The organism is Natrinema salaciae (assembly GCF_900110865.1).
Classification (GTDB): domain Archaea; phylum Halobacteriota; class Halobacteria; order Halobacteriales; family Natrialbaceae; genus Natrinema; species Natrinema salaciae.
The window spans coordinates 53,661-108,900 of the sequence record NZ_FOFD01000001.1; the positions used below are offsets into that span (position 1 = coordinate 53,661).

Annotated in this window: 55 protein-coding genes, 1 tRNA gene and 1 pseudogene (2 of these 57 only partly in view); 19 read left to right on the forward strand and 38 right to left on the reverse strand. The window is 65.5% G+C overall.

What is annotated here, in order from left to right; translation table 11 throughout:
- Positions 1-319 carry the beginning of a YihY/virulence factor BrkB family protein gene (locus tag BMX07_RS00305; protein ID WP_090611650.1) on the reverse strand. Its footprint begins 1,007 nt before the window's first position, so only the first 319 of its 1,326 coding nucleotides appear in the window; its start codon is at positions 317-319; its stop codon lies off the left edge, out of view.
- Between the two features lie 181 nt (positions 320-500).
- On the opposite strand from BMX07_RS00305, the gene BMX07_RS00310 reads away from it, so the two are divergent.
- On the forward strand, positions 501-701 hold the full coding sequence (locus BMX07_RS00310) for a hypothetical protein (RefSeq protein WP_090611655.1): 201 nt from the start codon (positions 501-503) through the stop codon (positions 699-701).
- A 5-nt stretch (positions 702-706) separates the two neighbouring features.
- On the opposite strand, the gene BMX07_RS00315 is transcribed toward BMX07_RS00310, so the two are convergent.
- Together BMX07_RS00315 and BMX07_RS00320 are read right to left on the reverse strand one after the other, a co-directional pair.
- On the reverse strand, positions 707-1,825 hold the full coding sequence (locus BMX07_RS00315; RefSeq protein WP_090611659.1) for a tRNA (guanine(26)-N(2))-dimethyltransferase: 1,119 nt from the start codon (positions 1,823-1,825) through the stop codon (positions 707-709).
- Between the two features lie 84 nt (positions 1,826-1,909).
- On the reverse strand, positions 1,910-3,085 hold the full coding sequence (locus BMX07_RS00320; protein ID WP_090611667.1) for a sensor histidine kinase: 1,176 nt from the start codon (positions 3,083-3,085) through the stop codon (positions 1,910-1,912).
- 341 nt (positions 3,086-3,426) lie between these two features.
- Between BMX07_RS00320 and BMX07_RS00330 the strand changes: the two genes are divergently transcribed.
- Positions 3,427-3,783 (forward strand): hypothetical protein, encoded by a 357-nt coding sequence (locus tag BMX07_RS00330; protein WP_090611675.1) that lies wholly within the window; start codon positions 3,427-3,429, stop codon positions 3,781-3,783.
- Positions 3,784-3,823: 40 nt separating this feature from the next.
- Here the strand turns inward: BMX07_RS00330 and BMX07_RS00335 are convergent.
- The 7 genes and pseudogenes from BMX07_RS00335 to BMX07_RS00365 form a co-directional block, all read right to left on the reverse strand.
- Positions 3,824-4,567, reverse strand: a pseudogene (locus BMX07_RS00335) (cell division control protein Cdc6); the annotation flags it as partial.
- A gap of 50 nt (positions 4,568-4,617) precedes the next feature.
- On the reverse strand, positions 4,618-5,886 hold the full coding sequence (locus BMX07_RS00340) for an RNA-guided endonuclease InsQ/TnpB family protein (protein WP_090611678.1): 1,269 nt from the start codon (positions 5,884-5,886) through the stop codon (positions 4,618-4,620).
- 740 nt (positions 5,887-6,626) lie between these two features.
- Entirely contained in the window at positions 6,627-7,289 is a 663-nt protein-coding gene (hisH, locus tag BMX07_RS00345) for an imidazole glycerol phosphate synthase subunit HisH (RefSeq protein WP_090611682.1), read from the reverse strand.
- Between the two features lie 54 nt (positions 7,290-7,343).
- On the reverse strand, positions 7,344-7,712 hold the full coding sequence (locus BMX07_RS00350) for a hypothetical protein (protein WP_245742014.1): 369 nt from the start codon (positions 7,710-7,712) through the stop codon (positions 7,344-7,346).
- 217 nt (positions 7,713-7,929) lie between these two features.
- Positions 7,930-8,526, reverse strand: coding sequence for a uracil-DNA glycosylase (locus tag BMX07_RS00355; RefSeq protein WP_090611692.1), 597 nt, complete (start codon positions 8,524-8,526; stop codon positions 7,930-7,932).
- Between the two features lie 108 nt (positions 8,527-8,634).
- Entirely contained in the window at positions 8,635-9,213 is a 579-nt protein-coding gene (locus BMX07_RS00360) for an endonuclease dU (protein WP_090611695.1), read from the reverse strand.
- 3 nt (positions 9,214-9,216) lie between these two features.
- Positions 9,217-9,393, reverse strand: a complete 177-nt coding sequence (locus tag BMX07_RS00365; RefSeq protein ID WP_090611699.1) for a DUF5786 family protein — start codon at positions 9,391-9,393, stop codon at positions 9,217-9,219.
- A gap of 211 nt (positions 9,394-9,604) precedes the next feature.
- On the opposite strand from BMX07_RS00365, the gene BMX07_RS00370 reads away from it, so the two are divergent.
- Entirely contained in the window at positions 9,605-10,216 is a 612-nt protein-coding gene (locus BMX07_RS00370; protein ID WP_090611705.1) for an MBL fold metallo-hydrolase, read from the forward strand.
- Positions 10,217-10,306: 90 nt separating this feature from the next.
- On the opposite strand, the gene BMX07_RS00375 is transcribed toward BMX07_RS00370, so the two are convergent.
- The 3 genes from BMX07_RS00375 to BMX07_RS00385 all read right to left on the reverse strand — a co-directional run bounded on the left by BMX07_RS00375 (position 10,307) and on the right by BMX07_RS00385 (position 13,004).
- Positions 10,307-10,456 carry a 50S ribosomal protein L40e gene (locus BMX07_RS00375; protein ID WP_090614703.1) on the reverse strand — a complete coding sequence of 50 codons (150 nt, stop codon included), beginning with the start codon at positions 10,454-10,456 and terminating at the stop codon, positions 10,307-10,309.
- A 178-nt stretch (positions 10,457-10,634) separates the two neighbouring features.
- On the reverse strand, positions 10,635-11,138 hold the full coding sequence (locus BMX07_RS00380) for a DUF367 family protein (protein WP_090611709.1): 504 nt from the start codon (positions 11,136-11,138) through the stop codon (positions 10,635-10,637).
- Positions 11,139-11,204: 66 nt separating this feature from the next.
- Complete coding sequence (locus BMX07_RS00385; protein WP_090611712.1) at positions 11,205-13,004, reverse strand: Rieske (2Fe-2S) protein; 1,800 nt, start codon at positions 13,002-13,004, stop codon at positions 11,205-11,207.
- 123 nt (positions 13,005-13,127) lie between these two features.
- Between BMX07_RS00385 and BMX07_RS00390 the strand changes: the two genes are divergently transcribed.
- Both BMX07_RS00390 and BMX07_RS00395 read left to right on the forward strand, forming a co-directional pair.
- Complete coding sequence (locus tag BMX07_RS00390) at positions 13,128-13,451, forward strand: nuclear transport factor 2 family protein (RefSeq protein WP_090611720.1); 324 nt, start codon at positions 13,128-13,130, stop codon at positions 13,449-13,451.
- A gap of 109 nt (positions 13,452-13,560) precedes the next feature.
- Positions 13,561-15,090, forward strand: coding sequence for a stage II sporulation protein M (locus BMX07_RS00395; RefSeq protein WP_090611723.1), 1,530 nt, complete (start codon positions 13,561-13,563; stop codon positions 15,088-15,090).
- A 97-nt stretch (positions 15,091-15,187) separates the two neighbouring features.
- Here BMX07_RS00395 and BMX07_RS00400 read toward each other — a convergent pair whose 3' ends face one another.
- On the reverse strand, positions 15,188-16,564 hold the full coding sequence (locus tag BMX07_RS00400; RefSeq protein WP_090611727.1) for an MFS transporter: 1,377 nt from the start codon (positions 16,562-16,564) through the stop codon (positions 15,188-15,190).
- Between the two features lie 179 nt (positions 16,565-16,743).
- Here BMX07_RS00400 and BMX07_RS00405 point away from each other — a divergent pair, with 179 nt between their 5' ends.
- Positions 16,744-17,430: a DUF502 domain-containing protein gene (locus BMX07_RS00405; RefSeq protein ID WP_090614707.1), complete on the forward strand. Its 687-nt coding sequence runs from the start codon at positions 16,744-16,746 to the stop codon at positions 17,428-17,430.
- Between the two features lie 107 nt (positions 17,431-17,537).
- On the opposite strand, the gene BMX07_RS00410 is transcribed toward BMX07_RS00405, so the two are convergent.
- Positions 17,538-18,476 carry a branched-chain amino acid transaminase gene (locus BMX07_RS00410; protein WP_090614710.1) on the reverse strand — a complete coding sequence of 313 codons (939 nt, stop codon included), beginning with the start codon at positions 18,474-18,476 and terminating at the stop codon, positions 17,538-17,540.
- Between the two features lie 180 nt (positions 18,477-18,656).
- Positions 18,657-19,184: a winged helix-turn-helix transcriptional regulator gene (locus tag BMX07_RS00415; RefSeq protein ID WP_090611731.1), complete on the reverse strand. Its 528-nt coding sequence runs from the start codon at positions 19,182-19,184 to the stop codon at positions 18,657-18,659.
- Positions 19,185-19,412: 228 nt separating this feature from the next.
- On the opposite strand from BMX07_RS00415, the gene BMX07_RS00420 reads away from it, so the two are divergent.
- Entirely contained in the window at positions 19,413-19,781 is a 369-nt protein-coding gene (locus BMX07_RS00420; protein WP_090611734.1) for a DUF7471 family protein, read from the forward strand.
- 9 nt (positions 19,782-19,790) lie between these two features.
- On the opposite strand, the gene ribB is transcribed toward BMX07_RS00420, so the two are convergent.
- The 5 genes from ribB to BMX07_RS00445 form a co-directional block, all read right to left on the reverse strand.
- Entirely contained in the window at positions 19,791-20,501 is a 711-nt protein-coding gene (ribB, locus tag BMX07_RS00425; protein ID WP_090611738.1) for a 3,4-dihydroxy-2-butanone-4-phosphate synthase, read from the reverse strand.
- Entirely contained in the window at positions 20,498-21,205 is a 708-nt protein-coding gene (locus tag BMX07_RS00430) for a DUF120 domain-containing protein (protein ID WP_090611742.1), read from the reverse strand. Before BMX07_RS00430 ends, ribB begins: the two co-directional genes overlap by 4 nt.
- A gap of 164 nt (positions 21,206-21,369) precedes the next feature.
- Positions 21,370-22,200, reverse strand: coding sequence for a DICT sensory domain-containing protein (locus BMX07_RS00435; RefSeq protein WP_090611746.1), 831 nt, complete (start codon positions 22,198-22,200; stop codon positions 21,370-21,372).
- Positions 22,201-22,297: 97 nt separating this feature from the next.
- Positions 22,298-23,332 (reverse strand): 4-demethylwyosine synthase TYW1, encoded by a 1,035-nt coding sequence (gene twy1 / locus BMX07_RS00440; protein ID WP_090611750.1) that lies wholly within the window; start codon positions 23,330-23,332, stop codon positions 22,298-22,300.
- A gap of 51 nt (positions 23,333-23,383) precedes the next feature.
- Positions 23,384-23,713: a hypothetical protein gene (locus tag BMX07_RS00445; protein ID WP_090611754.1), complete on the reverse strand. Its 330-nt coding sequence runs from the start codon at positions 23,711-23,713 to the stop codon at positions 23,384-23,386.
- A 225-nt stretch (positions 23,714-23,938) separates the two neighbouring features.
- Between BMX07_RS00445 and BMX07_RS00450 the strand changes: the two genes are divergently transcribed.
- On the forward strand, positions 23,939-24,304 hold the full coding sequence (locus BMX07_RS00450) for a hypothetical protein (RefSeq protein WP_090611761.1): 366 nt from the start codon (positions 23,939-23,941) through the stop codon (positions 24,302-24,304).
- 61 nt (positions 24,305-24,365) lie between these two features.
- Here BMX07_RS00450 and BMX07_RS24080 read toward each other — a convergent pair whose 3' ends face one another.
- Positions 24,366-24,509, reverse strand: a complete 144-nt coding sequence (locus BMX07_RS24080; RefSeq protein ID WP_175480003.1) for an HVO_2523 family zinc finger protein — start codon at positions 24,507-24,509, stop codon at positions 24,366-24,368.
- 160 nt (positions 24,510-24,669) lie between these two features.
- Positions 24,670-27,798 (reverse strand): adenosylcobalamin-dependent ribonucleoside-diphosphate reductase, encoded by a 3,129-nt coding sequence (locus BMX07_RS00455; protein WP_090611766.1) that lies wholly within the window; start codon positions 27,796-27,798, stop codon positions 24,670-24,672.
- A 434-nt stretch (positions 27,799-28,232) separates the two neighbouring features.
- On the opposite strand from BMX07_RS00455, the gene BMX07_RS00460 reads away from it, so the two are divergent.
- Positions 28,233-28,418, forward strand: a complete 186-nt coding sequence (locus BMX07_RS00460) for a DUF8029 family protein (protein WP_090611770.1) — start codon at positions 28,233-28,235, stop codon at positions 28,416-28,418.
- Between the two features lie 110 nt (positions 28,419-28,528).
- On the opposite strand, the gene trpG is transcribed toward BMX07_RS00460, so the two are convergent.
- Genes trpG through trpD form a run of 4 tightly spaced genes read right to left on the reverse strand, consistent with a single transcriptional unit; the run spans position 28,529 to position 32,611 of the window.
- The gene (gene trpG / locus BMX07_RS00465) at positions 28,529-29,164 is read right to left on the reverse strand and encodes an anthranilate synthase component II (protein ID WP_090611774.1); all 636 of its coding nucleotides are present in this window, start codon (positions 29,162-29,164) and stop codon (positions 28,529-28,531) included.
- Positions 29,161-30,942, reverse strand: a complete 1,782-nt coding sequence (gene trpE / locus BMX07_RS00470; RefSeq protein WP_090611778.1) for an anthranilate synthase component I — start codon at positions 30,940-30,942, stop codon at positions 29,161-29,163. Before trpE ends, trpG begins: the two co-directional genes overlap by 4 nt.
- A 5-nt stretch (positions 30,943-30,947) precedes the next feature.
- Entirely contained in the window at positions 30,948-31,598 is a 651-nt protein-coding gene (locus BMX07_RS00475) for a phosphoribosylanthranilate isomerase (RefSeq protein WP_090611782.1), read from the reverse strand.
- Positions 31,595-32,611, reverse strand: coding sequence for an anthranilate phosphoribosyltransferase (gene trpD, locus BMX07_RS00480; protein ID WP_090611786.1), 1,017 nt, complete (start codon positions 32,609-32,611; stop codon positions 31,595-31,597). Before trpD ends, BMX07_RS00475 begins: the two co-directional genes overlap by 4 nt.
- Positions 32,612-32,798: 187 nt before the next feature.
- Between trpD and BMX07_RS00485 the strand changes: the two genes are divergently transcribed.
- Positions 32,799-32,873, forward strand: a tRNA-Val gene (locus tag BMX07_RS00485).
- A gap of 259 nt (positions 32,874-33,132) precedes the next feature.
- On the opposite strand, the gene BMX07_RS00490 is transcribed toward BMX07_RS00485, so the two are convergent.
- Both BMX07_RS00490 and BMX07_RS00495 read right to left on the reverse strand, forming a co-directional pair.
- Positions 33,133-33,585, reverse strand: coding sequence for a hypothetical protein (locus tag BMX07_RS00490; RefSeq protein ID WP_090611789.1), 453 nt, complete (start codon positions 33,583-33,585; stop codon positions 33,133-33,135).
- Between the two features lie 14 nt (positions 33,586-33,599).
- Positions 33,600-34,916, reverse strand: coding sequence for a variable surface family protein (locus tag BMX07_RS00495; RefSeq protein WP_090611793.1), 1,317 nt, complete (start codon positions 34,914-34,916; stop codon positions 33,600-33,602).
- Between the two features lie 406 nt (positions 34,917-35,322).
- Here BMX07_RS00495 and BMX07_RS00500 point away from each other — a divergent pair, with 406 nt between their 5' ends.
- Together BMX07_RS00500 and BMX07_RS00505 are read left to right on the forward strand one after the other, a co-directional pair.
- The gene (locus BMX07_RS00500) at positions 35,323-36,723 is read left to right on the forward strand and encodes a selenium-binding protein SBP56-related protein (protein WP_090611796.1); all 1,401 of its coding nucleotides are present in this window, start codon (positions 35,323-35,325) and stop codon (positions 36,721-36,723) included.
- A 124-nt stretch (positions 36,724-36,847) separates the two neighbouring features.
- The gene (locus tag BMX07_RS00505) at positions 36,848-37,627 is read left to right on the forward strand and encodes a hypothetical protein (protein ID WP_090611800.1); all 780 of its coding nucleotides are present in this window, start codon (positions 36,848-36,850) and stop codon (positions 37,625-37,627) included.
- Between the two features lie 42 nt (positions 37,628-37,669).
- On the opposite strand, the gene BMX07_RS00510 is transcribed toward BMX07_RS00505, so the two are convergent.
- Positions 37,670-38,746 (reverse strand): hypothetical protein, encoded by a 1,077-nt coding sequence (locus BMX07_RS00510; protein WP_090611805.1) that lies wholly within the window; start codon positions 38,744-38,746, stop codon positions 37,670-37,672.
- A 120-nt stretch (positions 38,747-38,866) separates the two neighbouring features.
- Positions 38,867-39,076, reverse strand: coding sequence for a hypothetical protein (locus BMX07_RS00515; protein ID WP_090611809.1), 210 nt, complete (start codon positions 39,074-39,076; stop codon positions 38,867-38,869).
- A gap of 150 nt (positions 39,077-39,226) precedes the next feature.
- Here BMX07_RS00515 and BMX07_RS00520 point away from each other — a divergent pair, with 150 nt between their 5' ends.
- Positions 39,227-40,135, forward strand: a complete 909-nt coding sequence (locus BMX07_RS00520) for an AEC family transporter (RefSeq protein ID WP_090611812.1) — start codon at positions 39,227-39,229, stop codon at positions 40,133-40,135.
- A gap of 89 nt (positions 40,136-40,224) precedes the next feature.
- On the opposite strand, the gene BMX07_RS00525 is transcribed toward BMX07_RS00520, so the two are convergent.
- From BMX07_RS00525 to BMX07_RS00540, 4 genes are all read right to left on the reverse strand, one after another.
- Complete coding sequence (locus BMX07_RS00525) at positions 40,225-40,914, reverse strand: hypothetical protein (protein WP_090611815.1); 690 nt, start codon at positions 40,912-40,914, stop codon at positions 40,225-40,227.
- An 87-nt stretch (positions 40,915-41,001) separates the two neighbouring features.
- The gene (locus tag BMX07_RS00530; RefSeq protein ID WP_090611819.1) at positions 41,002-41,784 is read right to left on the reverse strand and encodes a YihY/virulence factor BrkB family protein; all 783 of its coding nucleotides are present in this window, start codon (positions 41,782-41,784) and stop codon (positions 41,002-41,004) included.
- 157 nt (positions 41,785-41,941) lie between these two features.
- Positions 41,942-42,685: a CAP domain-containing protein gene (locus BMX07_RS00535; RefSeq protein WP_090611822.1), complete on the reverse strand. Its 744-nt coding sequence runs from the start codon at positions 42,683-42,685 to the stop codon at positions 41,942-41,944.
- A gap of 81 nt (positions 42,686-42,766) precedes the next feature.
- Entirely contained in the window at positions 42,767-43,099 is a 333-nt protein-coding gene (locus BMX07_RS00540; protein WP_090611826.1) for a lycopene cyclase domain-containing protein, read from the reverse strand.
- 106 nt (positions 43,100-43,205) lie between these two features.
- Between BMX07_RS00540 and BMX07_RS00545 the strand changes: the two genes are divergently transcribed.
- A complete protein-coding gene (locus BMX07_RS00545) occupies positions 43,206-44,363 on the forward strand; it encodes a CBS domain-containing protein (RefSeq protein ID WP_090611829.1) in 1,158 nt (385 codons plus the stop codon).
- Between the two features lie 119 nt (positions 44,364-44,482).
- Here the strand turns inward: BMX07_RS00545 and radB are convergent, their stop codons facing one another.
- Entirely contained in the window at positions 44,483-45,223 is a 741-nt protein-coding gene (gene radB, locus BMX07_RS00550; protein WP_245742015.1) for a DNA repair and recombination protein RadB, read from the reverse strand.
- 589 nt (positions 45,224-45,812) lie between these two features.
- Between radB and BMX07_RS00555 the strand changes: the two genes are divergently transcribed.
- Both BMX07_RS00555 and BMX07_RS00560 read left to right on the forward strand, forming a co-directional pair.
- Positions 45,813-46,367, forward strand: a complete 555-nt coding sequence (locus tag BMX07_RS00555; protein ID WP_090611834.1) for a metal-dependent hydrolase — start codon at positions 45,813-45,815, stop codon at positions 46,365-46,367.
- An 801-nt stretch (positions 46,368-47,168) separates the two neighbouring features.
- The gene (locus BMX07_RS00560; RefSeq protein WP_090611838.1) at positions 47,169-47,948 is read left to right on the forward strand and encodes a hypothetical protein; all 780 of its coding nucleotides are present in this window, start codon (positions 47,169-47,171) and stop codon (positions 47,946-47,948) included.
- 216 nt (positions 47,949-48,164) lie between these two features.
- Here the strand turns inward: BMX07_RS00560 and BMX07_RS00565 are convergent, their stop codons facing one another.
- Positions 48,165-49,658 carry a hypothetical protein gene (locus BMX07_RS00565; protein WP_175480004.1) on the reverse strand — a complete coding sequence of 498 codons (1,494 nt, stop codon included), beginning with the start codon at positions 49,656-49,658 and terminating at the stop codon, positions 48,165-48,167.
- Between the two features lie 754 nt (positions 49,659-50,412).
- Between BMX07_RS00565 and BMX07_RS00570 the strand changes: the two genes are divergently transcribed.
- The 3 genes from BMX07_RS00570 to BMX07_RS00585 all read left to right on the forward strand — a co-directional run bounded on the left by BMX07_RS00570 (position 50,413) and on the right by BMX07_RS00585 (position 54,264).
- On the forward strand, positions 50,413-50,814 hold the full coding sequence (locus BMX07_RS00570) for a hypothetical protein (RefSeq protein WP_090611842.1): 402 nt from the start codon (positions 50,413-50,415) through the stop codon (positions 50,812-50,814).
- Positions 50,815-51,909: 1,095 nt separating this feature from the next.
- A complete protein-coding gene (locus tag BMX07_RS00580) occupies positions 51,910-52,299 on the forward strand; it encodes a hypothetical protein (RefSeq protein WP_090611850.1) in 390 nt (129 codons plus the stop codon).
- A gap of 843 nt (positions 52,300-53,142) precedes the next feature.
- Positions 53,143-54,264: a hypothetical protein gene (locus BMX07_RS00585; protein WP_245742016.1), complete on the forward strand. Its 1,122-nt coding sequence runs from the start codon at positions 53,143-53,145 to the stop codon at positions 54,262-54,264.
- A 199-nt stretch (positions 54,265-54,463) separates the two neighbouring features.
- Here BMX07_RS00585 and larC read toward each other — a convergent pair whose 3' ends face one another.
- Positions 54,464-55,240: the 3' portion of a nickel pincer cofactor biosynthesis protein LarC gene (gene larC, locus BMX07_RS00590; protein ID WP_090611857.1), read on the reverse strand. The gene runs 555 nt beyond the window's last position; the window shows 777 of its 1,332 coding nt (coding positions 556-1,332); the start codon falls outside the window, past its right edge; its stop codon occupies positions 54,464-54,466.

Below are 55,240 nucleotides of genomic sequence, written 5' to 3' on the forward strand. Positions count from 1 at the left end.
GCCCGAGGATTCCGGCGACCGTCGCGCCCCGTCGACCGGTCTGGTCGGTGACCGCCTCCGTGAGCAGTTGCTGGGCCTGTACCGTGAGGACGTCGCTCGCGGCCGCGGTGAGTCGGTTGGCCAGGACGTCACCCCCGATCGACGCGGCGAGGCCGAGGGCCAGCAGCATCAACGGGATCAGCGAGAGGAACCCGTAGTAGGCGACCCCGGCCGCGAGCAACGTCAACTGCTGGTCCTTCGCGAGCCGAAGGACTCGTCTCGTCACGTCGAATCCCCGTCCGTGATCGATCACGCACGCTCTTTCGAGCGTCCCTGTCATATGTAATCGCACGGCACAGGCGCACAACGGACTGTTACGTCGGACCGCCCGGTCTCGCGTCCGCGACCCGGTGGCCACCTCGCGGTTGTAGTCTCCCGTTTCGGCGCGTACGCAGGGGCGTTCGGCGACGCCTCTCGATCCCGACCGCAGGATTCTTTCGTTCGTTGACCGATCGTATACCATGGATCAGCGACGCTGTCCGGACTGCGGCGTGACGATGGAACCGGTCACCGTTCGCGACGGCGAAGGGATGCGCCCGTCCATCGCGACCGGGAAACGCGACGGCCTCCTGGGGAAGATCGGGCTGCAAAACACGACGAAACTGCAGGGGGTCTGCTGCCCCGAATGCGGACTCGTCCGCCTGTACGCCGACGTGCCGTAACTCGATCAGTCGAGGTTCCCCTCGGTCGCCGTGCGGATCTCGCCGACGCTCGCGTCCGTCTTGAACGTCGTCCCCCCGTAGTGGGCTCGAGACGCCGCGTAGCCCGCGTCGCGAAGGTCGGCCAGGAACTCGTCCATCGCGTTCGCGGGCAGCCCCCAGTTCCGACAGAGCTTGTGCTGGTCGTAGTGGGTCGGTTCGTCGAGCTCCGCCGCGAGCGTGTCACAGAGCTCTCGAGCCTCGGGTGCAGTGTCGAACGTATAGGGGATTTCGTCGCGAACCGCGGCGATGAACGTCGGGTCCTGGACGGGGCCGAGCCAGACGGGACCGGCGGTGAGCAGCCGATTCCCGCCGCAGTGGGGACAGGTCTCGACCGGATCGGCGATCAGACCGGGCTCTGTCTCCCGGTAGAGGCAGTCTTCGCAGTGGTAGCAGTGGCCTAACTCGTCGATCGCCCCGTCGGCCGACGTGGCCTTGTGTTCCAACTCGAGGTAGGTCCGGACGTAGTGGCTCGTCGCGTGGGTCAGGATCGGCTCGATACCGACGTCGAAGCGGGCGGCACTGCGTGCGAGCGCGGAGATGAGAATCCGCACGCCCATCTCGGCGTGGTAGTCCGTGTTGCGGGGGACGGCGGAGTACGAGCGGACGCCGCTGTTGAAGTGCGCGCCGCACAGCGGCGCGGTGTCGGTCGCGGTGACGCAGACGAGGTCCCGACAGTTCGCGAACGCCGCGTCGGCGAACGGCATCGGCGTCCCGTACGGATCGAGGTCGATCACGTCGAATGGCTCGTCGTGCATGAGGGAACTGACGTTGCGGTGGGCGACCCGCGCGTCGTCACAGCCGTTTCGCTCGAGGTTCGCCCGGGCGAGATCGACCGCTTCCTCGTCGACGTCACAGCAGGTCACGTCCCAGCCGTCGGCAGCGGCCCGAACGCCGCGAACGCCGCTCGCGGTCATCGCGTCCAGATACGACGTGGCGCGCTCCTCGCGTTCGCGGTAGGCTCGAAGCGTCGCGATCGTCAGATCCCGGTTCAGCTCCTGTCGCGGATTGTAGAAGACCGCCTCCTCGATGCCGTCGGTCTGTTCCCCGGGGACCTCGAGTTCGACCCCGCCCTCGGTGACGCGCATACCACGTCTCGTCGGTAGCGGGCGAAAAACCGTGTGGTCTCGGATGGGTGCCGGCGGGCGACGCCGAGGGTGCCCGCGCGGGGCTCACTCGTCGCAGGCGTCGGTCGCCGGTAACGTCACCGAGAACGTCGAGCCGCCGCCCGGTTCGGACTCGACCCGGATCTCGCCGCCGTGGCGTTCGACGATCCGCTTACACAGCGCGAGCCCGATCCCCGTCCCGTCGTACTCCTCGCGGCTGTGCAGGCGCTGAAACACCTCGAAGACCCGATCGGCGTCGGCCGGATCGATGCCGATCCCCTCGTCGGCGACGGACACCGTCCAGTTCGAACCGCTTCGCTCGGCAGTGACGCGAACGTGCGGCGGTTCGTCGCCGCTGTACTCGATCGCGTTGCTCACCAGGTTTTGAAACAGCTGTCGTAACTGGTTCCTGTCGCCCTCGACGCAGGGTAACGCCGCCGTCTCGAGCGTCGCGTCGCTTTCGGCCAGTGACACTTCGAGATCCTTCCTGACGGTCGCGAAGACGGCCGCGAGGTCGACCGGTTCGGACGAACCGCCCTGCGTCCCGACGCGGGAGTATTCGAGGAGTGCGTCGATCATCGTGCGCATCCGCTCCGCACCCTCGACGGCGTAGTCGATGAACTCCCGGCCGTCCGCGTCGAGCTCGTCGCCGTACCGGGTTTCGACGAGCGTGAGGTAGCTCGTGACCATTCGGAGGGGCTCTTGCAGGTCGTGGGAGGCGGCGTAGGCGAACTGCTCCAAGCGCTCGTTCGACGCCTCGAGTTCGCCGTTGGTCTCCTCGAGTCGCGCTTTGATTCGTCGTAGCTCTCGGTTCCGACGGTCGAGTTCGTGGGCCCGCGTTTTTGCCAGCGCGTCGTTGATCCCGACGCCGAAGCCCGCGACGCTCCCGAACGCCGTGAGGACCAGCACCGCTCGCAGCGGATCGGTCACGCTCTCCGCGGGCTCGAGTTGGTAGACGACGAGTATGCCGAGCAACAACCCGAGTCCGCCGAGACACCAGCGGACGACCGTCGGATAGAACTCGGGACGGACCTCCGTCCGGGGCAACCGATGGCTCCCGTACAGGAGCACCAGGCCGGGGACGCCGATGAAACTCGCGACGAGGACGACGTTCGAAACGGGGCTCCCGCCGACCAGCCGTTCGAACGCCCACCCGATCGCGAGCACGACGTAGAGGCCCCCGATCGCCTCGATTGCACCGTTGCTCCCGAGAGGGAGCGTGACCCGGTTCCGTGGGACCATCGGCGTTACTCGGTGTCGCGTCTATTTTGGGGTTCCGCTGGCGTTCAGTTACGACGAATCTCGACCGATCCGTCACGTCACACGGCCGAGCGCGGTGCGACGCTCGAGCCGGTTCCGCCCGACTTCGTTCGGTCCCATCGTCCGGCTTCGTTCGGTCCCATCGTCCGACTTCGTTCGGTCCCATCGTCCGGCTTCGTTCGGTCCCATCGTCCGACTTCGTTCGGTCCCATCGTCCGGCTTCGTTCGGTCCCGCTCCAAACCGCGCGCAGGGAACGGCCGTCGTTCCACCACCGCGCGGCGACAACCAAACCGATTTTACAGTTCGGTGCACAGTCACGGACGTGTCGGAGGCCAACCCCGTCGAACGATGGCAGGCCGCTCTCGAGGAAGCCGGCGAGCTCACGCCCGAACTCGTCGGCGAGATCTCGAGGATCCACGGCGACCGCGGGGTTCGCGCCATCGAAGCGGTCGGCGAGAACCGCGTGAAAGCCTACCGCGACTTCACGATCGTCGTCGGCTACGACGACGAGTACATCGTCGAGGACGGCGGCTGTACCTGCAAGGACAGCGAGTACAACCTCGACGCCGACGATCCGACCGAGCGCTGCTGGCACTCGCTGGCGGTCGCGATCGCTCGCCGGGTCGGCCACGTCGACTACCACGACATGTGGTACTCGGAGGTTCGCGAGTTGCTGTAATTAGATTACTACTGTCTCGCACGGAATCGGAGGACTGTTACTACTCGGATTCGTTACAGGCCGCAATAATGACCTCTGGATCGTCGATTAATCGGTTCTCCATGTAGTTGCCTTTCCCTCTTCCTGCCCACTTGCGTTCCTGATCGATGATCGAGAGAAACTCGAGTTCCGAGAGGATATCGCGGACACGACGGAGTTTCAAGTGGTCGGATTTGTCCCGATCACTGAGTCGCTTGTAGAGATCGTACGCTTCGTTCGTCGTCACGGGCGCGTTGTCACGCTCTTTTTGTTGCGTAAGCAGCGCCATCGCCTCAAGAACTAGTTTCGCGTGACTCGGGCTCTTGGAGATGAGTTCAGCCAGCCGGCTGGTTTCTTCGCGTTCGTGAGCCTGATCGACGCATGCCTCCGTGACTGAGTCGCGATCGTTCTCTTCGGCGATTTCGCCGGCGAAGCGGAGAATGTCGATCGCTTTCCGCGCGTCACCGTGTTCGCGAGCAGCGAGCGCTGCAACGCGTGGTACGACACCCTTCTCGAGGACATCATCGTGGAATGCGTCGGAACGCGACCGGAGAATCTGTTGGATCTGAGTCGCATCGTACGGCGAAAAGACGTATTCTCGCTCGCAGAGGCTCGATTTGATCCGCTCACCGAGTGAATCTTTGTATCGGACTTTATTCGAGATACCGATGACGCCGATCTTACTCTCGGTCAGTTTGCCAGATTCGACTGCTCGTGAAAGTTGCATCAGGATCGCATCGTCTTCGATCTTGTCTACCTCGTCCAGATTGACATCCTCCCCGCCCTGAAGAGCGAAGATTCCCGAGCGTTGGGATATTAGGGTTCGCAACCTACCTGTTCCCTCGGGTGGAACGACCCAGAGGTTTGGTTGAACAGGTAAACTACTGGCCGTGCCAAACGACCGTTACTCATATCCCCGGTTGGGGGATTCTGAGTTATCTTTCTGCGAATATTCACCGCACCGTTTACGTCCGCGTTCATCGTTGCACCACACGACTTACAGACGTACAGCCCACGCTCCACACGATTCGAGTCACGCTTCCGGCCACAACACGAGCACGTCTTTGACGTATCCCGCTCACTCTTTCGGTCAACGAGGATACCGTGTTCCTCTGCTTTGTATTCGAGCAAGCGAGTGAAGCGGTTGAACTCCCATCCGTGGAGTTTCTTGTTTCCACGCTTGCCCCAGTTCCGAGCGTCACCGTTCTCGTCCTCTCGAATATCGCTTAAGTTACCGATGGCGATGCGACCGGCTTCGTGGTCGATGCACTGTCCAACGATGTGCTTGGCGAGTGCGTGCAGGAAGTGGTCTTTCCGACGCGAGAGTTTCTGCCGGGCGTGAAGGGCACGGCGTGACGGACCGTTCTTGCCCTCGGTGTCGTACTCGTCACGAGTGAAGTAGTGCTTGTCCTGCTTCAGTACGTTCCCCGGATACAGCTCAGCATCTCCATCATCGTAGGCGATGGCGAGGTAGTTCTTGATGCCGAGGTCGATGCCCACCGTGTTGTCGCCGGGAGCGTCCTTGACGGGTATTTCGACCTTGCAAACGAGATGAAGTACCCATTCATCGCCGTTCCAGACGGCTCGTACTTGCTGAATGTTCTCCACAACCACATCAGGCCGCGTTTCGTACTCGCAGAGGATGAAGTCCGAGCGGTGGTTCTTCAGGTTGAATCCTTTGCTCAGACGGAGTTTGTTGTGTGTGGGATCGCGCTTGATGCCTTTCTGCTTCCACGTCACGGTGGAACGCGGGTGTTTGTCGCCGTGTTTGCGATAGCCCGGTGGGTTGGCGTCCTCGTCTCCGCGTTGGCGTGCTTTGTACCAACTGGTGAACGACTCAGCAAGCTCTTCGAGAACTCGCTGACTTGACTGAGAATGCAGGTCACTGTATCGTTCGTGTTCCTTGAGTTCGGATTTGAGTTCGCCGTCGTCGGGGATTTCCCCGTCTTCGTCCCATCGGCCTTGCGTGTAGTATCGGGCGACGTTCCACAGTTTCGACGCAGAGAACCCACAGTCATCGAGGTCGTCGCTCACTTGGGAGTAGTTGACGATTTTCGCTCGGTAGGTGCGGGTTGTCTCCAACATCGGACTGTGTTCATAACTAGTTATGAGAAATCATATATTAAAAGTAACGACCGGGCGTGGAATATCCGGCGATGCTATCGAGCGTGGTTAGTGGAGGTGTTGTCGGCTGTATCCCCGCCCTGAAGGGCGGGGTTTTAGCCTTGCGACTTCGATAAGTCCGCCGAACTACTCCGTTTCGAACCCCGAATTTCCGCTGTATATGTCCAAAATGGGCCCTCTAGGATTCGAGTCGTTTGTTCTCCACCCCTCGATGCCGCTGTATTCGGAGACGCACACCCCGTGGTGCCGCTGTAAGACTTCAGCGATGTGGGGCCACCGGAAGCGAACGTTTCTTGGAGAACATCCCGTGAGTGAGGGACTCTAAAACCCGATCCGATAGGTCGCCATGACGGCCCCGATCAACTCGAGCGGCGAGTTTGCGTTCGAAACCGACCGGATCCATCCGCGTTCAAAACACTCAGTGGACGATGACACAGTAATAATACATAATGCTACCGTTCTTCGAATCGATCAATAGAAGAGCCGAACCATCCACTCAATTGAATCGAACATATTCGAAGAAAATACCAGGTTACAGGCCACGTCCCGGAGGCTTACAGCGGCACTGAGGGGTGCGTCTCCGTCTTCGTACGCTCCCGTATTGGCCCTCCGATCTGACAAAACGGTCAGATCGAACCGAGTCTTTGAGCGACTCAAAACGAGTCGTTTGGTTGTCACTTCACCTATCGTTTCTGGATCGATTACTCCTCGGCGCAGATCTCGACGAAGTTCCGCAGAATCTGGAGCCCCGTCTCACCGCTCTTCTCGGGGTGGAACTGCGTGCCGAAGACGGTGCCCGCCTCGTTCGCGACGATCGAGGGGAACTCGCGTTCGTACTCCGTCGTCGCGACGGTCGCGTTCTCGTCGTCGGGGGCCGCGTAGTAGGAGTGGACGAAGTAGGCGTACCGCCCGTCGACGCCCTCGACGAGCGGGTGCTCGCGCTGCACCTCGAGTTCGTTCCAGCCCATGTGGGGGACCTTCTGGCCCTCGGCGAACCGGACGTTGGTCCCGGGAATCAGATCCAGTCCCTGGACGGCCGACTCGCCGTCGTTGTCGCCCTCCTCGCTCGTCGTGAGCAGCATCTGCATGCCGAGACAGATGCCGAAGAGCGGGGTCCCGCGCTCGGCGACCTCGAGGAGATCCTTGCGGAGCGGGTCGGCGTTCTCGACGCCCTCGCGGAACGCGCCGACGCCCGGCAGGACGACGCCGTCGGCCGCGGCGAATGCCGCGGGATCGTCGGTGATCTCGACGTCGGCACCCGCGCGCTCGAGTCCGCGAGTGACGCTGCGAAGGTTCCCGAGCCCGTAGTCGACGATGACGACGGAGGCCAGCGCTTCCTCCTGTGGAGACGAAACGGTGCTCATACGTCTACTCGGCGGGGCGCGTTGAAGTGAATTACCATTCGGGCAACGATCCCCTTACTCGAGTCCTAGTCGATCGTTCGACGACTCGGCCGGTCCGTACTCGCCATCGTCGGTGCCGTCGACGCGCTGTCGTCGTCGGTACACGTAGTACCCGATCGCCGGAACCGAGAACAGGTACGGAATCGCCAGTACCGCCCCGGCGACGTGAACGAGTCCGAGCGCGCCCGCGAGCCACGGGTTCGGATTCCACGCCGGATGATCCCGAAGTGCGAGCGCATCCATGATCAGTGCCACCGCGACGACGGCGGCGAACAGGTACGACAGCCAGCTGGCGAGGACGGTCACGGCGAAGGAGGCCAGCCCGATACCGACGGACTCCGCGTCGGCGCTCCGCACGAAGAGGCGGAATGCGGCGTTGGACATCAGCGTCGAGAGTGGTGCGATCGGAAACAGGTACACACCGTATCGCCACGCTGGATTCGCGGGGACGGCGGAGTCGGGCGCAGGGGACATCGTCCCGGATATTGACAGTCCGAACTAATATACTCGGTGAACTGTCCTCTCCCCGTTCGGATTCGCCGAAGCCGCCGCGTCGGCGACCGATCGCCGACCGGTCGCCGACGGGGTCGCGTCCGGCCGTTCAAAAGCCGTCCAGTCGCGACTGTCCGCCCTCGCTGTCGTCGACGCCCGCCAGCTCCGCCGCCCGCTGCAGCGCGTTCTCGAACGTCTCCGCCTGGCTGCGATCGTACAGCGTCGCCGCCGGATGCACGCAGATCAGGAGTCGCCGCGGCGTGCCGTCGATCCGAACGTCCGCGAGGTCGCCCGCCTCCTTGGTGACCGCGACCGACCGCTCGAGGAGGTGTTCGCTGGGCACTTTCCCCAGCGTCACGATCACCTCGGGATCGAGCGCGGCGATTTCCCGCTCGAGGTAGCCCCGGCAGTTCGCGAGCTCGTCCGTCGTCGGATCGCGGTTCTCCGGGGGCCGACAGCGCACGCAGTTGCTGATGCGAACGTCAGTCCGATCGAGGCCGACGGTTCGGAGGCCGTCGTCAAGGACGGTGCCGCTGCGGCCGACGAACGGTTCGCCCTGCTCGTCCTCGTTGGCACCGGGCCCCTCGCCGACGAAGAGCAGGTCGGCGTCCTCGGGCCCGGTACCGTCGACGATCCGGCTCCGAGATTCGACGAGCGCCGGACAGCGCGTACACTCCGTGACACAGAGGTCCTCCATCTCTCCCATACTGGTTGCTCAGGCGGTCGCCTCCTACGTCTTTCGGGACGCACGCGTCGGCCGTGAGCGACCGGTATCCGCCGCTGGCGGAGGACGCGGATCGGTTTCGGCGGCTCGTCACCGTGAGTCGAGCGATCGAGCGTACGCGTACGAATCGGCCGCTCGGGCCGCCGACCGTGCGACGCGGATCGGCTCGGGACGGCCGCCGTCGGGCGTGAACGCACGGACGACCGCGTCCGCGTCGGCGGGCTCGAGACCGACGTGTCTGACGTAGACGGTTTCGTCGTTGACCGACAGGTCGCGTCGCTCCGGCAGCGCCCGATAGGTCGCGAGCCGCTCCGCGAGGTCGGGTCCGGAGAACGCCGCTCGGAGGCCGTCCTCGAGGCCGTCGCTCGCCTCGAACGTGACGGCGATCACTGGCCGATCGATCGCCTCGGAAATACGCGAGGGCTCGAGGACGTTGTACCACGCGGGGGCGACGGCGCCGAGCAGGACGTACCGGACGTCCGGGCGGCCGAACTCGTCGATCAGCCCGATGACCGCGTCGGTCGCGTCGGTCCCACCGACGGTACACGATCGATACGCGAGTCCGTCGAGGACGCGGTCGGCGCGAACGACGGCACCCGCGAGGGTGCTCCGATTCCCGCCGTCGCGGTACGATTCGGCGATCCCCAGCGCCCGCACCCCGGGCTTCATTCGTCAGTCGCTCTCGTCTTTGATTTCCTTGAGTCGATCGAGTAACTCGTCGCTGGACGCACCGTTTTCGAACTCGATGGTTCCGTCGTGGCTGTTCTCTCCCGATTTTACTGCGTCGTCGTCGTCAAAATCAGCGTCGACATCCTGTTGCTCGGATTCGTCGTAGCTCCCGAATCCCATACGGTGTTCACTACGGGATTCCGGTTGAAAAATTTCGTGGTCACCAGTTTATGATGGTTTCTAAAGCAGCTAACACGTTAGAAAGAGGTCTCAGTACGAATGGTCTGTCCATCACGTATAAGAAATCAGGAACGTAATGGGGTACTCGAGCGGCGCCGTTCCGTCCTGCCTCGATGGCACCGTTTTTGCCGTCGGCCGTCGAGTAGCCGGTATGGAGGTCTATCACGTCACCGAGGACGCGGAGACGTTCACGTGCAACGCCTACCTCGCCGTCGGCGACCGGACCACGCTGGTCGACGCCGGTGCGATGGACGGCGTCGTCGACGAGATCCGCGACCACGTCGACGAGCTCGAGGCCGTGGTCCTGACCCACCAGCACGGCGATCACGTCGCCCAGCTCGAGGCCGTCTGCGACGCCTTCGACCCCGCGGTGTACGCCTACGACGATCATCCGACGCGGACCCACGCGATCGACGACGGCGAGACGGTCCGGATCGGCGACGAGGCGTTCGACGTCGTCTTCACTCCGGGCCACGCCGACGATCACGTCTCGCTGGTCTCCGAGTCGTCGCTGTTCTCCGGCGACGTCGTCGTCCACGACGACGGCGCGTTCGACTACGGCAGCTTCGGTCGCACCGACATGGCCGGGCAGTCCCGCGAGCGTCTCATCGAGAGTATCCGCGACCTGCTCGAGCGCATGCCCGAGCGCGTCGAGCACATGTACGCGGGTCACGGCGGCGTCTTTCACGGCGACGTGCGCGACGTCGTCGAGACGGCGCTCGAGCGGGCCGAACGGCGCGAACCGAAGTACCCCGACGAGTGAGGCCGGTGGCTCTCGCCGCGGTGAACCGAGCGCCGAGCGGCCGCTGGTCGTCGCCCGGTGAGAGAACCGATATGAGAAGAGAGCGCTCGATTATGCGGCGCGCGGCTCCTTCGCCTTGGGGCGAAGCTTCGCGTAGCCGCACTTGCGGCATCGGTTGGCTCGCTTGGAGTTGCGAGCGTTACAGCGCATGCAGATCATCTTCTCGAGCATCCGTTTCTCAGCGGCGTCGAAACTGGCCATACCCGCCCTTTGCGCGTAGTGCATTTAACCGCTGTGATCCGGCCAGGGGGATCGATTCCCGCGGCGACGATGACGACGATCGAGAGGGATGGAGGGTCGGTGGACGGCGCTCGGGCCGGCACTGCGACCCGCGGTCGGCGGCGACCGCTGGCGACGGGAGTACGAGGCCGCTACGCCGTCACTCTTCGTCGGCCAGGTACTCCTCCTGGACCGCGACGACGTCGCTCGAGTCGGTACACTCGCTGTATCGGCGCAGCGGCTCCTCGTTGAGCGTCAGGAAGGTCTCGCCCCAGCGGAACGGCTCGAGCAGGTCCGCGGCCAGTTCCCAGTCGTCGAAGATACAGGCCGCGCCGGCGAGCGCTTCGACGGTGGTCAGCCGGAACGGGCGGCCGTAGTTGATCGGGTTCGCGGCGACGAGGAAGGGGAGCGCCCGGTGGACGCCGCGCATGCGGAACGACGCCGCCTCGGCGGACTCCCACGAGCAATCGAGGGCGACCAGCGTTCCCAGCCCCGCCTCGAGATCGGCCGGCGAGAGCGCCCGCTCGGCGTGGGGGTTGAGGACGACCCCGTACGGTACCTGGCCCATCGACCGGTAGAGGGTCGCCTTGTCGAACTTCTCGAGGCGACGCGCGGTACACTTCTCGGGGTCGTCGTCGCCCTCGTAGTAGACGTGACACTCCACGAACGCGACTAGGGCCCACCGGGAGAAAAGGACCGCGGAACGCGAGCGGACCCGCTGTCGCCGCGGCTACTCGTCGTGGATCGACTCGCCACGGTTGAGGCGTGCGGCGATCGTGAAGGTCTGCTCGGCCTGTCGCCGGGTCGGGAAGTGTGCGGCCATGTACCGGGCGGTCGCGATCAGCGGAACCCGCTGGCGGCGCTCGAGGTCGCGGTCGGTGCGGTCCGTCGGTTCGGCGGCGCTCGCGGCGAGATCGAACTGCCGGAACGCCGCCTCGAGGTTCTGGAGGGTGTGGAAGCCGGCGTCCTCGCGCAGGAGTCCGTGACCGAGCGTTCGCTTCAGGCGCGCGGGGTCGCCGCCGCAGTCGACGTACTCGGCGACGAGTCGCCCCGCGTCGTTCACTGCGCCCTCCCTGTCGAAGGTCTCGAGGAGGTCCTCGAGGATCGCCTCGGCGTCGCGGCCGGTGTCGTTCGCCCCGGGTTCGGGGATCGGTGCCGGCGGCGTGTTGAGGAATCGGTCGAGGTAGACGTTGAGGGCGGCGTCGAAGACGCCGCGGTAGAGTTCGATCGCGTCCGTCCGCCGCGCGCTCTGGTGGACGGCATTGGCGTACGTAAACGTGTGGTGGACCGTGTTCCAGTCGGCGAACTCGTTGGCCGTGCCGAACTGGGCGACGCGCGTCGCGGCGGCGTGGGCCACCTCCCCCGCGAGGGCGTCGGTCGTCGCCCCCTCGCGAACGGCCGTTGCGAGCGCGTCGACGATCGCGTCGGGGTCGTCCGATCGCAGGGTCTCCTGCAGTCCCGCCGGCGGCGACCACGACGCCCCGTCCCCTTCGCGCGCGAGGCGCTCGAGCCCGCCGGTCGCCGTCACGTCGCCCCCGTAGACGTCCTCGAGCAGCGTGACGAGGTCGACCGGCTGTCGCCACGCGGATCGTTCGTCGCTCCGGTCGGCGGTCACGAGCGGGTCGACCAGGCTCGCCAGCGTTCTCTCGGCGTGGTCCCACCCGACGTGCTCGAGGCTCTCGAAGGCCGTGTTGGCGAAGTCGAGCACGTGTCCGCTCGAGAGGTACGGGTGGTCGGTCGCGGCGGCGAACAGGAGTTCGGCGACCTCGGCCTCGGATCGACCCGTCGCGATGGCCGTTCGGAGGCAGCGTTCCGCGCCGTCGGCGTCGCGAACCTCGACGGCGTCCCGGAACCAGGATTTCAGCCGATCGAAGGCGACCTCGTCGGTCGAAAACGACGGCTGCTCGAAATGCGGCGGCTGATCGGCACAGTCGTCCGCGACGTGGCGAACGCCGGTGTACAGCGCTCGCTTTCGGTCGTCGGGGGCGAGATCGTCGATCACGTTCGCCATGCACCCGAGGATCGTTAATCCCGATCCCCACCCCGACTCCCGGTACGTGGTCCCGAAGGCGAGAGTCGTCGCCATCGGGTCGCGATAGTCGACGCCGGCGTCAAGTAGCCCGATCGTCGACTTCGCGACGACGAGCCGCAGGTTCTCCTCGAGCCCCGTCTCGAGGCGATCCGCCCAGTGCTCGTCGGGCGGTAACTCCCGGGACGGGTTCGGGTTCACGTAGACGGTCCCGTCTCGGATCGCGGTCGGGTACGTTCGGACGTCGTCGGCCCAGGGATCGAACGTGTCGCCACAGGAGAGTTCGAACCGGGCGTGGTGCCAGTGACAGGTGAGAATCCCGTCCTCGACGCTCCCCTCGGCGAGAGGAAACCCCATGTGCGGACAGCGGTTGTCGACCGCCCGAACCTCGTCCTCGTGGTGGAACAACACGATCGCCGCGCCATCGATCGTGACCAGTTCGCGGCCCGTCGCCTCGAGGTCGTCCAGCGGAACAGCCGGCCGGAATTCGTCCGTCGTCATATGGGATCGGTTGCCACACAACGACGTAAGCGTTCGCTGAACGCAGTTGTTGTAGCACGCATGACACGTCCGGACCAGTCAGCAGAGTGGCACGCTTTTGGTGATCGCGACGAAAGGGCGGATATGGATGCGGCCGCTCTCGTTCGGCGGTACTACGACGCACTCGACGAACACGCGTACGACGCGCTCGAGCGACTCCTCTCGCCCGACTTCGTCCAGCGCCGTCCCGACCGGACGTTCGAGGACCGCGCGGCGTTCGTCGCGTTCATGCGCGCGGAGCGGCCGAACCCCGACACCAGCCACGAACTCGAGTCGGTGATCGTCGAGGCCGATCGCGTCGCGGTCCGCGGCCGCGTGATCGACGACGGGACGACGCTCTTCGAGTTCGCGGACTTCTTCGCGATCGAGGCCGGGAAGATACGCCGTCTCGAGACGTACTCGCGGTGACGTCGGTGTATCCGTCACGCCGATCGATTGGGGAGCCGTTCGATGGACGTCCCGACCGCACGTTGCGCGCGGGGAGAGGGTTTATTTAATTGATACACTAAGGGCGGGTATGGCTCTCTCGGACTTCGTTACCGCCGTCGTCGCCGTTCTGCGTCGCCGGCCGGCAGATCTCCTGCCGATGTACGTCCTCGGCGTCGCCGTCACCGCGATCGTTCGCGTCGTTCCGTTCGTCGCGATCGCGATCGCCTACATCGTTCTCGCGACGACCGGGCGACTCGAGTCGATTCGAACGGCGCTGACCGAACTGGGATCGCCGCCGACGGACCCGAACGCCGATCCCGAGGCGTTCGAGACGTGGGCTAACGGTCTCGAGCCGATCGTCGATCAGCTACTGACGCCACAGCTCGTCGTCCTCGGTCTCGGAACGGTCCTCGTGAGCGTCCTGCTGTTCGCGCTGCTGTCCGCTGGCGTCGCCGCAGGACAGCTCACAGCCTGTTACAGCCGGTTGCGAGACAACCGCGGACTGCTGGCCGGCGTCGACGGCGCTCGGCGCTACTGGCTGCGGTTTCTCGGGCTCTTCCTGCTCGAACTGCTCTGCTGGATCGCGGTGCTCGTCACCGTCGGCTTCGGGGCGGTGCTGCTCGCCGGAGCCGGCTCGCTCGCGACCGGCTCGATGGTCGTCGCACCCCTCGCCGTCCTGCTGGCGATGCTCGTCGCGCTCGTCGTCCTGCTCGTCGTCCGGGCGCTGTTCGCGTTCGCACCGGTCGCGGTCGTCGTCGACGACGCGGGCGTCTTCGCGTCGCTGTGGCGCGCTGCCGGGTTCGTCCGCAGACAGCCGGTCGACGCGCTCTTCTACTACATCGTCGCTCTCGTGGCGCTGGTCGGCGTCTCGAGTGTCGTCGGCCTCCTCTCGCTCGTCGATGTCGTCACGATCGGCTCGCTCGTCTCCACGCTCGTCTTGCTTCCCGCCCTGGATCTGTTGAAGACGGCCATCTACTGTGGCTACCGGGATCGATTGGCCCCGCCGGAGCCGCCGACCGAATCGCTTCGCCAGCAGCTTCGGGGCGGGCTCCGACGCGGCTGGACGGAGATGACGTCGTTCGTCCGCGCGACGCCGGGGACGCACGCGCTCGTCGTCGGCCTCGCACTCCTCGGATTCTGGGTCGGCTGGATGGCCGCCGAGCCGTTCGTCGGCACGTTCGAGGCGTCGATCGCGACCAGACTCGAGGGATGGCTCCCGCCGGCGATGGCGCTCGAACTGTTCGGCAACAATTGGCTCGTCGCGCTCACGACGGCCTACGCCGGCGTCGCGTTCGCGATCCCGGCGGTCATCTCGTTGCTGTTCAACGGCATCGCCATCGGGATCGCCGCCCGTCTCGAGGTCGATCCGACGGAACTGGCAGCGTTCATGGTCCCCCACGGCATCGTCGAGATTCCGGCGATTCTGATCGCCAGCGCGCTCGGGATTTCCGTCGGCGCGACCGCCTGGCGAACGTGGCAGGGCCGTGCGAGCCGAACCGACTTCGCGGACGCGCTCGAGCGGGCGTTCTGGGTACTGGTCGGGATCGGGATCCTGCTCGCGATCGCGGCGGTGATCGAAGGGTTCGTGAGCCCGTACTATTACCGGCTGTTCCTGTAGGACGACCGGTATCGTTGCGGGCAGTCGCGTCGACGACGTCGCCGCATCCGGGTCAGCGGGCCGACCCGCTCGCAGTGACGCTGCGGGCTGGCGTGCTCTACTGGTAGGCCTCGAATTCCTCGCCGAACAGCAGGAAGTACGCGGTTCCGACGACGCCGATACCGGTCGCGAGACCGAACGCGACCCGCGGATCGCCGGCGAACAGCTCGGCGCCGGTCAGCGGGTTCGAGAAGCCGCTCCAGAGCAGTCCGCCGATCGCGGCGCTCGGGATGACGATCAGGTTCCGCAGGAGGTAGTACGCGCCGGTCACGCGTCCGCCCGCGCCTCGCTCGGCGGGGCCGACGATCAGCGCCTTGTGCGCCGGCAGCCCCGCGAACCGCAGCCCGGAGAAGGCAAAGAGCGCCGCGAGGACGCCGGCGTCGTCGGGCGCGGAGATCAGCATGATCGGAAAGACCGCGTAGACGGCGAAGCCGATCGCGACGACCGGTTTGAGTCCGACGCGTTCGGCCGCCTTGGCGACCGGAATCATCGTCAGCAACGCGACGACCATCTCGATTCCCAGCAACACGCCGAAGTACGACTGCGGCGAGAGGTCGACGGTGCCGACCGCGGGAAGGGACAGCGAGAGTCCGACGCCGAGAAATCGAGTCACGACGATGACGAAGAAGACGTACACCATCCCGTTGGCGAAGCGGACGAGCGTGTCGGCCACCAGCAGGGGCCGGAGTTCGTCGGGCATCGTCCGGAGATCGGTACGCAGCTGGGAGACGCCCTCGAACCGCTTGCCGAGATCGTCTTCGTCGGGCCTGTAGAGGACGTGTTGGACGATCGTTCCGAGGACGCCGAAGACGACCGCGACGAACAGGATCAGCTGGAACGCGGTGCGGATCTCGCCGTCACTCGAGCCGAACGGATAGAAGAGCGCGGCGGCGACCAGCGGGCCGACGAGAAACGCGGTCCTGCGGAACGTTTCCGTGCTCGCGAAGCCGGCGGCCAGCTGCGAGGGCGGTACTGCCTGCTTGACGATCGCGAAGGTCGCCCCGAGTCCGAAGGACTTCCAGCCCTGCGCGAGGAGCAAGCCGAGGAAGATCGCGACTACCGCCAGCGACGTCGAGCCGATCGAGACGTCGGCGACGACGGGGGCGGCCAACCAGACCGCGAAGCCGACCGTCGAGCAGAGGCCGAACGCGGTCAGGGCGTATCGCGAGCCGATCCGGTCCGAGATCGCCCCGCCCGGATAGGGGTAGACGGCGCTGATGACGTTCCCGAACGAGCCGAACAGACCGATGACGAACGCCGATGCGCCCAGCGCCGACAGGTACTCGGCCATGTACCGGTTGGTCATCTGAAAGCCGAGGCTGAACGCGAACATCGCCGCCGAGAGGACGAGCACGTCGCGCTCGAGCGCGAAAAACTGCCGGAACGGGTCCAGCGGATCGGCCGCCCCCTCCGGAGAGTCCTGCTCGAGGCTCATACGGTTCGCTACTCGTCTTCCCGGCTTGAAAGTTGGTTCGTCGGCCGCGTCGACTCCCGAATCGGGACCGGGTCGTCACGACGAGCGGGTTCCGTGGTCCACCGCTCGGGGCACTCGATCCCGCGACGGTGATACGACAAAGGGAAGGGCTCATTAGCCAGTAGTGTGAGTTGCAGGACATGGCTTCGTGGAAACGGGATTTCGCGAGCGGGCTGATCGTTCTGGTCCCGATTCTCATCACGCTCTACGCGATTTACTGGCTCTACGGGCTCGTTGCCGGTATCACGCCGGGTCTCATTCTCGAACCAGGCGCGCTCGAACCGCTCATTCCGGGCACGAGTGAACAGGCCGGACAAACGCGCAGGCAACTCGCCCAGTTTCTCCGGGTGATCGTCGCCCTGACGGTGTTCATCATCCTCACGTTCTCGGTGGGGTATCTCATGCGGACGACCGTCGGCGGGCTGGTCGAACGACTCGTCGACAACGTCGCCAACCGCGTCCCCGTGATCCGGGTCGTCTACAACGCCTCGAAGATGGCCGCCGAGACGGCGTTCGGCGAGCAGGAATCGCTGCAGAAACCGGTCAAGCTCGAGACCTGGGAGGGGCTCCGGATGACGGCGTTCAAGACCGGCAAGGTGGCCGACGACGGTCGCGAGGTGCTCTTCTTGCCCACGTCGCCGAACATCACGACCGGCTACGTCGTCGAGGTCGAACCCGAGCGAATCACCGAACTCGACGAGGACGTCGAGGACGCGCTCACCCGCGTGCTGAGCGCCGGGTTCGGCGACGCCAACCGCCGCGGCATGGACGCCGGCATTTCCATCGACGTGGTCGACGAGGCGAGAACCGACCGCGCCGACGACTAGCGACCGATCGCGATCGCTGCGGCGCGATCGGACGAGCAAAATCCGCCCGCCGAACGAAGCGAGGCGCGGCCGTGAGCGTGTGTCGTTCTACCCAGAACCCGTCGGGGTCACTCTATGTCGACGTACTCGAACCACTCGTCGTACTCCTCGGGGGCCTGTTCGAGGATGTCGAAGAACCGCTGCTGGATGTCCTCGGTGACGGGGCCGCGGGAGCCGTCGCCGATGACGACGTTGTCGACCTTCCGGATGGGTGTCACTTCTGCCGCCGAGCCGGTGAAGAACAGCTCGTCGGCGGTGTTGAGTTCGCCGCGGGAGATGGAGACGTCGTCGTGAACGGCGTATCCCAGTTCCTCGGCGATCCGGATCACGGTGTCACGAGTGATGCCGTCGAGGATCGACTCCGAGAGGCCCGGCGTGTAGAGTTCGTCGTCGCGCACGAGGAAGACGTTCTCACCGGGGCCTTCGGCGACGTTGCCCTCCTTGTTGAGGACGATCGCCTCCGCGTAGCCGTTTCGGCGGGCCTCCTCGCCCGCGAGCATGCTGTTGACGTAGAGACCGGTGGTCTTGGCATTCGTCGGGATCTGGCTCGAGGCGTGTTTCCGCCACGAGGAGATCATCACGTCGATACCGTCCTCGAGGGCGTCCTCGCCGAGATAAGTCCCCCACGGCCAGGCGGCGATGGCGGTACGGGTGGGGCAGTCTTTGGGGCTGACGCCCAGCGAGTTGTAGCCGTAGTAGGCGATCGGCCGGACGTAACAGGACGGCAGCTCCTGTCGCCGGATGAGCGTTTTGGTCGCCTCGGTGAGCTCCGCGGGCGTGTGGTCGATCTCCATCTCGTACGGCTTCGCGGACTGGTAGAGCCGCTCCAAGTGCTCCTCCCACCGGAAGAGCGCGGGCCCGTTTTCGGTATCGTAACAGCGCGCTCCTTCGAAGACTCCCGTTCCGTAGTGGAGCCCGTGCGTGAGCACGTGGATCTGCGCGTCGTCCCAGTCGACGAACTCGCCGTCCATCCAGATCGTGTCGACGTCCATCTCGTCGAATCCCATAATCGAGAGTGTTGAAAGCCACTGTACTAAGTGTTCGCGGTTTCGGGTTCGACGATCGAGGCGGAGATCGAGCGACCCGTCGCCGTTCCACGACGACTCGACACGCTGTCGGTCGCCCCGATTGCGGAGTCGGATCGCCTCGACCACGACAGTGACGGGGCCGAAACCGGTCCCGGACGCTTACCGCGAGTCGGCCGGATTCTCGAGCAGGCCGTCGACGAGGCGGGTGAACCGATCGACCAGCCGGTCCGGTACGGTGGGGGTAACCTCTGCGAGCAGTTGCGCGGTTTGCTCGGGGGTGGCGAGCGAGAGCGTCACGCGGTTGCGGTCGTCGTAGGTCTTCGTGACGATGTCGCCCTCGATCAGGTGGTCGAGGTGGTACTCGAGCGTGCTGCGGGCGATGTCGAGTTTCGCCGCAACCGTGTCGGGTCGGCTCGGTTCGTGCTCGATCAGGTAGACGACGATCTCGCGGACCGTCTCGCGCCGAAACAGCGCGAGTGCGGTCCGCTCCCACGGGTCGTACTGCGGCGGGTAGTAGTGAGTCTGTCCGTACCACTCCTCGCGGACGAGGTCGTCGGCGTCGATCAGCCGACGGACGTGATACTGGATCTGCCCCGGTGCGTACGCCGACTCTCTGACGAGTTCGTTGAAGTGGATACCGGCGTTGGCCTGTACGTGGGCTCTGATCTGGTCTCGAGTGTCGCTCATTGGAATCGGTCTGTATCCGGTGGCTCTCTGTGGAGCGAACGGCGACTGCTACCGACACCTAGCCGTGTGTTCCTGATAACGCCTTTTGATCGTTCCCGACGGCTGAGAACGGGTCGTCGGTCGTCGACCCCGTCTTCGAGACCGCGGTGGCGAGCGGCCGCCGGAACGGGACGCAGTGACACGACCGAAGCACATAGATACCGTCATCGACGATGTACGGTCGTATCGATGGATCACACGAGTCCGTTCGAAATGTCGTGGCTCGATCCACAACTCGCCCCGGTGTTACTGGTCGTGCTCGTCCTCGCAGTCGTCGGGACGACACTCCTCTTTTGTTGCGGCGTCGTGGCGTACTCCCGGCGGCGATCGTTCCGGTATCTGCTGATCACGGTCGTGCTCGGCCTCCTCGTCACGCGGTCGGTCATCGGCCTCGGCACCGCGTTCGGACTCGTTCCGATGACGATCCACCACCTCGTCGAGCACGGCTTCGATTTCACCATCGCCGTGCTCATCCTCTACGCGGCGTATCGGAGCGGACCGGTCGGTGATACCGACGCGGAACCCGATCCAGCGGCTTCGAAAACGGACGGCGACTGAGTGCCTGCCCTACCCGAGTCGCTCGAGCACGTCTCGCCCCTCGAGGTAGGCGAACCCGTACCGATCCGCGTAGGCGCGAGCGTCGGCGGGGGAAAGCGCGTCGCCGGTCTCGTCGTCGAGCATCTCGCAGACGACGACGGCGGGCGTGAGGTCGGCCGCTTCGGCGAGGGCGACGCCGAGTTCGGTGTGTCCCTCGCGCTGACCGAGCAGGTCGGGCGCGGCTTTGAGCAGGTGAACGTGGCCCGGAACGCGGAACTCGTCGGCGAACGCCGTGTTCCCGGGTGCGGCGGCGGCCTCGCCGAGCGCTCGGATGGTCGTCGAGCGGTCGTCGTCGGTGATTCCGGTGTAGGTATCGCGGTGGTTGACCGTCAGCGAGAACGACGAGCGGTCGTCGTAGCCGAGTTCGTGGTCGGCCGTCGCGGGGTGGTCGACCGCCTCCGAATAGAAGGGGAGATCGAACGCCGCCGCCACCTCGTGGCCCAGTGCGACGCAGACCAGCCCGCCGGCGTCGTTGCGCAGTCTGGCGACGGCCTCGGGCGTGACGGCGTCGGCGTGGTAGATCAGGTCCGTCTCGCCCTCGCGGTCGGCCGCGTCGTGGACGAGTATCGGCTCGCCCGCTCGCAGGGACTCGAGGGCGTGCTCGAACGAATTCGCGGCCGCGTTCGCGCCGGCCGCGCCGCCGTCAGCGTTCGATTGTGGCCCGGCGTGGTGACCAGTCATTCCCGATCACCCACCGAGACGGTGACGTGGTCGCCGTCCTCGAGGGCGAGTTCCTCGCGGAGCTTGTCGGAGGCGATGACCTCGAGCTGGTCGTCGTCGTGGTGGGTTCGTTCGGGGGCGATCGTGTAGGCGTCGTCGTAGGTCTCGCCGTCGGCGGTCTCGATCGTCGCGGGGTAGCAGACCGCGGGGCCGTAGGTGCGCTCGTCCGACTCCCAGCCGTCGATCGGGACGGGCTCGAGCGAGGCCATTGCGCTGCGGCGGCGCACGCTCTCCTCGCGAAGGTCGACGTTCAGCGTCCCGGGGAACGGCTCGAAGCCGAGTCGCTCCTCGAACTGCCGTTTGTATCCCGACAGGGAGATGTAGTGGCGGCCCTCGCCCATCCCGCTGGTGACGGTCCCCTCGAGTGTGATCCGCGAGTCGGTCTCGAAGATGCGACGGTAGTCTTCGTACTCGGCGCGGAGCGTCCCCTCGCCGGTCTCGGTTATCGCGACCCACTGGCCGTCGCTGACCGTGTCGCGCTCGAGCAGCTCGGCGCTCTCGAGGCGCTGGAGCCGCCGCGAGGCGGTCTGGTTCGATGCGTCGAGACGGTCCGCGAGGTGAGAACAGGAGATCTTGACGTCGCCCTCGAGTCCACCCTCGAGTGCGAGGAGTTTGAGCACGGCGAGTTCGTCGTGCCCGACGGCGGACTCGGCTATCACTGACATACACGCACGTATATCCCATACCGGTAAAAGCATATCGAATGTGGAATGCGTCACGAAACTGTGACGCAGTTCACGAACGTTTTCCGCGTACTCGGAGGTTGGAGACCGGGTGCAAAAAGCCACCGATCCGACGGGTCCGGTCGGGGTCGGCAGCGGCGCGGGAGCTACAGGGCGCGTCGGATGTAGTCCGCGATTGCAGCGACGCGGTCGGGATCGTAGGTCCAGAACCCGTCCCAGACCCGCGGCTCCGTCTCGAGACAGACCAGCGCTGCGGGCCCGGTGTTCGACCCGCCGTCGTCGTCGGAGCCGTCGAGGCCGGCACCGTCGTCGGGTTCGTAGACGACGAACCACCCGTCTCGGTACTCTTCGTCGCTGCCGGTGTGTTCCGTCACGTCGAGATCGACCGTCGTCCCGTCGTCGACTCCGTAGACGTGGGTGTCGACGTCGGTCGCCGCGAGGTCGGCGTACACGTCCCTCGTTCCGATCTCGTCGCCGATCCGCGAGAGCCGCTGGAACGCGCTGTGAAGCGTTCCGCTGCCCGTCGCCCAGGCGCGCTGCTCGATGTAGCGGGAGACCAGGATCAGGAGCAACTTCTCCTTGTGCGAGAGCGGATACCCGCGGAGACGCAGCCGCGTCTCGTCGAGGGTCGCCAGCACGGCCGGCAGGTCGATCTCCGCCACGCCGCGCGCCCCCGTGACGAACAGATCGGAGTTGATCGCGAGGATCGCATCGTACAGCGCGGCCATCGGGGACGCCGCGATCGGCCGGCCCTCCTCGAGCAGGACGGCCGTATCGCCGTCTCGCTCGAGCGGGGCGCGTATCCGCGGGTCGAGATCCGAATCGGGTGGAATCGTCTCGCCCGGTTCGACGGTGATCGGCTGCTCCGCGAACGTCTCGGCGAGCATCTCCGTCAGAGGGCCCGTCGCGTCGTCGTTGACGACCGCGATCGTCCGGTCGGGCGAACCGACGTCGTCGATGAACGCTCGAAGAGTCACTTGCACACGTTCTTCGTTGCGGTACGTAACTGTTCTCGCCGTCGGCCTGCGGCCACGGTGACTCCGCGGGCGAGCGGCCGGCGTCCGATCTCCACGATCAGTCGCCGGTGACCGGATCTCGGTCCCAGAACTCGCTGCCCTTCTTCAGTTTCGGCACCCACGTGTCCGCCGTCTTCGCGAGGAGCGCGACGCGCGAGGCGGGCACGCCCTTGACCTCGTCGAAGCCGGGCATGTACTCCCCGACGTCTTCGGCGAACGCGACGACCTCCTCGTGCTCGGGCATCGCGGACCGGTCGAGGCGACCCTGCGAGTGGCCGACGTGCATGTACGCCTTCAGTTCGACGTAGTCGGGATCGGCCTGCTGGTAGAACCCGGCGTACCAGTCCGGATTGCGCATGTTCTCGCCCTTGACGAGCGTCGTCCGGAGCACGGTCCGGGTCTCGTCTTTCGCCGCGAGGACGTCCATCGTCTCGAGCAGCTTCTCCCAGGCGTCGTCCTCCATCGCGCCGACGACCTGGTCGAACGTGTGCCGCTCGGGGGCGTCGACGCTGACGTAGAGCTGCGTCGGATCGCACTCCCGGAGGACGTCGGGACGGGTCCCGTTCGAGACGAGGAACGTGGTGATATCCCGGTCGTGGAAGGCTTCGATGAGTTCGGGTAGGTAGGGATAGAGCGTCGGTTCGCCGTCCAGGGAGATGGCCACGTGGCGGGGCTCCATCGCCTGCTCGAAGACCTCGCGGGGGACCGCCTCGTTGCCGCCAAAGCCCGAGAGCAGTTTCTTCTGGAGATCGATCGAGGCGTCGACGACCGCTTCGGGGTCGTCCCACTCGACGTCGTCCATCTCGTAGGAGTGGCCCTTGTGATCGCGCCAGCAGAAGACACAGCGCTCGTTACACCGGACGACCGGCGTCATCTGAATGCAGCGATGGGACTCGATCCCGTAGAAGATGTTCTTGTAACACTTCCCCTCGCCCCGCATGGCGTTGGCCGTCCAGCCGCAGGTCTGGGCGGCCGTGTGGTTCTCGCTGTGATAGTCCGGACTCGAGACCTGCGCCGGCCCGCCGGCGTCGCCGTCGCCGGTGTCACGGCCGTCGCTGGCTCCGTCGCGCCCGGGATTCGCGGAGTCGCTCATGTTGTCAGCCGTTGTGCGGGCGCGGGCAAAAGGTGTGTGGTGTCCGGCCAGCTATTCGTCGTGTCCCTCGCCCGGGGCGTCGCCGGGATCGTCCGGGAGCGCGTGCGGATCGGCGGCTTCGTCGCCGTGCTTCGTGTCGTCCCGCTCGAAGAGATACAGTGCGGGCCCTGCGAGCACGATTACGAGCAGTCCCGGAATCGGCACGTCCGGCGGTGCCAGATAGATCCCCAGCCCGCTGCCACACGTGGCGAAGACGAGTCCCCCCCACAGGCCCGGCCTCGAGACCCCGATCCGGCTTGCGTCCCGGTAGACGGCGGCCGCACAGCCGAAGACGATCGCGATCCCGACGACGGCGACGGCGAGCCCCTGCAGCGGAATCATACCTCGAGCTATGCCGCCGGCCGCAAGTCAGTGTAGCGATTCACCGGACCGTTCGCCGCGAATCGCCCGCCCCGGTGCGGCCGACGGGATACGGAAACGGCGGACCCGCGTTCCGAACGGGGGCTGCGAGCGACGACGCCGCGGCTCGGGCCCGACGGCGCTCGCGGCCGGCGACTTCCGTACGAAAGCCTCGGCCTCTTCCCGACTCCGGCGCTATCGTCAGGTATGATTGGCGCGTACACGATCGGCAAGAAAGCGGTCAGTTTCGGCTACAAACGCTACGGCATCCCGGGAGCCGTCGCCTCGGGCGGTGCGGCGCTGGCGGGCTACCTGATCGTTCGGCGAGCCCTGAAATCGTCGACGAACGGCGAGAACGTCGACTCCGCGATCGACGCGGGCGAGATCCAGTCCGCGGTCGAAGAGAAGGGACTGAGCGCGGTGACCGACAGGGGAACCCTCGATCGGGCGATCGACGAAGAGAACGTCGGTTCCGCCGTCGATATGGGCGACGTGCAGTCGTCGGCCGAGGACGAAACCGACGAGGTCGCCGATAGCGCGGGCGACGGCGACTCGAGCACCGGCGGGAACTGACGGTCGAGGTCCCGCTTCGCCGGCGGTCGCCCGCCGGTAGCCGTCGCTTCTCGAGCGCGTCTCACCGCTGCCAGAACGTATCGGCGCAGTCGTAGACGACGCCGTGGTGCGGGCAGACGTACTTGCAGTGGCGTTTGTACATCGGCGTCTCGCAGGCGGGACACGGGCGTCCGCCGACGGCGTCCTCGTCGTCGGTGTCGACCATCGTCCGAACGATCGTCGCCGACCGTGCTAAACCCTTCGCGACCGGAGCGCGGCACTGCGTCGCGACCGCTCCTCGACGGGGTGTCGCGACGAAAACCCTGACACTGAAACCGACGTAAAAACCGACCCGGGCTACTCCTCGCGGTGCGAGCCGCGACGGCTCAGCACTCGCTCCAGCCGCAGGACTCGCAGGTCTTGCAGCCTTCCGAGAAGTACAGCGACATTGAGCCGCAGTCGGGACACTCCGGCGATTCGCCGGCGTCGATGAGGTCCTGTGTCGTGTCGTCGTCGGCGGCCGCCGACGCGCCGCCCTCCGCGGCGGCCGCACCGCCGTCGGTCTTCGGGCCGTCGTACTCGGCGGCGTCCGCGTCCGCCGACTCCTCGAGCGTCTGCTGTTTCGGGTACGGCTTGTCGATCTCGTTCTCGAGGTACCGGCGCATCGCGGTGCCGATGGCGTCCGGGATCGACTGGATCTGTTCGCCCTTGTCCCAGGCGACCTTCGGGGAGCGGGTCCCGCAGAGTTCGTCGACGATCTCCTCGGGGTCGACGCCGGAGCGCAGCGAGGTCGAGATGACCTTCGCCAGCGCCTCGGTGAAGGAGTTCGTGAAGCCCCCGGAGTGGCCGATGTTCGCGAACAGTTCGAACGGCTGGCCGGTCTCGGGGTCCTCGTTGATCGTCACGTAGATCTTCCCGTAGCCGGTGTCGATGCGCTGGCTGACGCCCTGCAGGGCGTCGGGCCGTTCGCGCTTCTCGGTGAAGTCGACCTGGATGGGGTCCTGCGCGTCTCCGTCGAGGAGCCCGTCGCCCTCCACTTCGAGAACGTCCTGGACCTCCTCGCTCTCGAGGAAGGTCTCGAGGCCGCCGAAGATCTCGTCGATCTGCTCGACCAGGGCCTGCGCGGCCTCGGTCTCGTCGGCGAAGTCGGCGTTGTCCGCGCGCGTGGTCAGCACCTGCTTGCTGCGGGTGCCGTCGCGGTAGTAGGTGACGCCCTTGCCGCCGTTCTCGTAGACCCACTCGAAGACCTCCTTGGCGTCTTCGAGCGTGGAGTCGTTGGGCGCGTTGACCGTCTTCGAGATGGCGGAGTCGACGCCGTTCTGACAGGCACACTGGACCGCGGCGTGTTGCTTCGCGGTGAGGTCGCTGGTGATGACGAACAGTTCGCCGATCGCGTCCGGCACCGTCGACAGTCCCTCGACGCCGTCGAACTGGTTCGTCGCCATCTGCTCCTGGGCTTCCGCCTTGACGGCGTCGACGTCGATGTCGTTGGCCTCGAGCGTCCGCAGGAAGTAGTCGTCGAACTCGACGAGCATCTCGTCGCCCTGAACGTCGTCGGTGACGTTCTTGTAGTAGGCGACGTTGTAGATGGGCTCACAGCCGCCCGTCGTGTTGCCGACCATCGAGGTCGTCCCCGTCGGGGCGATGGTCGTCACGTTGTGGTTGCGGATCGGGAAGCCGTCCGCCCAGTCGTCGGCGTCCTCGCCGGTCTGGCGCTCGAACCACTCGCGGTACTCCGTCGGGTTCGCGTACTTCGACTCGTCCCAGTCGTTGAAGGTGCCGCGTTCGGTGGCGAGTTCGCGGCTCGTGGCCTTCGCGCCGTGGTTGATGTGGGTCATCAGCTGGCTGGCGACCTCGTTGCCCTCGTCGCTGCCGTACTTGATCCCGAGCTGGACGTACAGCTGGGCCAGCCCCATGACGCCGAGTCCGATCTTGCGCATGTCGCGGACCTTCTCCTCGATCTCCTCGACCGGGAAGTCCGACATCGTGACGACGTTCTCCAAAAAGCGCGTGCCGTACTCGATGCGCTCGTCGAACTCCGCGTAGTCGATGGCCTCCTCGAGGAAGGCGGAAACGGCCGCCTCCTGGGAGTCGTACTCGTCGCCGTGCTCGTCGGACCAGACGCGCCAGTCGGGGGCGTCCGTGTCCGCCAGCGTCGAGAGGTTGATGTGGCCGAGGTTACAGGCCTCGTACTCCTCGAGCGGCTGTTCCCCGCATGGGTTTGTTGCAAGGATTCTGTGCTCGGATTTTTCTCCGACATCGAAGGAGTGCTCCTTGTTCACTCGCTCGAGGTAGATGACGCCGGGCTCGCCGTTCTCGTGGGCACCCTCGACGATGCGCTCCCAGACGAGTTCCGCGGGAACGGAGAGCGGTTCGCCGACCTCGACGTGCTCGCCGAGGTCGTACCGGCTGTACATCTCCTTGGTCTCCTCGGTGGCGATATGGGGCTCTTCCGTGCGCGGGTTGGTGAACGTGTACTCCTCGCCGTTCTGGACGGCCGCCATGAAGTCGTCGGTGACGCCGACGGAGATATTGAAGTTCGAGAGATGCCCCTCGACGGCGTTTCGAAGGTGTTTGGGCACGCGACCGTCCTCGTCGATCAGGTCGCGGGCCTCCTCGAGGGCTTCGCTAAAGCTCGTGTAGGTGTAGTCGTCGGGGTCGTTGAGACGGAGACAGTGGGCCAGCGAGACGTCCTTGTTCTTGGCGTGGATGAACTCGATGACGTCGGGGTGGGAGACGCGCATGATGCCCATCTGGGCACCGCGTCGGGTCCCGCCCTGCGCGATGGTCTCGCAGAGCTGGTCGTAGGTCCGCATGAAGGTGATCGGGCCGGAGGCGATGCCGCCGGTCGAGCCGACCGAGTCGCCGTAGGGACGAAGCTGCCAGAAGCCGTAGCCGACGCCGCCGCCGGACTGGAAGACTTCCGCCGCCTTCTTGGCCGTCTCGTGGATGTCCGAGAGGTCGTCGTCGGGCGACATGACGAAACAGGCCGAGAGCTGCTGGAGCTCGTTGCCCGCGTTCATCAGCGTCGGCGAGTTCGGCATAAAGGAGAGCGACTCCATCCCGTCGGTAAAGGTCTCGGCGACGTCTTCGACGTGGGCCCGTATCTCGTCGGGGAGTTCGGGGACGGTCGTGTCGTAGGCGAACTTGTTGACGTTGCGCTCGGTCAGCGTCGTCTCGACGTCGTCGTCGGCCGTGACGCCCTCGCCGAAGACCTCCTCGGCGAGCTCGTCTCGGCGCGGATGGTCGGGCTTCAGCTGGTCGGGGGAGACCGTGATCTCGCGATCCCGTTTCTCGGCCTCGTAGACGGCCTCGGCCAGCGCGATGTTCTTGCCGACGCGATCGAAGAGATCCTCCTGCGTCTCGATCAGATCGCCGTCGGCGTCCTTCCGGAGATAGCGGGCCGGGAGAATGTTGTGATAGGCGTTGTCGGTCAAGCGCTCCTCGAGCGTGTCCCCGTCGGTGCGCTTGATCGGTAGTGTGAGATCCGCCGCGGAAAGTTCGCTGTCGCTCATGCGCGCGTCACCTCGCTGCTGTCCTGCTGCCGCATATCGATTCTGGCGTGAGTCCGGCTCCTTGCTCTAATCATTCGTGACGAAGGTTCGGTATTCATGCATCCATCATAAAACGTGGTGTTGTTGTCCCACTTTTCTTGTAGTAATGCAAATTTGGTTGCAAAGATGTATCTGTAACGTTTCCATTCCGATTCTGTCGCGGCCGCCAAGACGGCCGGTTTCGCGGTCAACGATACCTACGTCCCCGACCGCCTTAACGATTTTCAGACCGAAGTGAAAGTGACTGTAACCGACGCAACTCGGTCGCTGTCGTGCGGTTTTCTCGTTTGCAGATGAGACCAGTACGCGACACTGTCCGGCTCTCGTGTCACTCGTCGTCACGAGTCAGTCAGATATCCAGAAAGATTACGTCCCTGCAGTGCGGGGAGTTGCGTATGATCGATGCACTGTTATCAGCACCACCTATCCTGCTGGTGCTCGCCGGACTCGCCGCTTTCGCAGTCGCCGTCATCGCGATCCGAATCGCGATCAAACTGGCCGTTCGAGTCGGTATCGTCGCCGCAGTTGTTCTCGCCGCGCTCTACGCGGTCGGCAAACTCGAGTTGCTGCCCGGTATCTAAGCGGGCGGTCGGAACGGCCGACCGGTTGGCTGTCGACGTGGACTCCGAAAAAACGCCGTTCGCTTTCGTCTCGCATCGCCTCGCCCGATTCGACCGACGAGAACCCCCGTCTAGACGCTCGAGAGGAAGTTCTCGATCACGTCGTGTCCCTTCGCGGTAAGGACGCTCTCGGGGTGGAACTGCACGCACTCGAGCGGGTACTCCCGGTGGCGCACCCCCATGACGAGCGTTTCGCCGTCGTGGTCCGCGGTCGCCGTCACCGCGAGACAGTCGGGCACCTCGGTCGCGACCAGCGAGTGGTACCGGCCCGCCCGGAACCCCTGCTCGAGGCCGTCGAAGACGCCCGCGCCGTCGTGGTCCACCGCGGCGGCCTTCCCGTGGATCGGTTCGGGTGCGCGACCGACGGTACCGCCGTACTCGTAGACGGCGGCCTCGAGGCCGAGGCAGACGCCGAGCGTCGGTATCTCGGGCGAGAGTTCCCGGAGCACGTCCATCGTGACGCCGACGTCGCGGTCGTTCTTCGGGTGACCCGGTCCCGGGCTGATGACGATCGCGTCGGGGTCGACGGCGCGCACGTCCGCGAGCGACGCCGTGTTCTTCAGGACCTCGGTTTCGGTCCCGGCCTGCTGGCTGACGTACTCGACGAGATTGTACGTGAAGGAGTCGTAGTTGTCGACGAACAGGACCGTGACGGGGTCCGCGTCGCCGTCGGTCCGCCGGTCGTCGTCCACCGCCGTCGCGCTCATCGCCCCACCTCCGGCGTCGCACCGGGTTCGTCGTCCGGCGTCGACTCGTCGGCGGGGCGTTCGATCTCCTCGAGCGCCGCGAGGACGCCGCCCATCTTCTTCTCGGTCTCCTCGTACTCGGCGGCGGGGTCGCTGTCGGCGACCAGGCCCGCGCCGGCCTGGACGGTGATCCGATCTCGCTCGTCGTCGGCTCCCGGGTCGTCCTCCCCCGAGCCCTCGTTCGCGGCGCGTCGCGCCGCGCAGTCCTCGACAGTGGCCGTTCGAATCACGATCGCGAAGTCCGCGTCGCCCGACCAGGAGTAGTAGCCGACGCCGCCCCCGTAGAGGCCGCGGGGAGTCGACTCGAGGTCGTCGATGATCTCCATCGCCCGGATCTTCGGCGCGCCCGAGAGAGTCCCGGCGGGGAACGAGGCTCGAGTGGCGTCGAACGCGTCGGGAGCCTCGGTCTCCCGGGCTGGCGACCCGTGATCGGCGACGGCCGAATCCTCCGCCAACGTCCCGGTCACCGTCGACTCGATATGCTGGACGTGACTGTACTTCAGGACGTTCATGAACTCGTCGACGCGAACCGAGCCGGGTTCCGACACGCGTCGAACGTCGTTGCGCGCGAGATCGACCAGCATCGTGTGTTCGGCCCGTTCTTTGCCGTCGGCCAGCATCTCGCCCGCGAGCCGGCGGTCCTCGACGGGACTCGAGCCCCGGTCGCAGGTGCCGGCGATCGGATTCGACATGACCTCGCGCCCGCGAACTGAAATCAGGGTCTCGGGGCTGGCCCCGACGACGGTCAGGTCGTCGTGGTCGAGCAGGTACATGTACGGCGACGGGTTCACCTCCCGCATCGCCTCGTAGAAGCCGAGGGGATCGACCTCGCCGTAGAGCTCCCGCGTCCGGGAGACGACGCCCTGGTAGATGTCCCCATCGAGGACGTGCTCTTTGGCCCGCCGGACGCTCTCTTCGTACTCCGCCCTGGGTCCGGCGACCTCCTCCTCGCGGACGAACCCGCCCGTTTCGGGCGGCTCGGCACCGCAAAGCGTCGTCGCGACCGCGGCAGCCTCGTCTCGGAGCGCGTCGTAGACCGCGTCCGGGTCGTCGTCGGCCTCGAGCACTGGCGTGAAGACCAGCGAGACCGTCCCGTCGCGCTCGTCGAACGCCAGCGTCTTCGTCGTCAGGAGGAACTGCGCATCGGGAAACCGCGAGTCGGGGCGCTCGAGACCGACCTCCTCGAGCCAGAGGTCGTAGACGGCGTCGTACGCGAGAAAGCCGACCAGGCCGCCCTCCAGATGCTGGCGGTCGTGGTCGGGGACGTTCTCGAGGCGGACGTCCGGCATGGCGGCCCGGAGCGCGTCGACGGTGTCGCCGGCCGCGTCGGTCTCGATCGCGTCGAGCGGGGCGTTCTCGGACAGCGCCTCGACGGTCGCCTCGCCGGACTCGACCGTCACGACGGCCTCGGGATCGTACCCCACGTAGGAGTAGCGCGCGTGGCGCTCCGCGCCCGCGCTGCTCGGCCGGAACGCGCCGTCCGGATCGCTCGAGGGCGTCTTCTCCGCGCTCTCCAGCAGGAAGGCGTACGGTGAGCGCTCGCGATCGGTCGCGTCCGATCGGCCGGTGAGGGCGGCGTAGGCGGCCAGCGGCGTCGTGTCACACTCGAGCGTTGCGACGGTGCGGACGACGGCGGGTCGCTCCGCCCGGTCCGCGCTCGTACCCGCGTACTCGCGGAACGCCTCCCGGTCGATGTCGAACGTCGGTCGGTCGGCCACCACGGGTTCGGAGTCCTGCATAGCGATTACGGCTCCGCCGGTCGGCGGGCGTTCTTGGCTCGGTCGACGAACGATCGCACGGCCTCGGCGTCCTTGACGCCGCCGCGCTCCTCGACGCCGCTGGCCACGTCGACGGCGAACGGCTCGACGGTGCGAACTGCGTCGCCGACGTTCGCCGGCGTGAGTCCGCCAGCGAGGATCAGCGGCGACTCGAGAGCCGCGGTCGCCGTTCTGGTCCGGTCCCAGTCGTGGGTCCGCCCGGTCCCGCCGCCGCCGTCTTCGCCGGGCGTGTCGACGACGAGCGCGTCGACGACGTCGTCGTAGGTCTCGGCAGTCCTCGCGTCGTCGGCGTCGACCGCGAGCAGGATCTCCGTCTCCAGCTTCGCGCGCAGGTAGGCGAGATCGCCGGGGCGAATGCCGCCGTGGATCTGGATCGCATCGGGCTCGACCGCCTCGATCAGCTCGATCGCGTCTTCGGGCCCGGCGGGCATCGTCACGAGCACGCTCGTCACGAACGGCGGGGTCGCCGCTGCGAGCGCCGCGGCCCGCTCGGTCGACACCTCGCGCGGCGTCTCGACGGGGACGTCACAGATGATACCGACCGCGTCCGCACCCGCGTCGACGGCCGCCTCGAGATCGGCTTCGGTGGTCAGCCCGCAGACCTTGACGCGGGTCATCGTCCCTCCGGCCTGGCCGTCGCGCCGCGGAGCCGCTCGAGTTTCCGCGCCGCCTCGCCGGAGTCGATCGCTTCGCGAGCGGCGTCGGCTCCCGCCCCGAGCGACTCGGCCTCGCCGGCGACGTAGATCGCCGCGCCGGCGTTCGCGAGGATGACGTCCCGCTTCGCGCCGGTCACGTCGCCCTCGACGATGCCGCGCATGTCGGCCGCGTTCTCCTCGGGTGTGCCGCCCGAAATGTCCTCGATGTCGTGGCGATCGAGCCCGAGATCCGCCGGCTCGAGGGAGATCGTTTCGACCGAGTTCCCCTCGACCTCCGCGGCGACCGTCTCGCCGTGGACGGCGATTTCGTCGGTCCCCGCGCCGTGGACGACCAGCGCGCGCTCGACGGCCATTCGCGACAGCGCGTCCGCGAGCACGGGGACGAGGTCGGGGTCGTAGACGCCGACGACCTGCGCGTCCGCCCCGGCGGGATTCGTGAGCGGACCGAGCACGTTAAAGATCGTCCGCATCCCGAGTTCCTTGCGCGGTCCGATGACGGCCTTCATCGCCGGGTGAAACACCGGCGCGAGCATGAAGCCGATGCCGTCGTCCTCGATGGCCGTCTCGACGGCCGGCGGTTCGGCTTCGACGTTCACGCCGACCGCCTCGAGCACGTCCGCGCTGCCCGACGACGACGAGACGGAGTAGTTGCCGTGTTTGGCGACCGGTACGCCCGCGCCGGCGGCGACGATCGCGCTCGTCGTCGAGACGTTGATCGTGTCGTAGTCGTCCCCACCCGTGCCACAGGTATCGACGAGCGGTTCCCGATCGGGCGAGATGGTCCTGGCCGCGTCGCGCATTCCCTCGGCGAAGCCGGCGATCTCGGCTTCCGTCTCCCCTTTCGCGCGCAGCGCCGTCAGCAGCGCGCCGATCTGTGCCTCCGTCGCATCCTCGAAAACGGCCGTCGACGCCGCTCGAGCGTCCGATTGCGTGAGATCTTCCCCGTCAGCAACTCGTTCGACGTATTCCTGCATAGTGATCACCAATGTACGTAGTTGTCTTACAATGCCCAAATCAGTACATCGACTTAAGCGTATCGGAGAGAGCCGTGCGGGCGACTCGCGTACGGCGACCGATTCGAAACCTTCAATTGTGGTGGCGGGCAACGAACGAGTGCAGTCAGGAAGCGTGGCACCGAGGTCACGCAGACCGATACCAGGCGGGTTGGTGGTCTAGTCTGGTTATGACACCTCCTTGACATGGAGGAGGCCGGCAGTTCAAATCTGCCCCAACCCACTACTTCTGTCGCGAGCAACTCCGCGAGCGACGAAATCGTAATGTTAGGCTGATTTGGATCAGGGAGTGCAGCGAAGCGGAACGACCGTGGTTCAAATCTGTCCCGACCCACCGAGAATGTCGCTCTCGCCATATCCGTGAACGGCGAGGTTTTCTTCCGCGATTCGTCGTACGTGACCGACTGTCGCCGCTGCTACGGGTTTGGGTCGGATGTCGGTCGTCGAACGCTCGACGTTTCGGGAGACGACCTCGGGTCCGATTATCGCCCGTCCTCGAATCCGTCGTCGGTAACGGACTGGCTTTCGGGGTTGTGGTTGACGATCCACTGGTGGACGTTCGACGGTTCCCCGACGACTCGCCACTGAACGAACGCCTGATGGCCGAGCCGCGGACCCAGTTCGCGCACCATCTCGTCGTACTGCGCCCGGAACGTCATCAGCGCATACCGGGCCTCGAATACCGTCCTGGCTTTCGACCGAGCACGCTCTTCGTCACCGTCCCCGTCGGTATCGAGCAACGCATCGAGGTACGCCCGTCGTATATCGTCGCTCGTCACCGCCTCGAGTCGGTCGAGGTCGAGAACATCGTAGTACGTTGTCGCATCCGACCACTCGTCTACCGCCGTCAGTTCATCAGTCGGCGACGAACCGTCGAGAGCGGTATCGAGGCCCCATTCGGCATCGTTTGCGAACGGATCGGGAACGTCGTCCATGGGTTTGTAACCTGTCAGAAGAGGTTTCGGACTCGGTCGATCAATCCCGGTGCCTCCGGTTCGGGATACCGCGTATAGTGAATTTCGTCGTTCAGTTCGCGGACCCTGAAGTTCTGCTCACCGTAATCGTAGGTCAGTTCCCGAATCGCCACGTAGCGAAGCTCCGATCGAACGTACGTCCCGTCCCCGACCCGGTCGATGTCGATTTCCGTGGCCTCCCTCGCGGCGGTCGTTCCGGCCCGTGTTTCGACCTCGAGATAGACCGGTTCGGATCTCACCCAGTCCGGGTTCGTGATTCCGTGAGGGAGTTGCCCGACGGTGACGTCAGCCGTATCGGGTCGAATGGTCGTGCGCCGGACGGCGATACTGTGGGTTTCCCGATCCCCCTCGCAGACAGAACAGGTCACGGTTCCGTCGGGACAATCGGGACACGACCGTTCTCCGCTTCCATCACAGGATTTGCACGCGACGTGCCCGACCTTCGCACACGTTTCGCAGGGGAGTGATCCGGTGCCCGAACACTCTCCGCACGCTTGCCGTTGACTGCCGCCGCAATCGTGACACGTGGTTCGACGGCGGGTAGCGCCCCGTCCGCGACACTCCGGGCAGGTGTTCTTGACGGCGACGACACCGCCCGACGAGAACCAGCCGCCGGAACAGCGTGAACACGAAACCCGTTCGTCTCCCCTCATCAGTTTCCCCTCCCCCTGACACTGCGAACACGTCTCTTTGACCCGAATTACCCCATCCGTACAGTTCGGACAGTCGTCTTCTATCGTCAGCTCACCGTCTCCATCGCAGGTGTCGCACGACACGTCCTGTTGTCCCTCGCATTCGGAGCACGTGAACTCCCCCGCCCCTCGGCAGTCCGGGCACGACTTCGAACCGGCACCGCCACAGCTATCGCACTCGATGACAGCGTCGCCTTCACAGCGCTCGCAGTCCCACTCCGGCGTCCCGTCGCACTCCGAACAGGTGCCGTAATCGTGGGCGAGTATGCTTCGGAACTCTTTGCCGAGGCAATCCTCGAATTCGCCGGTCGAGACGGTGCCTGCGGGCGGATCGATGAACTCCTCCCGGTGGAAATCCTCGTCCCGCAGCTCGTCCTCCTCCTTCCAGCTCCGTCTGTTGAATCCTTCGGCCGCCGTCCCGCGGAGAACGAGGATATCGTTCGGTTCGCGCGGTGTCGCTTCCTCCAGGAAGTTATCCGGCAGCTCCTCGCTCCGTTCCGCCTCCAGTCGAGCGAGGATTTCCGTCGGACTCGAATGCGTTTCGAACAGTTCGTTCCGGGACTGACCCAGAAGGAGGTCCCCGTTCAGCTGCGAACTCATACCCTCTCCGAAGTATAACAGATATTAAAACCTTCTTCCCGTTCGACTAGTTCCGATCGAATGTCCTGCAAGGAATATTAACTCGCTCGTTCACGTTGTTTGTCACTAACATTTGCGTTACCGGTTCCATCGGGTACCCATCCCGAACCGGGCATTCGGTTCAGAACAGTCTCCGAACCGATCACAGTGGTGCTTCTCGGCCAACTCCCGGCGGCGGACGCGGTCACGCGATCGTTCTCGGTTCGACCGGGCTTTCGGCGGCCGACGAGTGACGAGTCGACTTCAGTCCGCGAACCGAGCGGTTCTTCTTCCCCCGGAAGACTGGTCTATCGAAACGTCTGACCGGAAGAATTGTCATTGTTTTCCACGGTATTTGTTTATGCTTTTGGTCGTCGTAAGATAGGACATGAGCTCTCACTCAGAACGCTCCGACGAGAGTCACGTCCACGACGGCCACCACGAACACCACGCCGACGCGGTGGGATACGCGACGCCGCAGGCCGCCATCGAGGAGTCGCCTCGAGAAACGGTCGCCTACGTCCCGACGTTGTACGTCGGGACCGAGACGGACGCCGCGGACATGCTAGCCGTCGTCGACGTCGATCCGGATTCGTCGACGTACTGCGAGGTCGTCGACAGGATCGAGATGCCGACCAAGGGCGACGAGCTCCACCACTTCGGCTGGAACGCCTGCTCGTCGTCCTGCCACGTCGAGGGCGCGGAGCGCCGGTACCTCGTCGTTCCGGGGAACCGCTCGTCTCGCATCCACATCATCGACGCCGCCGATCGCGACAACCCCGAACTCGTCGACGTGATCGAGCCCGAGGCGGTCTTCGAGTACGATCTCTCGGCGCCCCACACCGTCCACTGCATCCCGGACGGGAAGATCATGATCAGTATGCTCGGCAACGCCGACGGCGAGCTCCCGGGCGGGTTCCTCCTCCTCGACGAGGACTTCGAGATCGAGGGCCGCTGGGATACGCCCGGTGACATCGGAATGAACTACGACTTCTGGTACCAGCCGCGCCGGAACGTGATGATCTCCTCCGAGTGGGCCGCGCCGAAGACCTACCAGCCGGGGTTCGACCTCGAGGACGTCGAGGCCGGAAAGTACGGCCACCGACTCAACGTCTGGAACTGGGAGGACCGAACGGTCGAGCAGACGATCGATCTCGGCGAAGCGGGGATGGTTCCGCTCGAGGTGCGGTTCCTCCACAGCCCGGTGGCCGATCACGCCTACGTCGGCGCCGCGCTCTCGTCGAACATGTTCCACCTGTACAGAGCGGACGGCGAGTGGCGCGCGGAGAACGTCATCGACGTGGAGTCCCGCGAACACGAGGACTGGGATATGCCGGTTCCCGGCCTCATCACGGACCTCCTGGTTTCGATGGACGACCGCTACCTGTTCTTCGCGAACTGGCTCCACGGGGACGTCCGCATGTACGACATCTCCGACCCGGCGAGCCCGCGCCTGACGGACACGCTCTCCGTGGGGGGGCTCTTCGGGGACGTTCGCGAGGTGCAGGACCGACCGATCAACGCCGGACCGCAGATGCTCCAGCTCTCGCTCGACGGCGAGCGGCTCTACTTCACGACGTCGCTGTACTCGACCTGGGACGACCAGTTCTTCCCCGACGAAGGGAAGCAGGGGTCCGTGATGCTGAAAGCCGACGTGAATCCGCGTACCGGATCGATGACGCTCGACGAGACGTTCCTCGTCGACTTCGGGACGCTCCCGGAGGGGCCGGCACGAGCCCACGAAATCCGGTGGCCCGACGGCGACTGCACGAGCGACGTCTGGATGTAGCGCGTGTAGAGCGACGGCCCAGCCGACTTCGGCCGGCTGTCGGCCCTCGAGTACGGCTGCTTCGCTCGAGCCGCGGACGGCGACCGCGAACGAAGGTCACCAGCAACGGAGCGCAACCGACGATATGGAACTGACTCGGAGCACTGGAACCGGTGGAAGACGGGCGATAGCGACCGCATTCGTCGCGCTCGCTGCACTCGCCCTCTGGCCCGCGGCCGTCGAGGCCCACGGCATCAGCGCGGGCGAGGGAAGTCACGGTCCCGCAGTCCCGTTCGTCGCGGCGGTCGGCCTCTCGGCGCTGCTCAGCCTCTTCGTCGGACTCGCGATCGTCTCGTACTACCGCCCCCGCGTCGCTCGGAGCGGTCGCGGAGCCACGACGCGGAGAGAAGTAGCGGTACTGCTCGTCGCGCTCGGACTCGCGGCGTCGCTCGCGGCCCTCACGCAGCAGTGGCTCCCGACGGTCGCGGCCGGGGCGCTCGGCAGTACAGTCGCGTGGATCGGTCGCACACGCGGGATCACGCCACACGCCGGCTGTGCGGACGCAGCCCTCGGCGCGATACTGACCCATCGCGCCGTCGAAGGGATACTCGTCGCGGGGATCTACGCGACGAACGCCTCCTTCGGATTGCTCGCACTGTCCCTCTTGACGGTACACGCGATCGCCGAGGCGGCCGCAGTCGGCGGACTGTACGCGCCGGTGAGCCGCGGCTGGGGAATCTGGAGCGTCGTCGCGATTCAACTCAGCTTCGTCGCCGGGGCCGTCGCCGGTGATCTCTTCGCGTGGGTCCTCCCGCCAGCGCTCGTCAGCGCGCTCCTCGCGAGCGTCGGCGGTGTCCTTTTCGTCGCAGGTGCGACGGAGATTCGCGTGGTTGTGATTCGCAACCGAGACCGCCTCGAGGCGTAGCCTCGAACCGAACCGCGCTTGCCCGTGCGTGCGGGACCGCGCTCAGTCGAGCGACTCCCAGGTGGCGGACGCGGTGACGCGGCCGTCCGCGACCTCGACCGTGCTCTCGGCGGCGGACGAGCCCAGGGACTCCTCGAGCGCGTCCGCGTCCGCATCGCCGAGGATCGCCGCGAACTCGCCGGTCGCCTGCGTCCCGTCCTCGTCGAGCGTGAGCGAGCCGACGCCGCCCTCGAGCCCCTCGAGTTCGCTGTACTCCGCATCGAACCCGTCCTGACTGCCGTTCTCGATATCGGAGAAATTGCCACCGCCGTCGCCGGCGGTCTCCGTCGCGTCGGGCTCGAACTCGTTTCCGTACCCGCCGACGACGAAGTCGCCGTGGCCGGCCTGCGAGACGAGCCAGTCGAAGGCCTCGAGCTCGTCGGTCGCCCGTTCCACGTCGCCCGCGGCGGCCTCGATCGGGGTCCGAATCGCGCCGGTCGGATCGTCCGTATCCCCGCCGGCGGTGAAGACGAGGGCGCTATCGCCGACGGCGATCGAACCGTTGCCCTCCCCGTCGACCGGCGTGTAGACGGGGTAGTCGCCGATCTCGTCGGTCCGCTCGTACTGTTCGGTAAACGAGAAGCCCTCCGGTTCGGTCGTCAGCGTCTCGTCGACCTCCGCGGTATCGATATCGCCGGTCAGAACGACGGCCTCGTTCGTCGAGATCATCGCGTCGACGCTCGAGTCCATGGACTCGGTCCCGCCGGCTTGCTCTTCCGACTGCCCGTAGTCCACCATTCCCTCGAGTCCGTACGCGCTGAGCCCGAAGCTGACGACGATGGCCGCGGCCACCGTTCCGGCCATCGGAAGACCGACCATCGGATCCGCCTGTACGTCCGTATTCGATTCGCCGCCCGTGCTTTCGTTTCCGGTGTCCGCGTTCTCGAAGGTGGTCAAATCGACGTAGACGTAGCCGACGCCGCCGTCGTCGTCCGCGGCGAGCCATCGGGTGTACGCCGGCGGCTCGTCGCCGCCTCCCGTTCCGTTTCCGTTCTCCTCGTTCGAGCCGAGACAGCCGGCGACGCCGGTCGCCAGCGAAGCGCCCGCGAGCTTCAGTACGTTGCGGCGGTTACTCCCCATGATACCACACGATACGTGTAATCCGTGATGAAACTTCCTGTAACGAGCGCGTTTCGGGTGCGGTAGCGGTCGGCTCACGTACCGGCCGAGTCCATCAGCGACTGCCGACGAGACGTCCGTTCATCCGTTCCTGAGCAGCGCCCCGACGACGAGAACGACTGCGGTGAGCAGGACGAGGAGGAGTATCAGTTTCGAGATCGCCTGTGCCGACGGCGAACCGACGTTACCGACGACGGTAAAACCGGCGGCGAGAACGACGATGTTCGTCCCGAGAAGCAGGTTCGTCGTCTTCCGTTTCTCCGTCCAGGATCGGGCTCCGTCCGACGACATCGATCGCTCGTACTCGAGCGATTACTGTTAGTGTTCCGACAGTTGACGCCCCGCTGCGGGTGATCCGGTCGAGCGCGAAGGGAATGCGACCTCGAGGCACAGCGGAGCCAGATCGTGCGGTACAAACCCGCGAGTCGATTCGACCGCGGTATGGAAGTCCTCGGCCGGCTGCTGGCGCTGCTCGTCGTGTTGCTGGTCGGTGCCGGAGCGCGGACGACCGGGGTGCTCGACGAGCGCCGAACCGAACTGTTGAACGCCGTCGCCTACTACGTCGCGCTTCCGGCGCTGATCTTCGTCTCGACGTACGACCGATCGGTCGTCGCGCTCCTCTCGCCCGCGCTGCTCGGCGGCCTGCTGTTCGTGTTGCTCGCGACCGCTGGGCTAGCCTGGCTCGTCCACCGGCGGCGGGACTCGAGGGCACACCGGAGCGTCGCGATCGTCCAGTCGTATCACTCGAATCTGGGCTACCTGGGACTGCCGCTGGTCGCCGCAACGTTCGATCCGGCGGTGACGGCGGTCGCGAGCGTCGTACTCGGCGTCGTCACCCTGACCCAGTTGCCGCTGACGATTCTCGTGCTCTCGCGGCTCAACGGTGCCGGCGCCTCGATCCGGCGGGAGTTGCGCGGCCTCGCGACCAATCCCGTCCTGCTGACGCTGCTCGCCGGACTCGCCGCCGGATCGATCGGACTCGCGGTTCCGTCGCCCGTCGCCACCGGCCTCGATGCCGTCGGCTCGCTCGCGTTACCGGTCGCGCTGCTCTGCGTCGGGGCGTCCCTGCAGATCGACCAGCCCTCGATCGACGTCGGTGCGGCCGCGGCCGTCGTCGCCCTCAAAATCTGTCTGATGCCCGCCATCGCGTGGCTCGTCTTCTCCGCGCTCCCCGTCGATCCGGCGACGTTCACCGCCAGCGTGGTGATGCTCGGGACGCCGACGGCCGTCTCGACGTTCGTCTTCGCGAGCGAACTCGGCGGCGACCGGGAGTTCGCGTCGCTGAACGTCTTCGTCACGACGCTCGCATCGGTGGCGACGCTGTTCGTCCTCATCACGCTCGTCGGTTGAGCGCCGCCTTCCCGTCGAAACCGGCTGGTGATACGCTTCTCGAGCGGGAACCTGACCCGAATCGCGACTCGCCACTCGCCACTCGTTCGCTATCGCGAGAAGAATCGCTTGAGTCGACCGAGTAGTCCGGGCGACGCGTCCCCGTCCTCGTCGGTTCCGTCGGTTGCCGCGTCGCGATCGATCGAACCGGCGAGCGGGCCGGCGTCGTCGGACAGGCCGTCCCGACCGCTGGCACCGCCGCTCTGGGTCGTCTCGAGGTCGTCCAGCGAGAGGTCGACATCGTCGATCTCCGGGGTCGACTCGCGCCCTTCGCCGGCCTCGGCCGCGCGGACGTCCGCGCCGGTGACGGTTCCGTCCTCGATGCGAGCGGCGAGTTCGTCGACCGACGCGTCCTCGGGAAGCGAGGACGCCGCCGCGTCGATCGCGGCCGCCTCGTCCGCTGCTGCGCCGTCGTCGGCCCCGATATCGGCCCCCTCGTCGGCCGTCTGCTCACTTTCGTCGACCGCGGTCGCCGCCGTCTCGGCCGGTTCGGTCTCGGTCGTCACCGGCTCGGTCGACCCGGTCGTCGTGGCAGTCGCGTCGGTCGAGTCCGTCGGTTCCGGTTCTGGTTCCGATTTCGCGTCGTTCAGCGACTCGAGAATGTCGTCGACGCTTTCGTCGGAGACGACGCGCTGGGGACCGCCGCTCGGTTCGAGCGCGTCACCGTCGCCCGAGCCGCGGTCGTCGGTCGCGGCGCTCTCGTCGGCTCCGGAGGGGCCGGCTGATCGCTCGTCGCTCATGGTGGGGATCTGTCGCTGCCGAGGACATAATCTTTCCCCTGTCCCGGGCGTTCAGGAAACGAGACCGAAACGGGGCTCGAGCGCGTCCTACTCGGCGAGCGGGGGCCGCGATCGGACGACGTTGAGAACGGCACCGACGAGGATGATGATGCCGGCGAAGTAGAGCCAGGTGACGAACAGGAGGACGACGCCGACGGCCCCGTAGGCCTCGTACTGCGCGGCGTTTGCCGCGTACAGCTGGAACCCCACCTGGAGGACCGTCCAGCCGACCGCGGCGAAGATCGCGCCCGGAAGGATCTCGGCGAGGCCGACGGGGATCGGCGGGAGAACGTAGTAGACCGGGAGGAAGACGAGGACGAGACCCACCAGCAGCGTGAGCCAGCCCAACAGGCCGACGAACGGGACGGTGTTCGCGACGATCCTGAGTGCAGCGCCGATGCCGACCATCAGGGCGAGCGCGCCCGCCCCGGCGACGATCACCGTGAGGCCGTCCCTGATCTGATCGACGAGCGTGTCCTCCGCCACCTCGTCGTAGACCCTGTCGAACGCGAGACTCAGCCCGCGAAACACCTTGAGCGCGCCCCAGGCGGCGACCAGCAGCGCGACGATCGTCGCCTCGGCGCGACCGGACTCGGTCGTCAGCGCGTCGGTAACGAGGTCCTCGCCCGACGCCGGGAGGAAGTCGCCCGCGGCGGTGATCAGTCGCTGGGCGGCCTGTTCGCCGCCCAGCAGTGAGCCGACGACGAGGGCGAGCAGCACCATCGGAATCAGCGAGACGAAGGCGTAGTAGGCGAAGCCGGCCGCGAGAAATGTCAGGTCGCGATCGCTCGCCGTCCGATAGATCGCGGTGAGCGTCTCCGGGAGTTCCATACGGTCTGTACGACGGTCAGGCCCAATAACCTGTAAGTCGTTCGCAGTTCCTGTGGCCGCTGCGGGGCTGCCGTTCCCGTCGCACCTCTCGTCGCTCGAGACGGTTCGGTCGTCGATCGGTCCCCGTTCGCGATGCGCGTCCGGGTCGTGGCGACGGTCACCACTCGCGACAGAAGTTCTGGCCCGCGTAGACCGAGCCGTCGTCGGCGATGTAGACCCCGACGCCCGCTCGGTCCCAGCGGGGCGTCTCGCCCTCCTCGAGGATCGCCGCGCGGTGGTCCGTGGAGTTCATCCACTGGTCGACCAGCCCGGTCGCGAGCCTCTCGGCGGTTCGGTACCGGACGACGCCGCCGCCGCCGGGTCGCTCGACGCGCCGGTCGACCCACGTCATGGCGATGTTCTCGCCGTACCCTCGACAGTAGCCGTCGACGTCCTGAAACCGGTCGTACGGCCCCTCCCCGTCGGGGTTCCGGTGTGCGAAGTACTCGCGACGGGCCATGTCGCCGCTGTGGGCGCGCGCGACGGACGCCACGGTCCCGTCCCACGCGAGCGGCTCGAGGCCGTGATCGGCCCGACGCTCGTTGATCTCGGCGTGGACGAAGTCCTCTACGGTCGGAGAGCGGACGAGTTCGACGGTTGTCCGGTAGCTCGAGTTGCCCGGATCGTCCGGATCGGCCACCGCGGGGTTGCGCTCGCCGGCTGGCGGCGGATCGGCGTTCGGCGACGGGCCGCCCTCGAGATCGAGGCCGTCGATGATCTGGGGGGCGAACAGGGCGGTGCCGAGCGCGAGCGAGCAGACGAGGAGGACCGCGACGAGAAAGTTCACCAGCCCGCGAAGCAGCGCGCGGTCGCGACTCCCGTCCGGCTCGGTCCCCGCCGGTTCCGACCGCCGACCGTCCATTACGTCGACTGTTCGACTGTGGGCACAAGACTGTCGCGATCGATCACAGTCAGTGAGACGGGGCTGTCAGCGTGGCTATGATTACGGGGTCGGCGTCCCCGGCCCGCCGACGTCGGCGCAGTCACCGAAGATCGTCTCGTGAATCCCGACGACGAGTCCGGGAACCACCGCCATGAAGAGGTGTTCCTCGAGCGGAATGCCGGCGATATCGATCCCCGTCCGGAGAGTGATGTCGAAGACGCCGACGGCGAGGGTGTACCGGTCCCAGACGTAGGCGATAGGGTACAGCGCGAGGATCGTGATCGCCGCCTTTCGGAGCGCGTTCGCGCGACGGAGCAAGAGGACGGCGACGGTTCCCCAGACGAGCTCCGTGACGAGGTAGGTGTACCGACCGAAGACGCTGATATCGAGCATCGGGAGCCGATTCGACGCCTGCAGCAAAAATCCCCCGGGCTGATCCTCCCTGGATAAAACGGGCAGTACGTTAAATACCTCTGCGCCAGTACATCCTTACAGAAGGATGAATATCGCTGATATCGCCACCACGGAGTTCATCGAAGTCGACGTTGGTACACGTATGGGGAAAGTCCGTTCCATGTTCGAGGACGGCAATCCCAAGGGAATTATCGTCACCGACGACGGGGCGTACGAGGGCGTCATCAGCGAGCGGGAGGTCCTCCAGTCCCACGTCGAGGACGACGCCAAGGTGGCGGCGCTCACCAAACCGAGCCGAAGCACGCCGTCGCCCAAGGTCGACCGTCAGGAAGACGTCCGAGAGACCGCGCGCGTGCTCGTCGAGAGCAACGCCAAAGTCGCGCCTGTCTTCGAGAACGGCGACCTCTGGGGCGTCATCAGCGACGACGCCATCCTCGAGGCCGTCCTCGAGAACCTCGACGCGCTGACCGTCGAAGACATCTACACCGCCGATCCGGTCACGCTGACCGAGGACGACGGGATCGGGAAGGCGATCAACCTCCTGCGCGAGCACGGCATCTCCCGACTGCCGATTCTCAACGAGAACGGCTACCTCTCGGGCGTCGTGACGACCCACGACATCGCCGACTTCGTCATCCGCAAGAGCAACACGACGACCACCGGCGACCGGGTCGGCGACTCCCAGCGGATGCTCGACGTCCCGGTCTACGACATCATGAACAGCCCCGTCGAGACGACGACGCTCGACGCCACCGCCAAGGAGGCCGTCGAAGCGATGCTCAAGGACGATTACGCGGGGCTGATGGTCACGCCGGAGGACGACGACCGGGTCGTCATCGGCGTCATCACCAAGACGGACGTCCTGCGCGCGCTGACGTTCACCGAGGAGAAACACATGGACGTCCAGATCACGAACATCTCGATGCTCGACACCATCACCCGGGAGTCGATCGTCCAGAGCATCGAGGAGGTCTCGGACAAGTACGCCGACATGCAGGTGCTACACGCCCACGTCCGCTTCCACGAGCACAACGAGAAGCTCCGGGGCACCCCGCTCGTGCAGTGTCAGATCCGCCTGCGCACCAACAAGGAACAGGTCGCCGGCACCGGCGAGGGGTACGGCTCGGAGAACGCCTTCCGCGTCGCGCTCGACAAACTCGAGCGCAACGTCCTGGAGCTCAAGGGCGTCACCAGCGACGAGGAGTACCGCGGACAGCTACTGCGGAAACTCAATCAGATCTAGCGGGCAGTCGAGTCGCGACGCGGTCTCGCGACCGGCGGCGTCGCATTTTCACCCGCTGAAACGGCAGTAACGGACAATTATCGGCCAGCGACTGCCGGGGATCGCCGACCCGACCGGCTTCAGGATCGTCTCGTCTCGTCCCCTCCCTCGAGGCCGGTATCCGTGATTCGGAACTGCACGGACTCGCCGGCCGGTTTCGAGCGGTGCTTCTCGAGGGTGGCGCGTCGGTTGCCGCCGCGGAAGCGCTCGAGGCGGACGACGGCACCGGTCCAGTGCTCTAGCGTATTCCCGCCCAGCGCTCGCGTGCGATCCGAGTCGGGATCGGCGAAGACCTGGTTGGTCAGGACGACCGCCAGCTCGTGTTTGCGGGCCAGCGAGAGCAGATGCGTCACCTGCCGGGCGACGCTGCGCAACGCCTCGCCCTCGTCGCCGTCGGCGGTTCGCTCGAGCCGGTAGAAGCCGGTCGCGCTGTCGAGGACGATCAGGTCCGCGCGCTCGGCGAACTCCTCGGCGTCGCGGACGGCCTCGGCCTGTTCATCGAAGTCGAGCGCGTCTTCGATGACGATTCGCGAGGCGACGGCTTCGACGTCGGCGGGCTCCCCGCCGTCGCCGGCTCGAGCCGGTCGGCCGTCGACGGTGGCCTCGAGCAGTTGCCGGAAGCGGTCGACCGAGACGCCCTCGGTGTCGATGTAGACCGCCGTGCCGCCGTCGACGGCCGTCTGGACGGCCGCCGACAGCGCGATGTTCGTCTTCCCGGCGGCCGGGGGACCGTACAACTGCGTGACGGTGCCGCGTTCGAACCCCCCATCGAGCAGCTCGTCGACCGGACCACAGCCGGTTGGAATCGCCTCGTCGGTCACGGTTCGAGTTGGCAGGGTACGCGCAAAAAGGCCCCGGAACGAACCGGGTACGACCCACGCCAGGGACGGTGCGACTCGCCGCCCCGTCTCGGACTGCCGACCCGAGCGGCGGCGGACGCGGACCGTCCCGCGGTGAGCCGGTGAGGCGTGCGAGGACTTCGGTCGGCGAACGACGCGGGAGAGCAGGGCCGTCGAAGCTCGACGCTGGGGGCAGTTCGAAGCGACTCGACTGCTCACTCCGCACGCGTCTCCGAGGGGGGCCATCGGTATCTGTCGAATTCCGCGGTAGCAGTCGCTCGTGGGTAGTTGAGAGACGGGGTAGGTCAGTCAGGTGAACGCGCGTGGAAACCACGTGCGCTGAAAGGTAACTGTCTGACCGTGCCGTCACCCCGACCTTTCCGGCATCGGTACAAAACACCTCCGGTACACGGTTCCAAATCGATCGCGCGACGGCGACGGATTCTACCGACCGAAGGGGACCGATACAGCGGGACGACGAAGGGGCAGCGAGCAGTTTCCTCTCCCGGCGCGCACGGACCGGAGTGCAACCGTCGACACACCTATCCGTTCGCTCGTCTACCCAGCGCCAATGTGGCCGTGGGGACACCTCGCCATCGCCTACCTCGTTTACACGCTCTACTCGCGGGTCCGATACGGACGGTCGCCGCGCGCGCTCCCGGCGATCGCAGTCGCGATCGGCTCGCAGTTCCCGGACCTGATCGACAAACCGCTCGCGTGGGAACTGGGGCTACTCTCGAGCGGGCGGTCGCTCGCGCACTCGATCACTGTCGCCTCGCTACTGATTCCGGTCGTGTACGCCGTCGGCGTCCGCGTCGGTCATCGAGAGAGCGCGGCGGCGTTCGCGATCGGCCACGTCACGCACCTCGTTACCGATCTCCCGCCGATGCCGTTTCGCGGCGACTTCGACGGTGCGACGTATCTGTTCTGGCCCTTCCTCGGACCCCCGGAGTACGGCGAATCCGGCGGCGTTCTCGTTCTGTTCTCGAGACATTCGTTCAGCATCCGTAACACCGTCCAACTCGCGGTGTTCGCCATCGCGATCGTCGTCTGGTATCGCGATCGCGTCCCCGGGCTCGGGTTCGCGTGGCGATCGGTGCGGCGATACGTCCCGCTGGGAGAGTAGCGGCGGATCACTCCGCGGGAGTCGAGGCGACCGTCGTGGCCTCGTCCAACGGACCCGCCCGTCGAGACCCGCGTACCGCCGCGTCCCGTCGAATCGACCGAGAAACGTGACCACCTGCGGTTCGACAAAAAGGCGTGGACTCGCGACCGCGGCCGGCACGTTGAGCCCTGTTCGCGGGCCACGACCGACCGTTTACCGATTCAATAGCGAATTGTGGCACTCGAACGGCATCGAGCGACCGCACGCAGTCCGCGCATTTGGCCGCGTTTTCCGTGGAGACGAGTCTCCGAAGAACGCGGTCCGACTCACAGTATTTTCCCGGGATTGCGTCTCCTTGGCGGGAACTAGTTCGTTCGGTTCGAAGTGCTGTGATCGCTCGGTCGCGTACTCGTTTCCCGACCCGTCGAAACCGATCGCCGAACTCGCCGGCGGACGGTGCCGCTTCGACGGGCCATCTCGTCTCGGTGAGTCGCTCGAGCGGCGCAGCGACACCGTTTCCGGGGCGAGTAACCACCGCAGTAGTGACCGTCTCGAGAGCCTTCCCTCCGTCCGAACGGACCGGGTCGACGAGGGCGAACGGGACTCGGCTCGATACCCGCTTCACAGCCAGTTCTTCGCACTGTCGTCTATTGGTATGGGCGCTGTACAGGGAGCGCCGACGGGATCACGTTGCGGTATTCTACTATTGGGAACCCGCGTCTCACGTCGACGGCCACCACACGCTCGCGCGATGTCGATTTCGAAGCGGCGCGAAACCGACGAGCGCGACACTTTATTTTTGGTGGGGGCGAAGTCCGACCTGTGATCGTCGTCGCCACGGCAGACTTCGAGGTGTACCACGACGTCGTCAACGAGCTTCGGGACCGCGGAACGACGTTTACAACCGTCGAGCCCGACGAAGCGCTGCCGGACGGTGCCACCGTCGTCGTTACCGGGGCCGACCACGCCGACACCTTCACGGACGTGACGACGATCGTCGCCGACCCGGACGACCCCCGACGTGCGGTCGATCAGGCCCTGGCCGCGGTTCGCGGCGACGGCGGCCGAACGGTCATCGGCGTCGATCCGGGCCGGAAACCCGGCATCGCCGTCCTCGCGGGCGAGACCGTCGTCGCGGCCTTTCACGTACCGCTCGGCGACGCCGTCGACGTGATCCAGCGCGAGGCCGCCGAAGCCCCGTCGCCGGTCGTCCGAATCGGGGACGGCTCCCGGCTCGAGAGCGCGAAACTGGTCAACGAACTCGACTCCGTCACCGTCGAACTCGTGGACGAGACCGGGACGACTCCCTATCTGGGTACGGGCACCCGTGGAATGGGCGACGTGCTCGCCGCGGTCAACATCGCCCGACTCGAGGGGGAGGTCGTCGACGCCCGCGAGATCGAGCCGACGGAGGGGGAGATTCAGGTCATCAAGGACCGCTCTCGCGAACGGAGCGAGCGGAACCGAGCGATCGACGAGGTGCTCGCGCGCCGGGTCGCTGCGGGCGAGTTGACCGTCGACGAGGCGCTCGCCGAACATCGAGGCGACGGGGCGGGATCGGCGACCGAACCGACGAACTCGGACGACTCCGACGAGTCGTAGCCGATCATCGAGGCGAACCGATCTCGAAACGTGCCGCGGTCGGGTCGTATCGAAACGGCGTCTCGGAACCGAACGGACGGCCGTCGCTGCCAGTACCCGTGACCGACGCCCGGCTCGAGGACGGAATCGGTCTCGAGCGGGACTCGAGTATTGCGGCAAAAGAAACGGAAGTGGTCTGTCACGTCGGTCGAAAACCGACCGTGTGACGGGGTGGAATTACGCGCCTACCCAGACGTTCGTCGACGCGACGGACGTGAGCTGGATGTTCTCGTTCTCCTGCATCGTGATCTGCGAACTCCCGGCGCTGCCGTTGTCGGCGGCGACCGCGAGGGACGTGTGCTGCTGGTTCAGGTTCTCCTGCGAGATGAACTGGTACTGTTCGATCGCAGCACTCGCTTCCTGCTCACCGTCGTTCGTCTGCGTGGCGTTGGAGTCGAAGTCGTACGACATGCCAGGCGTAGCGCCCGAGTTGCCGTCGATGGTGACCGTCGTGCTCGAGGTTCGGGCGACGTCGTCGGAGACGTACCCGGGGCTCGCATAGACGTTCAGCGCGTCGGCGTAGCCGATCTGGGCGTTGTAGTTCTGCTGGTAGGCGAGCTGGACGGCGGTGGCCTCGCTCCCGTTCTCTGCGATGGCCATCGCGCTGTTCTGCAGGTTGATGTTCCGCTGTTCGACGCCCTGCTCCTGAGCGACGCCGGCGGTCGCCGTCTGCTCGGTTCCGTCGTCGCCTTTCTTGTCGGGCTTGTGCGTCTCGGTCTCGGTCGAGAGCATGTCGCTGCTGACGTCGCCCGCGGTCGCGACGTTCATTCCGGCCGAGGACGCGAGCAGGTTCGAGGCGTCGGCGCTTCCGAGCTGGGTGTTGAGGTTGCTCTGGTCGGTGAACTGGATCGCCGTCGCGGTGCTGTTGGCACCGACCGCGATGGCGACGGCACCGCGCTGTTCGTTGAGGTTGGCCTGTTCGACGTCCTGTTGCTGCGTGAGCAGCGAGTCGGCGTCCTGGCCCACGCTCGGCCCGTGGTCGCCGGACTTGTCCTTCTTGTGACCGAATTCGCCGTCACCGAGGTAGACGTTGGACGCGTTGGCGACGCCTTCCTGCAGGTTCTCGTTGCGCTGGTAGGACTGCTGGACGGCGGTCGCGTCGCTGTCGTTGACGGCGAGGGCGAACGCGGTGCTCTGGTTGTTGTAGTTAACCTGCGCGACGTCCTGCGACTGGGTCACAGCGGCGAGGGCCTCCTGGGTGACCGTCTCGTCGCCCTTCTTGTCTTTGACGCCCCAGCCGTCGAACTGCTGATCGCCACCGTTGCCGATGATGATGTTGACGTTACCGACGTTCTCGAACTGGGTTTCCGCGCTCTGCAGGCGGTTCGCGGCCGTGGCCGACCCGCGCTGCTCGTTGTCGTTGTACTGGTTCGACTCCTGGATGGCGGTCGCTTCGCCACCGTCGATCGAGATCGACACCGCGGAGCCCTGCTCGTTGAGGTTGACCTGATCGACGTCCTGGTACTGAATAACCTGCGCCGTCGAGTCGGCCGTGTCACCCGCGTGCTGATCGACGTACTCCTCGAGGGACATGTCGCTGAGGTCCGCGCCGAAGACCAGGTACAGCTCCTCACCGTCCTCGAGCGCGTGAACGGTTCCGTTCTCGAGGTCGCCGTCGCCGCCAGCCGTGGCGGCCGGGGCCCCGACCGCCACCATGGACAGGGCGACCATACAGGTCAGAAGGAGTGTCGTAGCTTGTGATCGTCTCGTCGTGTCGTTTGTCATTGATCGTTTGATATGGGTCGTGATGGTCTTTCGTTTCTGAGTCTATGCGACGCAAACCATCCTATCCGCATGAGTCCCTTTGTTATCGACACGTTGGGGGCCATATGAAGCGGCCTAGTGATCCGTAGGATGCTGCTTACACGGGGAAACCGTCGCCTTCGATCGGCTGCTGTGACACCCGGTTCCGGATGTTCTTCCGGACTGATCCTTCACGAATCGTCGAAGCCATGGCCAGAATACACTGTTTTGGACCTGGACAGGTGGTCGCGAGATCGTTTCGAAAATAGAATCACCGGCTTTCCGGGTGATCGATGAGCGACGATCGGAACATATCGGATATTTCGGGGACGGAGCGGTCGCATGGGACGTCGAAACCGCAGTTGACGGCTGCGATCGGGTCGTCGTTTCGGCGACCAGTTTCCGATTAGCGTCGGTGAACGATCGCACCACGACCATCAGGTGGTTCGTCCGTGACTCTAATGCCGGATTCGTCACGAAACCGTTTGCCGGGTTCAAATGCGTCGCCGTCAATAGCAGTGACTGGGCACCGCGACACGACGGGGGCCCGGGAGGTGACCGCTCCCACACGGGGAGCGACAGCGCCGTCACTCGAGGCGCGGCCTCTTCGTGGATCTCTACGGAATACCCCGTCTGTGGTTCGCACGCGTGCTGCCCGAGACGAAACACGGTGACACACGAAATGAAACGTACACACACACTCGCGCTGATGATCGCGCTGATCGGTGGTCTCGCACTCGTCGGATTCGCCGGCTCGGCAGCCGCACAGCCAGATACTGACGTCGATGCGCTCAACCCCGAGGTCGACATCGACCAGGACGCCGACGCGGACACCACGATCGAGACCAACCAGGAAAATAGCAACTCACAGACCCAGGTAGCGGCGTCGTTCAGCAGTTCCGATGAGAGCTACGCGACGACGACCGCGATCCAGGGTCAGGACGTCGACCAGGACAACGTCAACGTGGTCAACGACGTGAACACGATCGCGGCGAACCAGGCTAACGATAACGAAGCCGAGAACGACTTCGAACTCGACGTCAGAATTGGCCCGCCGGGACAGGTATTCGACAACGCGGGATAGAGAGCTCGAACGATCCCTTCTAATCCGTAATCTTTCGGTTTTTTCGGCCGAGTTCGAACAAGTCGCGGCGGACCGTGATCACATCCCACCTCGTAGTACCCGCGGTGACGGCGGTAGTTACTTCCCACCGGCCGGGCGTCGGATGCTCTCCGTCCGGTCGAGTACTCCGCTCGTTCTCTGCCGGCCGGTGTGAACCCCGAACGAGCAGTTCACCTCGCGTCCGATCGCCTGCGGGTGGTCGATCGCACTGGATCGGGGCCGGTGGCCGATCGAGAACGCTGTCTGACGCCAACGTGAAGCGCTCCGCTGCTGATCGGTCGATGCGACCAGTCCGCGAAACACGGACGAGACTGCCTCGAATACCGAAGCGACTGGTCGAGTGCGTGGAAACGGAGGGACTACGATAACGGCAATCGCCGTCTGCGAGCGCGCTCGAGTGGGATCACGGACAGCAGTGACCACCTCTCGACGCGGAGCTGCGTCCGGTGACGACCCGAGGCTCCGAGATCACGATTTTCGAACGTGGACCGCGGAAACAGCCCTCGTTACACCGGCTGGGATCTTCGTTCGGCGAGACGGAACGGTCGACTTCGATCATCGGGCGTCAGATTCCAGATTCGATCATGGGTTCGTCGGCGAGTTTCCCGTACTACTAGAATAGACGTTCCAGGGCACGGAGAACCCGGTTGTAGCACCGAACTACTCGTTCAGTAGGCCAGCCAGGCAACGTGTGTCTACTGGTTATGGCCGCTCCAGCAGCGAGCGAAACCACAACGGAACAGGAGAGATGGGATGTCGTTCGGATGACAAGGGTCCGGCTAGGGTCGGTGAAAGATCGATCTATGGCCGTAGGCACCCCCGACAGCGTCTCTAATGCCAAATTCGACACGAAACCGTTTCCCGGATTGAAATGGGCCGCCGTCGATAGCAGCGACTGGGCACTGCGACACAAAAGGGCACCAGGAGGTGGCCGCTCTCGTGACGAGCGACAGCGCCGTCACTCGAGGCGCGCCCTCTTCGGTGACCCTCCGCTGAACCCCGTTGTGGTTCGCACGCGTGCTGCCCGTGACGAACGACGGAACACGGTGATACTGAATGAAACGCACATACACACTCGCACTGATGGTCGCACTGATCGGCGGCCTCGCACTCGTCGGCTTCGCCGGCTCGGCAGCCGCACAACCGGATACGGACGTCGACGCGCTCAACCCCGAGGTCAACATCGACCAAGACTCGAACGCGACCACCATAATCGAGACCGACCAGGAAAATAGCAACTCGCAGAGTCAGACAGCGTGGTCGTACAGTAGCTCCGACGAGAGCTACGCGGAGACGACCGCCCTCCAGGGGCAGGACGTCGACCAGGACAACGTCAACGTCGTCGATAACGTAACCACGATCGCGGCGAACCAGGCCAACGATACCGAGGCAGAGAACGACTTCGAATTCGACGTCGACCTCGGGTTCGGTGACAACGTCGGATAGCGACCGTCGGTAGAAAAGCCAGATAACAGCTCGCTCCGTTCATTTTTCACGGACGTCGGTCACATCTCACACAGCGTCCGTAAATTGCCACACATCGTAGTGCTGACGAGAAGGACCGTCTCGTAATCCGCTCTTTCGAGTTCGACTGCGCTGCGGGCGAGACGAGTACCGACTCCATCGGTCGATACGAACCTCGAGCGAAGAGTCGGTCTCTCGTCCCATCGCCTGTGCGTGGTCGACAACACTGGATCGAGGTCGGTGTTCGCCGCTCAATGTCCCTCGTCCCACGATGCGACCATTGCAGGCGCGTCGATCGTATCGTTCGTGCCTCTCGGCGCACACGCTCGGTCGCACGGAGGCGGGCGACGACACCTCGACGGATACCTTGGACGGGAGCATTCCGGTTCCCGAGCTACCATCGTCGTTCGCGGATTGTCCGAGCACGGCGTATGGATCTCGATAGTGGTCGTTCACACCTCGCCGTTGACCGCCGATCACTCTCCAGTGGACCACGTTTCCGTGGTGTTCGATCTGACGGACGGCTTCGCCAGTCCGATTCAGTGCCCAGAATAGGGTACCCACTCCCCAGTTCACCGACCGCTCCATACCACCGCCCGACTGCCGAGCGACACGTACCCGACCCGTTCACGGACAGCCTCCGTGACTGGAACCGGTCGAGAACCGCGCTCGTTCGTCTGGGGGAACCGTACTCGAACTCGAGCGTGAAGCCCTGTGGTGGTTCGACCAGTGATTGTCGGTATCTCTCGGTAGCCGTACAGATAGGCGCTGCTAGCAACGCCATACTTCTGCGGTGAGCCTCTCTGAAGCGGGGGATCGTCTGTAATGCGGGACGACCAGCAGTCACGGGTTGATATTCCATTGGTAATTTCGTTACACGATCCGTTCAAACTAGAGTCGGTGTGTAGTTCCACCCATAATTTCACCCCGATCGATGTAGCACGTGACTATCCCCTTGAACGGTATTTGGCCTTCATATGGGCTGCTGCGGTCGATTTCGACCGGGCGATGTGCCACTGTGATATGGGTGCTCGTGGTGACACGGTTTGCAGCTGGTGTGGTGGTTCGCGCCGATTCGTGTCCTATCGGATCGTGTTCCCATACACGTGCGCACAGGCCCAGAAAATACAGAGATCTACTCAAACTATGAAACGGACAATCACGGTACTACTGACGCTCGCGCTCATTACCAGTGCGGCGTTCGTGGGACTCGCTGGGACAGCTGCTGCAGGCGGTGCAGACGACCATCACGATGACCATGGAGATACTGACGATCTCCGGATCGCGAGTTCCAACATCGATCAGTCGCAAGGCGTCTCACAGACGAACGATATAGAACAGAACGCCGCCCAATTCAACAACCAGGAAGCGACCGGAATCGACATCGGCGAAATCGTAAACGATGGCGACGGGAACGGTGATAACGGCGATGGCGGTGAGGCCGCTATCGAAACGATCACCTGGTATCGGAACCTGGGGCAGTCGGGTAACATCCAACAACTCGCCCAGGCGACCTGGAACGGCGAGCAGTTCGTGATCACCACCGCTACGCCGAACATCGACGTCTCGGTGAGCGTCGAGGAGACGAACAGTGCGGACGACCCGACTGAAGTCGACTGGGAATACACCATCCCCGGACAGGGAGAAGGACGGGCACCTGACTTCGTGCGGGTGACCTCCAACGGAGATACGTGTGACTTCGACGTCACCGGCGAGGAATCGCCGTTCACCGGAACGGTTACGGTGTGTGAACCGACCGACGGGGGCAACGGTGATGGCAACGGTAACGGCGACGGTGCCGGGTCCGATGACAGTTTCACCGGAACCACCGGTGATCAGACGATCAACCAAGTGTTAGAGCAGAACGCCGACGCGGACAACTCGAACTCACAGAACGCCGAGGCGAGCTCCTGGAACGGGATCCTCAACTCGATCACCGCCGGCTGAGCGTCTCACTCTCGGCCGAATTCGACTCCATTTTTTTATCGAACCGCTCCATCCCACACCGATAGTCCGTCAGTTGTTGTCAGGGAACCGCTAGTCGACCGCCAATCCGCGTTCTGAAGACAGATCGATGGCATCTTGGGTCGATCGGTCTCGCTCGAGGCGACGTCGTCCAGGTACGTGATTCTCACTGCGGTGGCGGTCACTCCGCCGCGTCGTCGGAACGGGCGAGCCGTTCCGCCCGTTCCATCACGACCCGGACCGGGTGCCCGGTCGCTCGAGCGACCGCCTTCGCGTCGTCGAACTCGGCGCTGACGTCGTAGACGGTCCCCTCGGTATCGCTCGCGATTTTCACGGTGACGTCGTACTCCTCGCCGTCGATCTCGAGCGTCACGGGCTCGAACTCCCGGTTCGCGATCCACCGATGCGTAACCCCCGCGTCACGGACGCCGAGCGTTCCGGTCTCTTCGGCCAGTCGCCGAGCGACGCGCGCCCGATCCGCGGGCTTGCAGACGACCTTCACGAGGTGACCCGGCCGGGACTTCTTCATCGTCGCGGGCAGGATCGTCACGTCTCGAGCGCCCGCGTCCGCCAGCGTGTCCTGTAGTCCGCCGAGCACCTCCGGCGTCGCGTCGTCGAGGTTGGTCTCGAGGACCGCGATGTCGTCCGTCACGAGTTCGCCGCGATTCTCGCCGGTTCCGACCAGTACGCGCAGCACGTTCGGGTGCGGGTCGAGGTCGTAGCCGCCCGCACCGTACCCCGATCCCTCGAGTTCGAGTGCGGGAAGCGAGTCGACGCCGTCGGCGACGTGGCCGAGGATCGCCGCCCCGGTGGGCGTGAGCAGTTCCGCGTCGACCGGGCCGCCGCACAGCGACCAGTCGGCCCGCTCAGCGAGTTCGACGACGGCCGGCGTCGGCACGGGGTACTCGCCGTGGCTCATCGACACCGTCCCCCCGCCGGTCGCGAGCGGCGTCGTGAC

What these genes read in the sequence shown, in the direction of transcription:
- BMX07_RS00585 (WP_245742016.1), top strand. Translation starts at nt 53,143, where the DNA reads ATGCGGGACGACCAGCAGTCACGGGTTGATATTCCATTGGTAATTTCG.
- BMX07_RS24080 (WP_175480003.1), bottom strand. Translation starts at nt 24,509, where the DNA reads ATGGTCGACACCGACGACGAGGACGCCGTCGGCGGACGCCCGTGTCCC.
- BMX07_RS00415 (WP_090611731.1), bottom strand. Translation starts at nt 19,184, where the DNA reads ATGAGCGACACTCGAGACCAGATCAGAGCCCACGTACAGGCCAACGCC.
- trpD (WP_090611786.1), bottom strand. Translation starts at nt 32,611, where the DNA reads ATGCAGGAATACGTCGAACGAGTTGCTGACGGGGAAGATCTCACGCAA.
- BMX07_RS00385 (WP_090611712.1), bottom strand. Translation starts at nt 13,004, where the DNA reads ATGACGACGGACGAATTCCGGCCGGCTGTTCCGCTGGACGACCTCGAG.
- BMX07_RS00570 (WP_090611842.1), top strand. Translation starts at nt 50,413, where the DNA reads ATGAAACGTACACACACACTCGCGCTGATGATCGCGCTGATCGGTGGT.
- BMX07_RS00320 (WP_090611667.1), bottom strand. Translation starts at nt 3,085, where the DNA reads ATGGTCCCACGGAACCGGGTCACGCTCCCTCTCGGGAGCAACGGTGCA.
- BMX07_RS00515 (WP_090611809.1), bottom strand. Translation starts at nt 39,076, where the DNA reads ATGTCGTCGGACGGAGCCCGATCCTGGACGGAGAAACGGAAGACGACG.
- BMX07_RS00525 (WP_090611815.1), bottom strand. Translation starts at nt 40,914, where the DNA reads ATGAGCGACGAGCGATCAGCCGGCCCCTCCGGAGCCGACGAGAGCGCC.
- BMX07_RS00495 (WP_090611793.1), bottom strand. Translation starts at nt 34,916, where the DNA reads ATGAGTTCGCAGCTGAACGGGGACCTCCTTCTGGGTCAGTCCCGGAAC.
- BMX07_RS00395 (WP_090611723.1), top strand. Translation starts at nt 13,561, where the DNA reads ATGGCTCTCTCGGACTTCGTTACCGCCGTCGTCGCCGTTCTGCGTCGC.
- twy1 (WP_090611750.1), bottom strand. Translation starts at nt 23,332, where the DNA reads ATGAGCGACTCCGCGAATCCCGGGCGCGACGGAGCCAGCGACGGCCGT.
- BMX07_RS00340 (WP_090611678.1), bottom strand. Translation starts at nt 5,886, where the DNA reads ATGTTGGAGACAACCCGCACCTACCGAGCGAAAATCGTCAACTACTCC.
- BMX07_RS00565 (WP_175480004.1), bottom strand. Translation starts at nt 49,658, where the DNA reads ATGGTCGCCCTGTCCATGGTGGCGGTCGGGGCCCCGGCCGCCACGGCT.
- BMX07_RS00455 (WP_090611766.1), bottom strand. Translation starts at nt 27,798, where the DNA reads ATGAGCGACAGCGAACTTTCCGCGGCGGATCTCACACTACCGATCAAG.
- BMX07_RS00490 (WP_090611789.1), bottom strand. Translation starts at nt 33,585, where the DNA reads ATGGACGACGTTCCCGATCCGTTCGCAAACGATGCCGAATGGGGCCTC.
- BMX07_RS00555 (WP_090611834.1), top strand. Translation starts at nt 45,813, where the DNA reads ATGTGGCCGTGGGGACACCTCGCCATCGCCTACCTCGTTTACACGCTC.
- BMX07_RS00460 (WP_090611770.1), top strand. Translation starts at nt 28,233, where the DNA reads ATGATCGATGCACTGTTATCAGCACCACCTATCCTGCTGGTGCTCGCC.
- BMX07_RS00540 (WP_090611826.1), bottom strand. Translation starts at nt 43,099, where the DNA reads ATGCTCGATATCAGCGTCTTCGGTCGGTACACCTACCTCGTCACGGAG.
- BMX07_RS00410 (WP_090614710.1), bottom strand. Translation starts at nt 18,476, where the DNA reads ATGGGATTCGACGAGATGGACGTCGACACGATCTGGATGGACGGCGAG.
- BMX07_RS00475 (WP_090611782.1), bottom strand. Translation starts at nt 31,598, where the DNA reads ATGACCCGCGTCAAGGTCTGCGGGCTGACCACCGAAGCCGATCTCGAG.
- hisH (WP_090611682.1), bottom strand. Translation starts at nt 7,289, where the DNA reads ATGAGCACCGTTTCGTCTCCACAGGAGGAAGCGCTGGCCTCCGTCGTC.
- BMX07_RS00390 (WP_090611720.1), top strand. Translation starts at nt 13,128, where the DNA reads ATGGATGCGGCCGCTCTCGTTCGGCGGTACTACGACGCACTCGACGAA.
- BMX07_RS00450 (WP_090611761.1), top strand. Translation starts at nt 23,939, where the DNA reads ATGATTGGCGCGTACACGATCGGCAAGAAAGCGGTCAGTTTCGGCTAC.
- BMX07_RS00430 (WP_090611742.1), bottom strand. Translation starts at nt 21,205, where the DNA reads ATGTCAGTGATAGCCGAGTCCGCCGTCGGGCACGACGAACTCGCCGTG.
- BMX07_RS00445 (WP_090611754.1), bottom strand. Translation starts at nt 23,713, where the DNA reads ATGATTCCGCTGCAGGGGCTCGCCGTCGCCGTCGTCGGGATCGCGATC.
- BMX07_RS00510 (WP_090611805.1), bottom strand. Translation starts at nt 38,746, where the DNA reads ATGGGGAGTAACCGCCGCAACGTACTGAAGCTCGCGGGCGCTTCGCTG.
- BMX07_RS00350 (WP_245742014.1), bottom strand. Translation starts at nt 7,712, where the DNA reads ATGTCCAACGCCGCATTCCGCCTCTTCGTGCGGAGCGCCGACGCGGAG.
- BMX07_RS00520 (WP_090611812.1), top strand. Translation starts at nt 39,227, where the DNA reads ATGGAAGTCCTCGGCCGGCTGCTGGCGCTGCTCGTCGTGTTGCTGGTC.
- BMX07_RS00370 (WP_090611705.1), top strand. Translation starts at nt 9,605, where the DNA reads ATGGAGGTCTATCACGTCACCGAGGACGCGGAGACGTTCACGTGCAAC.
- BMX07_RS00420 (WP_090611734.1), top strand. Translation starts at nt 19,413, where the DNA reads ATGGATCACACGAGTCCGTTCGAAATGTCGTGGCTCGATCCACAACTC.
- BMX07_RS00355 (WP_090611692.1), bottom strand. Translation starts at nt 8,526, where the DNA reads ATGGGAGAGATGGAGGACCTCTGTGTCACGGAGTGTACGCGCTGTCCG.
- BMX07_RS00505 (WP_090611800.1), top strand. Translation starts at nt 36,848, where the DNA reads ATGGAACTGACTCGGAGCACTGGAACCGGTGGAAGACGGGCGATAGCG.
- BMX07_RS00530 (WP_090611819.1), bottom strand. Translation starts at nt 41,784, where the DNA reads ATGGAACTCCCGGAGACGCTCACCGCGATCTATCGGACGGCGAGCGAT.
- BMX07_RS00375 (WP_090614703.1), bottom strand. Translation starts at nt 10,456, where the DNA reads ATGGCCAGTTTCGACGCCGCTGAGAAACGGATGCTCGAGAAGATGATC.
- ribB (WP_090611738.1), bottom strand. Translation starts at nt 20,501, where the DNA reads ATGACTGGTCACCACGCCGGGCCACAATCGAACGCTGACGGCGGCGCG.
- BMX07_RS00365 (WP_090611699.1), bottom strand. Translation starts at nt 9,393, where the DNA reads ATGGGATTCGGGAGCTACGACGAATCCGAGCAACAGGATGTCGACGCT.
- BMX07_RS00400 (WP_090611727.1), bottom strand. Translation starts at nt 16,564, where the DNA reads ATGAGCCTCGAGCAGGACTCTCCGGAGGGGGCGGCCGATCCGCTGGAC.
- trpG (WP_090611774.1), bottom strand. Translation starts at nt 29,164, where the DNA reads ATGAGCGCGACGGCGGTGGACGACGACCGGCGGACCGACGGCGACGCG.
- BMX07_RS00310 (WP_090611655.1), top strand. Translation starts at nt 501, where the DNA reads ATGGATCAGCGACGCTGTCCGGACTGCGGCGTGACGATGGAACCGGTC.
- BMX07_RS00545 (WP_090611829.1), top strand. Translation starts at nt 43,206, where the DNA reads ATGAATATCGCTGATATCGCCACCACGGAGTTCATCGAAGTCGACGTT.
- BMX07_RS00580 (WP_090611850.1), top strand. Translation starts at nt 51,910, where the DNA reads ATGAAACGCACATACACACTCGCACTGATGGTCGCACTGATCGGCGGC.
- trpE (WP_090611778.1), bottom strand. Translation starts at nt 30,942, where the DNA reads ATGCAGGACTCCGAACCCGTGGTGGCCGACCGACCGACGTTCGACATC.
- BMX07_RS00360 (WP_090611695.1), bottom strand. Translation starts at nt 9,213, where the DNA reads ATGAAGCCCGGGGTGCGGGCGCTGGGGATCGCCGAATCGTACCGCGAC.
- BMX07_RS00535 (WP_090611822.1), bottom strand. Translation starts at nt 42,685, where the DNA reads ATGGACGGTCGGCGGTCGGAACCGGCGGGGACCGAGCCGGACGGGAGT.
- BMX07_RS00315 (WP_090611659.1), bottom strand. Translation starts at nt 1,825, where the DNA reads ATGCGCGTCACCGAGGGCGGGGTCGAACTCGAGGTCCCCGGGGAACAG.
- BMX07_RS00500 (WP_090611796.1), top strand. Translation starts at nt 35,323, where the DNA reads ATGAGCTCTCACTCAGAACGCTCCGACGAGAGTCACGTCCACGACGGC.
- BMX07_RS00405 (WP_090614707.1), top strand. Translation starts at nt 16,744, where the DNA reads ATGGCTTCGTGGAAACGGGATTTCGCGAGCGGGCTGATCGTTCTGGTC.